A 55,892-nucleotide genomic window follows, 5' to 3' on the forward strand; every position below is an offset into this window, starting at 1 on the left:
CAGCTGGGCCACTTCGCGGTTGCCTATTTCGCGGGCGCGGCGATCAAATTCACCGCGCCCAACCGCCTGCAGCACCTGCCCCAATCGGGACAGGCTGAGCGCGAATCGCTCGGACAGAATGACGGACCAAGCCACAGCCGCCAGAGTGCAGATGATCAGTCCCACGAGTCCGATTAGTAATACCTGGTAAGTACCCACCAAGAAGTAAGGGCGGTGCAGCTCAATGCTGATCCAGCAGGTAGGGATGTCGCCTTTCAGGGGCTGGAGAATCTGCAGGCTCTCTTCATCTTCGAAGATAAATGGCTCGCGCTTTTGCAGGTGCTCGTGAGTAATAGGCGTGGCTGGGCGCGGTCCGACACTGGCGAGCAGTCCCAAGTTGGTATTTGGATTCAGTGGCTGCTTCTCGCTCGCCTCGGTAGAGTAGATATGTACTGAGCGTACCATATCTTTTTCCAGCATCAGGGCCAAAAGGCTCTTGCGCAGCCATTCCATACGCAGGTCGGTGGGTTGGCCGCCACTCATCTCGATCAGTTCGGCGAGCTGTTCCGCACTGGCGCGACCGTGGCTGAGCAATAACTGGCGGCGGTCGTGTAACTGCTGCAATGTAAAGACCAGGGCCAGCGTGATGGCCAGTGCCAGCGCTGGAGCGACGGTAAACCTAAATAGGATTGCGCGCAGCGAACGCAGCGTTGAGGGATCTGGCGTGGATGGCTTGGCATTGTTTTGGGCCATGGTAAAAGGAGGCCTTGTGCGATTGTTTTTTCAGATTTTACCTGTATGCATGATTCTATGCACTCCTGGCTCGAAAGGGAGAGAAAAGATATGGCCCCCTATCATTTAGTTTTGTGCCCGTCGTATCCGCGAATCTTTGTATTTTAACGGTGGTATTAGCGTCTTAAGTAAGAAAGGGATATTTTTAAAATTCTGTAACCAGCTCCCAAAGACCCAGGGCGTAGTCAGGTCCGCATTGGTTTAAATTTATCGGTCACTGCGTTGTGAAAATTTTGTACCTGCAGAGACAAGCTTAATAACCCGACTATATAGTCCCCCTACACAGTTGGTATTTAGTGCTGGAAAGATCTTCGGGTACACTGTCGGACCGCAATAGTATTCTGGAACTGACTGCACTATGGATTACCCCACGATTGCCGACTGTGTAGGCAATACTCCCCTGATTAAGTTACAGCGATTGCCTGGTGAAACCAGCAATACGATTCTGCTCAAGTTGGAGGGGAATAATCCCGCCGGCTCCGTGAAAGACCGCCCGGCGTTATCCATGATTAACCACGCCGAGACCAGGGGACGAATTACCCCGGGCGATACACTGATCGAGGCGACCAGTGGCAATACTGGTATTGCCCTGGCGATGGCGGCTGCGGTCAAAGGATACCGCATGATCCTGATCATGCCCGGCAGCGCTACCACCGAGCGCAAGGCCGCCATGGCTGCCTATGGTGCTGAACTGGTCCTGGTCAGTGCGGAAGCAGGTATGGAGGGTGCCCGCGATCTGGCTCTTGAGATGCAGGCTGAGGGCAGGGGGCTGGTACTCAATCAATTTGCCAACGATGACAATCCACTTGCCCATTTTGAGGGTACCGGCCCTGAGATCTGGCAACAGACCCGGGGACAGATCACACACCTTGTCTCTTCCATGGGCACTACGGGAACCATAATGGGTTGTGGTCGCTATTTGAAACAGAAAAATCCTGAGATTCAGATTATCGGCCTCCAACCGACCGATGGTTCCAGCATCCCCGGCATACGCCGCTGGCCACAGGCATATCTGCCGAGTATTTTCGTTCCTGAGGCGGTGGATCTGGTGATTGATATGGACCAGCTTGAAGCGGAGGAGATGACCCGAAAGCTGGCCAGAGCCGAGGGGATTTTTTGCGGAGTCTCCTCCGGTGGAGCTGTTGCCGGAGCCTTGCAACTCTCCGCCCAGGTGGAAAAAGCCACCATTGTCGCTATTGCTTGTGATCGAGGAGATCGTTATCTGTCTTCGGGCGTGTTTAATCAACCCTGATTAAACCCGGCAATCAATCAGCTCTGTTAACAATGAGGTGAAAATTTTGAATAAAAAATACCTCAAATGAAAAATTCCCTGAAGATAATCACTAGTATACTCCAAGAAAATGGGCTTTCAGTAATTTGCTAGGCCGGGTAAATTCTATGAGAAGTGGTAAAAACCCCATGTGTAAATGGGCTTTTTACCACAAAAGTTATAAGGGGCTATATTTTTTTCACCCATTACTGGGGAAATTAAACTGAACCCCCTCCCTTTGACTACTCGCTGGCCAACGCTGGGTAATGGTTTTGCGTTTGGTGTAAAAGCGCACTGAATCCGGCCCGTAAGCGTGCAGGTCGCCAAAAAGGGAGCGCTTCCAGCCGCCAAAACTGTGGTGGGCAACGGGGACGGGGAGAGGGACATTGATACCGACCATACCCACTTTGATATTGTCGCTGAAGTAGCGGGCTGTTCCACCATCGCGGGTAAACAGGCAGGTACCGTTGCCGTATGCGTGGGTATTGATAATATCCATCGCTTCCTGCAGGGTGTCTGCACGCATGATACAAAGTACAGGCCCGAATATTTCCTGGCTGTGTATGGTCATTTTCGGCGTGACGCGGTCGAACAGACAGGCCCCGAGGTAATTGCCGCGCTCATAACCGGGTATTTTCATGCCGCGGCCGTCCACTACCAATTCCGCACCTTCTTCAATACCGGCGGCGATAAAGCCCTCAACTTTTTTCAGGTGGGCCGGGGTTACCAGGGGGCCCATATCATTCCGGCTATCCATACCGTCGCCCACTTGGAGTACGGCGATCTGTTCTGTGAGTTTTGCCACCAGGGCGTCCGCGCACTTATCACCGATGGCAACTGCCACGGAAATGGCCATGCAGCGCTCGCCACAGGAACCAAAGGCGGCTCCCATCAGCGCAGTCGCGGCGTTATCCAGGTCAGCATCCGGCATGATGACGGCATGGTTCTTGGCCCCGCCAAAAGCCTGTGCCCGCTTGCCGTGGCCAGTGGCGGTAGAATAGACATATTCTGCAATCGGGGTGGAACCGACAAAGCTAACGGCTTGAACACGCTTGTCGATCAACAGGGTATCCACCGCTTCCTTGTCGCCATTTACCACGTTGAGGACGCCTGGCGGGATGCCGGCTTCGATACCGAGTTCGGCGATAAATAATGCGGAGGAAGGGGTACGTTCTGATGGTTTGAGGACGAAAGTGTTGCCGCAGGCGATGGCCATTGGCCACATCCACAGAGGAACCATGGCAGGGAAGTTAAACGGGGTAATCCCGGCGCAGACTCCCAGGGGCTGGAGTTCACTCCAGGAGTCGATGGCGGGGCCCACATTCCTGCTGTGTTCCCCTTTGAGCATTTCCGGGGCAGAGCAGACATATTCGATGTTTTCGATACCGCGCTGCAGTTCACCCATGGCGTCGTTGAAAACTTTGCCGTGTTCTCGGGTAATGTGTTCACAGATGGTATTGGCATGCTGCTCCAGCAGGGCTTTCAGGCGGTACATGATGCGCACACGCTTGGCAGTGGGCAGGTTGCGCCAAGCGGGATAGGCGGCCTGGGCTGCGGCGATGGCCTCTTCGACGGTGGCTTTGCTGGCCAGTGCAACTTTTCCGATGATTGTGTTGGTTGAAGGGTTGGTAACATCCTGCAAGCGTGAACCCGCAGCGGAGTCGCCGTCAGTATTCAGGGTGCCGTTTATCAGATGGCCAATGACTTTCATGGTTTTGTCTCACTGGGGAAGGATGGGGGATTTTCAGCTCTTCTCGCCTTTTTAACACAGGTGTGCCCGAGGGGGGAAAGCGTTGTGGGTTGGTTTTGGTGTTAGCGCTTGGGAAAATCCCTCAGTACTGCAAGGAAAGCGTCGCCAAAGCGGGCCAGCTTGCTGTCACCAACCCCCGAAACGGCCAGTAATGCACTGCGGGTTTGCGGGTGTGCCTTTACCATGCCGCGCAGGGTGGCATCGTGAAAGACCACATAGGGCGGTACGCCGCGTTCCTCCGCCAGTGCCTTGCGGCAGTTGCGCAGGGCCTGCCAGAGCGGCTGGTCCTCACAGGTCAGGCCTTCCGGGGCCGCAGGATCGCGGGAGACGGATCGAGAGGTTTTTGCCGGCAGCCTGCGCAGTTGCAGTGACACCTCCCCGCGCAACAGCGGGCGGCAAAGTTCTGTCAGCATGAGGCTCTGAAACTCGCCAGTCACCTCCAGGTAGCCGCGCACGATTAATTGTCGCATCAGAGCCCGCCACTCGCTACTGGCAAGGTCTTTGCCAATACCGTAGGTAGAGAGTTGCTGGTGTTCGAATCTACGCACTTTCTCGTTCCCGGAGCCGCGCAGCACATCGATCACATGGGTGGCACCGAAGCGCTGGCCGGTGCGGTAGACGCATGACAGCAGTTTGATGGCGGCCTCGCTGGCATCCCAGGTGGCAGGGGGCTCCAGGCAGGTATCACAGTTGCCGCAGGGGCGATCCAGAGTTTCGGCGAAGTAGTGCAACAGGGCCTGTCGGCGGCAGCTGGTGATTTCACACAGACCCAGCATGGCATTAAGGCGCCCGCGTTCGTGGCGCTTGTACTCCTCGCTGCCCTCGGAAGCTTCAACCATCTGAGCCAGCTTGACCACATCTTCCAAGCCGTAGAGCAGCAGTGCCACCGAGGATTCACCGTCGCGACCTGCGCGACCGGTCTCCTGGTAGTAGGCCTCGATACTTTTGGGCAGATCCAGGTGCACTACAAAGCGCACGTCGGGTTTGTCGATACCCATGCCGAAGGCGATGGTGGCTACAATCATGACACCCTCCTCGCGCAGGAAGCGGCGCTGGTGTTCAGCACGGGTTGCGGTGGGCAGACCCGCGTGGTAGGGCAGAGCGCTGTATCCCTGTTGGCTCAGCCATTCGGCGGTATTTTCCACTTTAGCGCGGGACAGGCAATAAATAATGCCTGCACTTCCTTTCTGAGTGCCGCGCAGGAACTGCAGCAGCTGGCGACGCTGGTTGCCCTTGGGTTCGATTCGGTAGCGGATATTGGGACGATCAAAGCTGCTGACAAAATGCCGGGCGGTCTCCAGATTGAGTCTCCGGGCAATTTCTGCGCGGGTGCGCTGGTCCGCGGTAGCGGTCAATGCAATACGCGGCACGTCGGGAAACTGTTCGTGGAGGCAATTCAACTGCAGGTAGTCGGCGCGAAAGTCATGCCCCCACTGGGACACGCAGTGGGCCTCATCAATGGCGAACAGCGACAGTTTGACTCGCTGCAGGAGTGAAAGCGTGTGAGGCTGTAACAACCGTTCCGGTGCCAGGTACAGCAGATCCAGGGCATCGTGAAGCAGTTGACTCTCAATGGCCAGCGTTTCCTCATAGGACACGGAAGAGTTCAGAAAGGCGGCGCGGATGCCGGCTTCCTGCAATGCTTCCACCTGGTCCTGCATCAGGGCGATCAGGGGAGAGACCACCACGCCACAACCGGATCTGGCCAGCGCGGGTATCTGGTAGCACAGGGACTTGCCCCCACCGGTGGGCATAAGCACCAGAGCGTCGTTGCCAGCCATCAGGGTGTCGATCACCGCGGCCTGGGGATCGCGGAAATGCGCATAGCCAAAGATGTGCTCGAGAATCTGCTGAGGGGATTGCATGGCGGCGGAGTATACCCTGCGCCAGGTTTTTGTGCGGTGGGTTTATCGGCCGATTTTTCCTTGAAATAGGATGCAATTGACAGATTTTGTTTTGTGACAAGAGTCACGGGTTATAATCGCAGGCCATCACAGCAATTGGCTAAGGGTAGGGCTATGCGCACTTTGCTTTTGTTATTGATGTTGTGGTCGGTGGTTCTGGTTGGGCCGCTGGGCTGTACTTCCGGGGTGCCGCGCCATTTTGCACAATCTCTTGCGGCGGATACCCACCTGGGCTGGCGCTCTGCGCCGGAAAATCAGCTGGCACTTTCCCTGGCCACCGCCACGGGTGTGGCCCAGGTTGAGCTGCATCCGCTGCCGGACCAATTTACCCTTGTCACGCTTGAGCTTCCGGGGATGCGCAGGGTGGAGGCGGTTCAGTGGCAGGGTGACTCGGGTCAGTCCACCACGCTATACGATGGAGAGGACGGATTGGAGGGGGTCAGCTTGCAAAAACGTGGTCACGGTTTTCGCCTGCAGTTACAGCTCTCTGCAATGTACTATCTCTGTGATGGTGGTGTGCTGACGGTTATTGGTCAGAGGCGCTGATTGCCGGCTTGGGATTTGCTGCCTTGTTGAAACCAAGCCCCTGGGGACGAATCAGAAAAAGTTGTCGCCAGTATTTTCCGGTTACCCAGAGCCCGTTGCGGGCTTTGTCCCAGGCGATACCATTGGCCACCGCATCGGGATGATTGCGTACCTCCGGTATCAGGTCGTGCAGATCGACGACGCCGCGTACTTCACCGCTGTTGGGGTCGATGGCAATAATGCGGCTGTCCTGCCAGATATTGGCCCAGATCAGGCCTTCGGCAAATTCCAGTTCATTGAGATTGGACCAGTGCTCACTACCGCCTTTTACCGCCAGGTGACGCAATACCGCGAAGGTGTCCGGGTCGCGGAAGGCCAGTGCACCGCTGCCGTTACTCATGATCAGGTGTGTACCGTCGTGGGTGAGGCCCCAGCCCTCACCGCTGTAACGTTTGATCTCCAAGGGCTGAAGGTCCCGGGCTCGATAGATATGCACCTCGCCGGCCCTGTAGGTCAGCAGATAGAGCTTGTTCCCGAGTACCGTGAGGCCCTCGGCGAAGAGTTCACCCGCCAGCCATTTGCGCCTTACCGGGTTGGCGCCGGGATCGGTATACTCTGCCAGCCAGGAACGGCGATAGAGTCCGCTGCTCTCCCACCAGCGCTGGCCGTCGAAGTAAAGCCCTTGGGTAAAATGGTCCCCATTGCGTTGGCGCTGCTCCAGAACGGTATAGGGGGTGACCGGAAGTTGTGCCTGCGCGGTGGCTGCAAACAGCAACAGCGCGGACACTCGGGGCAGTGTCCATCTGAGAGTGAGAAATCGGTACATCAATAACCTATGACCAGAGTAAAAACCTTTGTTTCGTTGACCCTGCTGGGCGGTCTGGCGGTCGTGCTGCCCATTGCCATTTTTGCGCTGCTTTTCCAGTGGCTGTTTGGTCAAATCAGTGAAATTGTGGCACCGGCCGTTATCTGGCTGGAGGCCCACACCGAATTTAAGGATACCCTCGCACGGCTTGTGGTGATAGCGCTGATTTTGGGCGGTTGTTTCCTGATAGGTCTGCTGGTGAAAACCAGTATTGGCCACTGGTTGCACCGGCATGTGGACCACTGGCTGGGGCGCCTGGCACCGGGTTACAGCACCATCAGGGAGTTGGTGACGCAGTTTATTGGCGGTGGTGGCGAGGGTGTGCTGTCCGGGCCGGTTGCACGGGTGCGTATTCACGGGGTCCACAATCCCCTGTCGGTCACCGCCATCGTGACATCCCAACACGCCAGTGGGGATATGACTGTCTATGTGCCCACAGCACCTGTTCCCACTTCGGGCTTTGTCTTCCACGTGCCTGCTGACTGTGTGGAGATACTGCCGGGTGTGTCTGTGGAGAGGGCAATGAAAACAATTGTGGCCTGTGGCGCCGGCAGTGCCAGCCTGTTGGCGCCGGTACCCAAGACCTGATCACACGGTGATGGGAGCGCGGTTTTTACCCAGGTTGCGAATGGCAAAGCGTGCCGGGTGCAGTGCCCTGGCCAGCCGGGCGTTGACCGGTAGAGTCTCTCCCAGTAGCCAAGCAGTGAGCACTTCCGCGGCGAGCGGTGCATAGGTAAAGCCCCGGGAGCCCAGCCCGCCCATCACATACAAATTGCGCTGGTATTGGGCGGTTTGCTGGATCAGTTGTTTGCGATTTTTGCGCAGGCCCGCATAGGTGGTGTCAAGGGATGTCCAATTGGGCACCGGGCCGGCCACAGGCAGATAATCCGGTGTTGCGGCACGCAGGGCCGCGCGGCCACTGAGTGCCTGAGAGGAGAAATCCTTCGAAAGCTGCGGCAGCAGGGCAGCCAGAGTCTCCAGGTTTACCCGGTGCTCGCTATCGCGCAGGTTGATGGCAGTTTCCCTGAGTTTGAAGGAGGCCCCGAAACTTTGACTGCCCCGGTGTTCCGGGGTGATATAACCCTCGCTGCAGAGCGCGACCTTCAACTGGCGGGAGGTCGCTGTGGCTTTGGCCACGGATACCTGGCCGCGGATGGGGTTCAGGGGCAGGGGGGCGGATTGTGGGAAGCGGCAAATGTCCCTGGCGCCGCAGAGGATCACCGCATTGGCTTTAAATGTCTTTTCCACAGTGTACAGACACCAGCCGGAATTGCATTGTTCGAGGTGTTCTATCGAGGTGTCACAGTACAATTCGATATTGTCGTGTTGCAGCAGGGCTGCGCATACTTTTTGTGGTTCCAGCCAGCCCGCCTGGGGAAAATAAAGCCCGCTGACAGCCAGATTCACTCCCGCCAGCGCGCTCGCTTCAGCAGGTGTCACGGCGTGGGCCAGGGTCTGGTTGTTGTGTTTCGCGAGGGTCTCAGCAACCTGCTGTTGCAATCTTCGTTCTCGGTCTGTTTGAGCCAGTTGCAACAGGCCATTCAAGTGCACGACTTGCGCGCAGCGATTGCGGTAATAGCGCTGGGCAAACAACAGGGCGTGCAGGTTGAAGTCGCCGTTGGGGCTGGGTTTGGGAGACAGCTTTGCATAGAGAATGCCCTGGCCGTTGCCGGAGCCACCGCTGCCAGGGGTTGCCCCCTGTTCAAAAACCCGAACCCGCACACCGCGCTCCGCCAGTGCCCTGGCAACTGTGGCGCCTGAAATTCCAGCGCCGATAACGGCTGCGGTCTGTGGCCACTTCGGCATCTCTGGGGGCAGATACCAAGGGGTTGCTGTAGTCTGGCTTCTCGAGGCCCTGTGCAGTGCGCCACACAGCATCTCCCGCTTGCGCGCGAAACCGGGCACTTTGCGCCAGATAAAGCCCGCATCGCGCAGGCCGTGCCTGACTGGCCTGGCGCAGGTGAAGGTGGCAAAGGTGGCACCGGGCCTGCTCAGGGTCGCGATGCTTGCAAACAGCGATGGGGTCCACATCTCCGGGTTTTTCGCCGGGGCAAATCCGTCCAGAAACCAGGCATCTACCTGCCGGTCGCGCTGCTCCTGTTGCAGGCACAGGCCCCGCAGGGCTTCGCTGGCTTCACCGATCACCAGAGTCAAGCTCACCTGGCCGAATTGCAGTCGGTGCGCACCCGGGACAAGGAGGGCGGGATAGTTGTCCAGCAGAAGCTGGGAAAGGGGTTGCAACTGGGGCCACAGGACCAGGGCCCTGCGCAGATCCTGTAGGCGCAGGGGGCATTTCTCAACGGAGAAGAAATGCAGTTGTGCGCTTTGGGGCGCGGTTTTTTGCCAGAGTGCCCAGGCGGCGAGAAAATTCAAGCCAGTACCAAAGCCGGTCTCGCCGATGGTGAAACGCTCGCTATCACCGAGGTCCGCCCAGCGCGCTGCCAGGGCATTGTGCTGCAGAAAGACATGGTGGGCTTCTTCCAGTCCTGAGGCGGTGGAGAAATAGACATCGCCATAGGTACGGGACAGGGGCTGGCCATTTTCACTCCACTCGATCTGTGCATAGTGGTGACTGGGTTCGTGCAACACTGGACTCCTATCAGGCCTCTTCCCGCAAACCAAACTCGCGCATTACCTGGGCGCACCAGTGCTGGATACGCGCTTCGCTGAGGTCAGATGCGTTTTCCTCGTCCAGGGCGAGGCCCACAAATTGGCTGCCGTCCGGTGTTAGCCCCTTGGACTGCTCGAAGGCATAGTCTTGCGCAGGCCAGTAGCCCAGGGGACGGGCGCCACAGGCTACCAATTGGGCGTGCAGGTAACCCAGTGCATCCTGAAACCACTGGGGATAGCCTTCCTGGTCGCCGAGGCCGAACAGGGCCACGGCCTTGCCATTTAGATCCAGGGCAGCCAACTCGTCCCAGATATTCTCCCAGTCCTCCTGCAGCTCGCCATAGTCCCAGGTGGGAATACCAAACAGCAGGAAATCGTAATCCTCCGCAAGGGTGATATCTGCCTCGGCCACATTGTGCAGGTCTACCCACTGTGGCCCGATACACTGGCGGATTTTTTCCGCAGCCATTTCGGTGTAGCAGGTACTGGAGCCGTAAAACAGTCCTATAGGGGCTTGGACGCTTTGCATAACTACAGGATACTCACCAACGGGCGACGGCGCCGCTGAAGCTCTGCTGACGCCAGGCCTCGTAAATAACGATGGCGGCGGCGTTGGACAGATTGATACTGCGGCTTTCGGCGCGCATGGGGATACGCAGGGTGTTTTGTGCACCGACAGCCTGCAGAAATGCTGCGGGCAGACCGCGTGTTTCGGGGCCGAAGACGATGGCGTCTCCACGCTGGTATTCCACGGCGGAGTGGCAGCGACTGCCCTTGGTAGAGAGTGCCAGTACCCGTACGGGCTGTTCACTATCGATAAAGGCCTGCCAGTCCCGGTGGCGTACTACAGGGCTGTACTCGCTGTAATCGAGCCCGGCACGGCGTAGGCGCTTGTCGTCCATATGGAAGCCGAGAGGCTCAATCAGGTGCAGTTCGGCACCGGTATTGGCACAGAGCCGGATAATATTGCCGGTGTTGGGGGCTATTTCCGGTTGGTATAGAACAATCTTGAACATTGGCTGGGGGCCGCCCTCACCGGCTCGGGGCGGGAGTACCCGGCCTTGTACGGGTGCGAATTATCCCATAATTAACGGGCAGTGGCGATCTCTTCGCAGTCGATCTCCACCCCCAGTTCGATGGCAATTTGATCGAGTTCATCGCGCAGCCCGTCAAAATCCGGTTCTTTGGTCACACTGATCCTGCACTCGGCACAAAACAGCGGCTCGCCACTCCAGGGGGTACTGCTGTAGGTGGTCTCCAATTGTTCCATATTGATGTGGCGGGCGGTAAGGGCGCGAGAGATCTCGCGCACTATACCCGGGCGGTCATTGCCCACCAGTTTGAGAGTCAATGTCTGTCGGGATGGGGCAATGACAGCGACAGCATCCTCGATCACCAAGTTGTATCCTTCCTGGGCCAAATCGGCGAGGGCGTTTCTCAGACACCGGCTTTTTTCCATGGGGATGGCAACGCGCAGAATGCCGGCAAATTTTCCAGCAAAGTGTGCCATATGGCTGTCTTCCCAGTTGCCACCGTTATCTGCTATGACCGCAGAGAGCGTTTCCACAACACCGGGCCTGTCGTCGCAGATCATGGAGATAACCAGATGGTGTTGCATACCGGGTTTCCTTGCTTTACTCAAGACATGTAGACTGGATTGTAATAGGATTTCGTCGGATAACCCTATCGTTCAATCTCAAAGTCATTATCCACACCCGTCGAAAGGGGTAATTTAGGAAGGGCTGCCGATGAAAGTGATTGCCGATTTGTGTGTTATTCCCCTGGGAGTGGGGCTGTCTGTTAGCGCATATGTGGCAGAGTGCGAAAGAGTGTTGGCAGAAGCCGGGCTCACCCATGAACTGCATGCGTACGGTACCAATATCGAAGGAGAGTGGGATGCGGTAATGGCTGCAGTTAAGATGTGCCACGAACGGGTGCATGCAATGGGCGCCGAACGCATCAGCACCAGCCTGAAGTTGGGAACCCGTTTGGACCGCAACCAGTCTTTACAAGATAAAATCGACAGCGTGCGGTCGAAGCTGGATTAACGAGAACAAAACAGGAGCGATTATGACGATCAATATTAAGAAATCCCTGCTGGCCCTGGCCGGCGCACTGGTCCTGTCCGGAGGCGCCCAGGCTGCAGATCTGGATTCTGTGGTTAAGGGAGATCACCGCAGCGAGGAAACCAGCGCACGGGATCAGTACCGCCATCCGGTGGAAACCCTGAAATTTATAGGGATAAAACCGGAGATGACGGTGGTTGAAATTACTCCTGGAGGCGGCTGGTACACAGAAATTCTTGGCCCCTATCTCAGCGAGAAGGGCAAGCTCTACGCGGCGCATTTTCCCGAAGACAGTGAGTCTGACTATTACCAGCGCTCTCTGAAACGTTTCAAGGAGAAGCTGGCTTCCGATGAAAAAGCCTATAAACGTATTGTAGTTACGGAGTTCTCCCCGCAGACTGGGCGCGAGATAGCACCCGCCGCCAGTGCCGATGCGGTAGTGACTTTCCGCAATGTGCACAATTGGATGTACCGCGGCTACGAAGACAAGGCCTTTGCCAGTTTCTTTGCCGCCCTCAAGCCCGGCGGTGTGTTGGGTGTGGTGGAGCACCGTGCTAAACCCGGTACCAGCATGGAGGAAATGATCAAAAGCGGTTATGTCACCCAGGACTATGTGATTGCAGTGGCCAAAAAGGCGGGTTTTGAGCTGGAAGAAAGCAGTGAGGTCAACGCCAATCCGAAGGATACGGCCCGGCATCCAAAGGGGGTCTGGACCCTGCCACCGTCCCTGCGCCTGGGGGATGAGGATAAGGAAAAGTATCTGGCCATCGGGGAAAGTGATCGTATGACCCTGCGTTTTCGCAAGCCGAAACCCTGAGTGCCCATTGTTTTGTGGCACTGGCTAGTGGCTGGGGCGTGATGCTGGTCGCGTCCGCCCCGCCCGATTTGTTTTTGTATGCTTATCCCCTTTGAACAGCTCAATCCCGCCACGCTGCAAAGTCTCCTGGAAGAGTATGCCACCCGCGAAGGCACTGATTACGGTGAGCGCGAGGTAGCGCTGTCGGAAAAGGTATCGAGCCTGCGACGCCAGTTACAGTCCGGTGAGGTGGTCATCTGGTTCGATGCGGATGAGGCGTCTGTGAACCTGGTACTGGCTCGGGACCTGCCCCAAGATGTCTGAGTACTTGATAAACCGCCCCAAGGCGCCCCGCGCGCGCTTCCTGTGTGCCCACGGTGCTGGTGCCCCCATGGACAGTCGGTTTATGCAGGTGCTGGCCCAGGGGTTGTGTGCTCTGGGGATTGAAGTGATTCGTTTCGAGTTCCCCTATATGGCCCAGCGCCGCACCGGCGGGAGCCGGCGCCCGCCCAATACCATGCCTCAACTGTTGCACTGTTTCGGCGCGCAGATAGCCCGGCAACTGGACGATTTGCCCTTGTATATTGGTGGCAAGTCCATGGGGGGCAGGGTTGCGAGTCTGATTGCCGATGAGAGTTTTGAGAAGGGCTTAATCGCCGGTTTGGTATGTCTGGGCTACCCGTTCCACCCCAGGGGGAAACCGGAAAAGCTGCGTACACAGCATCTGGCTGGTATTTCCTGTCCAATGCTTATTGTACAAGGAGACCGGGACCCTCTGGGTAGCTGTGCCGAAGTGGCGGGCTACGAATTGTCACATGCCGTTGAGATCGCGTGGCTGGAAGATGGAGACCACGACTTTAAGCCCCGTCGCGCCAGTGGATTGACCCAGGCCCGGCATTGGCAGTCGGCACAGGCGGTCGTGGCGCAGTTTATGCTCCGCTCCAGAGGGTCGCAAGCCACCGCTTCCTGTATCGGCGGGCCTGGAGCGCGCAGGTGACCGCGCCCGTTAAATTGCGCACAATGGATGCTATGAAGTCAGATCACACCCTCGATACCCGCGGCCTGCTGTGCCCAGAGCCGCTGATGTTATTGCATTCGGCGGTGCGTGATGTCGCCGATGGGGAGGTATTGAAAATGCTTGCCACCGACCCTTCCACCCAGCGGGATGTCCCCAAATTCTGTCAGTTTCTCGGCTATGAGCTGCTTCAACAAGCCGGGGAAAACGACGAGTTCGTATATTGGATCAAAAAGGCGGAATAGCTGGTCAGAAACGTCCGCTATGAAACCCGCAAGACCCATGACAGGTCAGTAGCAAAGCGCCTGGGGAGTGCGGCCGGTCGCAAGCCGGCCACACAAAGATGGATTTAGATAATCTCGACCTGTTGGTCGATTAAGTGGGCTATTATGGCGCTGTGACCAGTGCAGCAATAGCCGCCAATGCCTCCGGGTCTTCGGATTTGATCTTGTTGGCGATATGGTGCTGAAAGAAGTAGCGAAAGCCCTCGCTCTGTTGTGCCGGGTACAGGCAGTGGTCACCCGGCAGTACCGGGGTAGTTTCAACGATATCGTGGTCAATCAGCATACCGAGAATCACGCCATCGGCGTGCAGGCGCCAACTGATGACTTCTATCAGTGTCAGGTTCTCTCTGTCCTCGTCCATAAACACCGCATGGGTGCCGATACTATCGGGGATCTCCTGCAGTACCTCTTCGGTCTTGTTGCTCTCGTATTCAAAGTACTCCGCCGCAGTCTCCAACTCGACGATTTTGTGGATCGGGGGCTGATGGAAAATCTCTTCAATGCCGGGGTCATAGTAACCCTTAAAACACCCGTCCAGAGGGTCCTGGATATCAGGGCAGGCCACTATGGAGTTTAACCAGGGAACGAGGCCCACGACCTCGCCATTGGCTTTGAGTCCCCAGCACAGAATCTTCAAACTATAGAGATCCTTTCCGCTGGCGTTGTTGGAGTAGAGCATTTCCAAGCCGTCGAGTTCCGGAGAAAGACGAATAAAGCGCCTTTCTGCCGAATTGCCGATCGGCTTGCCGGTGAAGAGGTCAACCACATTGTTGCAGCAGTGGTCTGTCATGGAGCACCTCCTGGCAGGGCCGGTTGGATACCGCCTCCCCCAGATACTGCTGCGACTGCGAATGCATTGTCACTGAGGGGAGACCGGAGAAGAGGGGGAGTTGGAATACATTAATTCCCCTCTTAAGGGATCCGCAACAAGCTTTGCCTTTGGCGACATCCCTGCCAATAAAGGTATATGGTGATCTGAGGAAATACAACCAGGGCGATGGATCTGCTCTGTGGCAGCATCCCCTTGATTGCCGCGCAGGCGTTGATATAGTCCCCACTTTTGTGGTGCCCTGGAGAACACCTTGCCCGTTCAGAACCCGGAAATAGCTCCAGTTTCTATGACTCAGCCAATGGCTGCTCGCATCACCTTAGTATTTGATTGCTGTTTTGCCGACCCAAAAGGGTTCAATACCCGACTTTGCGGCGGCTTTTTAGAGCCCTACTACCGACCTGCCGAGAGAAATCAGCGATACCACCAAGTAGAGTTTACCCTGGATTATGCTGCCAGCGCCCTGCATGAGGCAGCACATTGGTGCCTGGCCGGAGAGGTTCGCCGCCGGCTGCCAGACTATGGTTACTGGTATTTACCCGATGGGCGCAGTGCCGAGCAGCAGGCGGCGTTCGAGGAAGTCGAGGTAGAGCCCCAGGCCCTGGAGTGGATCTTTGCCCGGGCCTGTGGTCTCGGATTCCGGGTGAGTAGTGACAATCTTCACAGTGACCTGGGTCCCAGCGACAGTTTCAAGGCAGCGATCTGGAGGCGGGTGCGGGAATACTGCAAAAAGGGGGTCAACGCCCGTGCGCGGGCCTTTGCCCGGGCCCTGGCTTGTGCGTTTGAGCAGCCCGACCCGTTTTGCGCCGAAATCTACCAACTGGCGGATTTATCGTGAGCAGTTATCTGATCGATGCGCCAATTCATATATTCCGCTATTACTTTGCCCTACCGCCCCACTGGCACAGTCGTAGCGGCTATGCCACCGAAGCGGTTTACGGTTTTACCAATCTGCTGTTGGACATGCTGGCGCGGCGTCCGCGCCATATTGCCTGTGCATTTGATGAATCCTTGGGAAGTTGCTTTCGCAATGCACTCTACCCGACTTATAAGTGCAGCCGCGCCTTGCCCGATGCTGCCCTCGCCTACCAACTGGCGGCCTGCCGGGAGATGGCGGAGGCGCTGGGTATCGCCAGCTTCGCCAGTGAACGCTACGAGGCGGATGATATCCTCGCCACCCTGACCCGCAAACTGCGCAGGTATGCTCCGGTTATTGTGAGTCGCGACAAGGACCTGGGTCAATTGCTGGCCCGCGGAGCCTCGTCCCTGTGGGATCTAGTGGCAGATCGGCGTTTGGACAGCGAGGCCCTGGAGCAGAGGTTTGGTGTGCGCCCGGGGCAGATTGCCGATTACCTGGCCCTCGTGGGGGATAGGGGGGACGATATTCCCGGTATCCCCGGGCTTGGCCCGAAAACCGCGTCCTGTCTGTTGCGAGAGTTCGAAGATATTGAAGCCCTGCTGGCACAGCTCGACAGGGTGGCCGCCCTGCCGTTGCGCGGTGCCAAGGGGACTGCTGCGCGTCTTGAGCAGTATGCGGACCAGTTGCGCTTGGCTAAACGTCTGACCTGCCTGGAGGAGAATATGGCGCTGGATATCAATCCGGGGCAATTGCGCCCCCAGTCTGTCGACCTGTACCTGGCGCTCGCCCTGGCAGGGGAATTCGGCATTTCCGACCTTGGCGGAAAAATGATGCGTATCCTTGGGTGTGCGCATGGAGAGTCTGAATGAATAACACCGCTGTAGAGACCCCCGGATTGAGGATCGTCGCCGATGAAAATATTCCAGCACTGGAGCGGTTCTTCGGGGATCTCGGCACCCTGCGGCGCTGTCCCGGTCGCACCCTGAGCCGGGAGCAGTTGTCCGGGGCGGATATCCTGCTGGTGCGCTCCGTGACCGAAGTGAATCAGAGCCTCTTGCAGGGCACCCCGGTGCGCTTTGTAGGCAGCTGCACCATCGGCACAGACCATCTGGATATTCCGTGGTTGGAGCGCAATGGCATTCACTGGAGTGCGGCACCTGGCTGTAATGCCAATGCCGTGGTGGAGTATGTATTTTGTGCCCTGGCCGCTCTGGAGGTCGATTGGCGTGGGCGCAGTTTCGGTATTGTGGGGTGCGGCAATGTGGGCGGTTTATTGCAAAAGCGTCTGCATGCCCTGGGTGCCTCCTGTGCGGTATATGACCCCTGGCTGCCGGATAACCCGGATTCTGCCCCACTGGCCCAGGTACTGGGGCGGGATATTGTGTGTTTGCACGCGCCCCTGGTCAAAGGCGGGCGCTATCCCAGCCTGCATATGATCGGGCCGGAGCAGCTGTCGCATATCCGCGATGGTGCCGTGCTGATCAGTGCCGGGCGCGGTGCGGTGCTGGACAGCCGTGCGCTGCTGCAACGGCTCAAGCGGAAACCGTGCTTTCGAACGGTGTTGGATGTGTGGGAAAACGAGCCGGAGATCGATACCGAGCTGTTGCAACGGGTGGATTTGGCCACGCCGCATATTGCCGGTTACAGTGACGACGGCAAGCTGGCCGGAACCCGCCAGGTTCGCGAGGGGTTGTCCGCTTTGATGGATCTTGCACTTCCCCCAATGGCTCCAGAAACCTCAGGCAATAGCGCCACTATCCGGATTGTGCCGGGAAATGCGAGGAGTGGTGAGGCTGACCTAGGGGCAGGGCAGGGAGGGGCAATGGCCGATCTACTGCTGCAGATGTACGATCCGCGCGTCGATGACCGCCGCCTGCGCGAAGCGGCGTCCGACACTGAGCCCATGGCGCAGGGATTTGATCGGCTGCGTCGGGAGTACCCCAAGCGTCTGGAGTTTTGTCACTACACAGCCCCGGCGGAGGTATTGAACGAAGAAGAATTGCAACAACTGGCAGTATTGGGTTTGATGTGCAAATAGATAAGCAGGTGAAAAAACTCGGTTTGATTATTAACCCCTGGGCAGGCATTGGTGGCCCGGCGGGGCTGAAGGGCAGTGATGGTACCGAGACAGTTGAACGGGCCCTGGCTTCGGGTAGTAAACCCCAGTCCCACTTGCGTGCGAGGATTGCCCTGGAGGCTCTGACGCCCTATCGCGGACAGTTGGAACTACTGTGTTTTGCCGGCGAGATGGGAGAGGACACCGCCCGTGCGCTGGGTTTTTCTGTGCGTATCCTGGGAGCTGCGGAATCCACCCCCTCCACGTCTGCGGATACCGAACGGGCAGCCGTTGCTATCCGTGATGCCGGTGCCGACCTGATTGTGTTTGTCGGCGGTGACGGCACTGCACGCGATATCGTCAACGCCCTCGGAGAACATTTCCCGGTATTGGGTATTCCCGCCGGCGTCAAGATGCATTCGGCATGTTTTGCCATCTCTCCCAAAGCCGGGGGTGAAGTATTGCGGCGCTTGATGGCAGGGCAGCTGGTGGATCTATGTGAGTGTGAAGTGCGGGATATCGACGAACAGTCTTTTCGCCGGGGGCGCGTGCGCACCCGCTACTACGGCGAACTGCTGGTACCTCGGGAGGGCCATTTTTTACAGGCGGTAAAGAATGCCGGGCGCGAAGTAGAGGCACTGGCGGTGGCGGATATCGCCGCCGACATTCTTGAGGCACTGGACCCGCAAACACTGTATATCGTCGGCCCGGGCTCCACTACTTTGGCGATTTTGACTGCACTGGGCTGTCAGGGCACTTTGCTGGGAGTGGATCTGCTGCTGCAGGGCACTTTGAAACAGGCAGATGTCAGCGCACCTCAGATTGAAGCGGCCATGGCACTGCACAATGGCCCGGTAAACATTATTCTCACCGCTATTGGCGGGCAGGGTCATTTGCTTGGCCGTGGCAACCAGCAGTTTTCCCCGAGTATTCTGCAAGCAGTGGGACGCGATCACTTGATGGTGGTGGCCACCAAAAGCAAAATTTCCGAACTGGGTGGTCGGCCCCTGCTGATGGATAGTGGCGACCCCGAACTGGATTGGCAGTGGTCGGGTTTTATCCGGGTTGTGACTGGTTACCGGGATGCGATCCTCTATCCCCTGAGCAATGGGGCACTCTGAGCATGCTGTCTGCGGTGTGGGGGCCATTACTCGAGCAGGTTGCGAATAAGTTAGCCGGGGGCGACGGGGATAGCCGGCGGCTATTCCATGGCCGTGGCCGCAGCTACGCGGGTCTGGAGCAGGTCAGTGTAGACAGTTTTTTTCCGGTAATACTGGTCACTTTTTTTGAGCCACACCGGGGCGAAACGGCGTTGTGTGAGGAATTGTGGCGATTGGCGCAGCCTAGCGGTTATCGGGGTGTCGCCGTACAACGGCGCTATCTGGCCGGGGTTTCGGTGGACTGGGTGTGCGGTGTGGCGGTAGCGACGCCGATGGCGCGACGTGGCGGGTTGAAATTTCCCCTCACTTTCGAGCGGCAGAATGTGGGTTTCTTTCTCGACATAGAGCCGGGTCGAATCTGGCTGGAGGAGCAGATACGTTTTCGCACCGGACAGAAGCCGGTGAAAATGCTTAATTTGTTTGCCTTTACCTGTGTTTTCTCTGCAGTGGCCCGCTCGGCAGGGAATATTGACATTGTGAATGTGGATGTGAACCGCGGCGTGTTGAAACGCGGGCGCGAGAATCACGTGATCAATGGCCTGCCCCTGGAGGGCATCCAGTTTCTGCCGCTGGATGCGCTGCGCCAGTTCAAGCGCTTTGATCGGCGCGGTCCCTTCCAACTGGGGGTGGTGGACCCCCCCACACGCCAGAAAGGGCGCTTTGATGTGATCCATAACTACGCAAAACTGCTGCAGCAATTGCCCGCCTGCCTTGCGGAGGAGGCGGATCTGTTGATGGTAATCAATTCCCCGCGCTACAGTGAGGCCCGCTTTCGCGAATTGATTCTCGAGGCCGATATGGGGTATGCAGTGGCCGCGCGTCTGCCACAGAATCCCGACTTCCCGGATCGGGATGCGGATGCAGCATTAAAGATGCTGCACGTAAAATACCGCCGCCGGCATTAGTGGTCACACAGGCTGCCTCGGGATGCGGCGAACTCCCGCATCAGGTGCTCCATCAGCGCCTGCAGTTCCGCGGATGAACCGCTGCGCACGGCGCTGTTGAGCAATTGTGCGTTGCTCTGCCCCGGCTCGGCCTGAGTGTTGATTAACAGCAAAAAGCCCCTGTGACTCAGCACTGCATTTTCCATCGCTTCCTGGCCCAGCAGTTGGGCAAAGTCGATGTAGCCACTTTGTTTTAGCCATGTCATTGCCCCCAGGCAGGCGAGATGGTGCGGCGAGTGTAGTCCGAATGCGTCAGGAGTATCGGGTCCGGCGATATCCTCTACATAAAGGGTGGCCGGTACAGGGAACTGGTCAAACAACGCCAGCAGGATTCTGCCAGTGTGGCGATAAAAATCGTGAATATGTAAGTCGTCTAACATCAGCGGGAATATCGTTCCAGAAAATACCCCAGGCGCTCGATGGCGTGGCAGAGATCGTCGGCCTGGGGCAGGAAGACGATGCGCAAATGATCCGGTGCATCCCAATGGAAAGCGGTCCCCTGGACCAGCAGGATTTTTTCCTGGCGCAGAAATTCGAGCACCAGGTGCTCATCATTGTCAATCTTGTGGTGATCCAGATGGAGTTTGGGGAATAGGTAAATCGCGCCACTGGGTTTGACGCAGCTGACTCCGGGAATTTCTTTGAGCATGTGGTAGGCCAGATCGCGCTGTTGGCGCAGGCGTCCGCCGGGCAGCACCAGATCGTTGATACTCTGATAGCCCCCAAGCGCGGTTTGCACCGCAAACATGGCCGGAACGTTACTGCATAGCCGCATGGAAGCCAGTATGTCCACACCGCTGATGAATCCCTCGGCCCGGTGTTTGGTGCCACTGATCACCATCCAGCCGGAGCGGAAACCGGCCAGTCGATAGGATTTGGACAGGCCGTTGAAACTCAGGCAGAGCACATCTTGGGCCAGTTTGGCCATGGGAATAAACTCCGCACCGTCATAGAGAATTTTGCTGTAGATCTCATCGGCAAAGATCACCAGATTGTGGCTGCGTGCGATTTCGACGATATCTTCCAGCAGTGCCCGCGGGTAGATGGCGCCGGTGGGGTTGTTGGGATTGATGACTACGATGCCGCGTGTACGCGGCGTGATCCTGGACTTGATATCCTCGATATCCGGCAGCCAACCGGAACCCTCGTCGCAGCGGTACAACACCGGGTTGGCGCCGGTCAAATTGGTTGCCGCCATCCACAGAGGGTAGTTGGGCATGGGCAGCAAGAGTTCATCACCGTTATTGAGCAGTGCCTGGGTGGCGATGGAAATCAGTTCGGAGACGCCATTACCCAGGTAGATGTCGTTTATATCAACTCCTTGGATACCCAGGGTCTGACACTCCTGCATAATGGCCTTGCGTGCAGCAAACAGCCCCTTGGATTCCACATAGCCCTGAGCGTGGGTGAGGTTGAGAATTACGTCCTGGATGATCTCATCCGGTGCATCGAAGCCGAAAGGGGCGGGATTGCCGATATTCAGTTTGAGTATGCGGTGGCCTTCCTCTTCCATGCGGTGGGCCTGTTCCATCACCGGGCCGCGGATCTCATAGCAGACGCCGTGCAGTTTGTCAGATTTGTGGATGTCCTTCATAGTGGTTCGGCAGCCCTGTAGCCTGGCAGGAGCCGCCCTGGTCCGCGAGCGAGCTGCGCAAAAGCCGGGAAGTCCACTAGCGGTCGGCACCGCTCCTGCGGGAACTGGTTATTACGGGTAACAGAGTATGTCAAAACAAAAAGACGATAACTACTGGCGCGATAAGCTGACAGATGAAGAGTTTGAAGTCTGCCGCAAAGGTGGGACAGAGGCGCCCTTTAGCGGAGAGTATTGGGATGTGTTTGACCGGGGTGTCTATCGCTGCCGCTGTTGTGGCGAAGTGTTGTTTGACTCTGGAGCAAAGTTTGAGAGTCAATGCGGCTGGCCCAGTTTCGATGCAGAGGCGAGCCGGGGCATCATCAGAGAGCTGCCCGATAACAGTTTTGGTATGCTCAGGGTGGAGATTCGCTGTCGCAACTGCGACAGCCATTTGGGGCATGTATTTAACGATGGTCCCACCGACACCGGCTTGCGTTACTGCGTGAATTCCCTGTCGGTAACACTTGATAAAGACAATGGTGAGAAAGGAGGTGAGGAGTGACACACTGGCACTGGAGTCGCGTTCTGCTCTGGACGCAATGGGTTCTGCTCACGGCCATTGTTTTCGCAGGGTTAGCGCTGAGGTTCGAGCTGCTGCACTTTGGTGTTGTCTTCAAGGTATTCACCTATGCCGGGGCAGGGGCGCTGGCGATTGCACTGGCCAGCCTGTTTGTCTTTGTCTGGGGTGTGCGCAGTCACAACGTCCGCGCCCGCAGCAATGCCCTGTGGTCGGTCTTATTGGGACTGTTGCCGGTGGCGGTGCCCTTGATGACGGTGGGCAAGGACAACTTCAGCGTACCGCGAATTCACGATATCAGCACAGATACCCGCAATCCGCCCCAGTACCGCGCAATTCTGGCCCTGCGTAAGAAAGGGGATAATAGTGCCGAGTATGGGGGAGAATCTGTGGCCCGCCTGCAGCGCGGCGTTGATGTCTACGCGGATATCATCCCTCTGCACGTCCACTTGCCCGTGACTCGCACGACGGAGCTGGCGGGAGAGGTGGCGACGGATCTGGGCTGGAAACTCGTGTCCTATCAGCCAGAGCGCGGTCATCTGGAGGCCGTGGCTAGAACGCGGTTGTTGGGGTTTACGGATGACATTGTGGTGCGGGTGCAGGCAGAGGACGATGGGGGTTCTCGGGTGGATGTGCGCTCCAGCTCCCGTGTGGGCGTCAGTGATTTGGGTGCCAATGCGAAGCGTATCCGCGTATTTCTCGAGGCGTTACACCTCCGGGCTAAAAGTGTGCCCAGCAATGCTTCAATCCGTCCCAAGAGCCGGTCAACTGGAATCCGTTGGGTTGGGTAAGTGCCTGACAATAAAAGAAAAAAAAATTAGCGGGGATATTGACAGCACTCCGGGTGGTGCATAGAATGCGCCCCACTTCTGACGCGGAGCTACACTGTGGAGCGCTGCAGCAGCACAAGTAAATCTGGGTCCCCATCGTCTAGAGGCCTAGGACACCGCCCTTTCACGGCGGTAACAGGGGTTCGACTCCCCTTGGGGATGCCATGCGGGAATAGCTCAGTTGGTAGAGCGCAACCTTGCCAAGGTTGAGGTCGCCGGTTCGAACCCGGTTTCCCGCTCCAATTCAATAAGTTACTCTGCCGGGTGGTGTCTAGATCCTGTCCGCAGAATAAGACCACCGATTGTTTGCTGGCAGTGCCAAAGGCAGTGTGGCAGCGCGAGAACCGCAGGTGGTAGAGCAGGTTTTTGTCCCCATCGTCTAGAGGCCTAGGACACCGCCCTTTCACGGCGGTAACAGGGGTTCGACTCCCCTTGGGGATGCCAATAGGGCCCGGCAGCCGAGCTGCCGGGCCAATCCAAAATGCGGGAATAGCTCAGTTGGTAGAGCGCAACCTTGCCAAGGTTGAGGTCGCCGGTTCGAACCCGGTTTCCCGCTCCAAAGAAAAAGCCGCTTGCTCGATTGGCGTTTTCGTTTTCCAATATATTGCCTGTTAGTCTGTCTATTTCGCTGGTGCGCTTCGGTTTGCAACTGCTCGGCGGGTTTTTAGGGTCAACTCCCTGCCCTGTGCTTGAAATTATCCAGGTAAGCCCGTTGAATGGCGCTTTCAGCGACAGGAGTGAAAGATGACCGCGGCGCTCTCCATCCAAAACTTGCAAAAGACCTATGAAAACGGGTTTCAGGCTCTAAAAGACATCAGCTTTGCGGTACAGCCGGGGGATTTTTTTGCTTTGTTAGGTCCCAATGGCGCGGGTAAGTCCACTATCATCGGCATTATTTGCTCGCTGGTGCGCAAGACGGCAGGGAGTGTTTCAATTTTTGGGATTGATACCGATAGCAATTTTCCTGCTGCCAAGCGTTTGCTGGGTGTGGTACCCCAGGAATTTAATTTCAGCCAGTTTGAAAAGGTCTCCGACATCTTAATGACTCAGGGGGGCTTTTACGGGATGCCGCGCAAATTGGCTGGGGAGCGCTCTGAAAAATACTTGAAGCAGTTAGACCTTTGGGACAAGCGCGGCACCCAGGCGCGTATGTTATCAGGGGGAATGAAGCGCCGGTTGATGATAGCGCGGGCACTGATTCATGAACCGAAGCTGCTGATTCTCGATGAACCGACTGCCGGGGTGGATATTGAGTTGCGCCGCTCCATGTGGCGCTTTTTGGAGAGGATCAACGCGCAGGGCACCACAATCATCCTCACAACCCACTATCTGGAGGAAGCGGAAAGCCTGTGTCGCAATATTGCCATCATCGACAAGGGAATTATTGTTGAAAATACGTCAATCAAGTCTCTGTTGAAAACACTCAACCGTGAGAGGTTTATTCTAGATTGCAATGCCTACCTGGAGAAGGCGCCGGTGTTGTTGGAATTTGAATGCCGCCTGTTGGATAGTCACTCCCTGGAAGTCACGGTAGAGAAGGGTCAGTCGTTGACCGAGCTTTTCGCTGCACTCAAGACACAGGGTGTCACTGTGACCAGTATGCGCAACCGCGCCAATCGCCTGGAGGAATTATTTCTCTCCATGTTGTCCGAGGAAAAAATGGAGGGGCTGGACCAGTGAGCGGCAAGTTGATCTGGATATCATTCAGCACCGTTTTGCGTCGCGAGCTGCGTCGCTTTATCCGTATATGGCCGCAAACACTGGTGCCGCCAGTCATCACCATGTCGCTGTACTTCGTCATTTTTGGTTCCCTGATTGGCAGCCGGATCGGCAACATGGATGGCTATCCCTATATGGAGTTCGTGGTGCCGGGGTTGATTATGATGTCGGTGATTACTAATTCCTACGCGAATGTGGCTTCCTCTTTTTACAGTGCCAAGTTCCAGCGCAGTGTTGAGGAACTTCTGGTGTCGCCCACACCCAATTGGGCGGTGATGGCTGGCTATGTATTTGGGGGCGTAGCGCGGGGTTTAATGGTCGGCCTGATAGTTACCCTGGTGGCGGTTTTTTTCACTTCACTAAGTGTGAAGCATCTGGCCGTCACCGCGGCTATTGTACTGTTGGCCGCAGTACTGTTTTCCCTGGCTGGATTTATCAATGCTATCTATGCCAACAGTTTTGATGCCATTTCTATTATCCCCACCTTTGTACTGACCCCGCTCACTTATTTGGGGGGGGTCTTCTACTCCATTGACCTGCTCTCCCCATTTTGGCAGGGACTGTCAAAACTGAATCCGATTCTGTATATGGTGAATTCCTTCCGTTTCGGGATTTTGGGCGTCTCCGATATCAATGTGGTTTGGGCTTTCGTTGGGGTTCTGGTATTTATTGCCTTGCTTGTGAGCTGGGGTCTCTACCTGATGAGCCATGGCAAGCGTTTGCGGCACTGAGGCTGAGTATGAGCAGAAAAGACTGGCACAATCTCCCTCTGGGTCGGGAGACCAATTATGAATCCACTTACAATCCACAGTTGCTGCATCCAATCCAGCGCTCTGTTTCTCGCGCCCAGCTGGGGTTGCCCCACGGTGCCCTGCCGTTTTTTGGGGTGGACGAGTGGTGGGCATTTGAACTTTCATGGCTGAATCCCAGGGGTAAGCCCCAGGTGGCAGTGGCACGCTTCAGTTTTCCGGCAGAGAGTCCCCACATGGTGGAGTCCAAATCCCTCAAACTGTATCTGAACGCGTTTAATCAGAGCAGGTTTGAATCCTGGCGCCTGGTACAGGATACTCTGGCACGGGATTTGAGCGCCACCGCTCTGACGAATGTGGGCGTCACCCTGGTAGATGTGGAGGATAGGGCCCTGGCGGTGGAAAAGCCCTGTGGCTATTGCCTGGATCATCTGGATATTGAAGTAGAGCAATACCAGCCGGATTCGGCACTGCTTGCCCTGGATAAGCGCGAGGAGGACGTGAGCGAAACACTTTATAGTCATCTGCTGCGTACTAACTGCCCGGTTACCGGCCAACCGGACTGGGCCACAGTCGTGGTGGAGTACAAGGGACCAGCACTCGAGCGTGAGGCGCTGCTGGCCTATATCATTTCCTTTCGCGAACACCAGGATTTCCACGAGCACTGTGTAGAGCGCATATTTTGTGATCTCCAGCAGCTGGCGGATTTTTCTGAGTTAACGATCTGTGCCCGCTATACTCGCCGTGGGGGTCTGGATATTAACCCGCTGCGCTCTACGTGTATCGAGAAACATTTGCCACCACGATTTCCCCGACAGTAGTCCTTCGTTTCTTTCAGGTTTGGCTCACAGGTGTTCAGCTGGCGGACAAGCGTGCCCCGATCAGCTATTCTGGTCTGGTGAGACGGTTTGCCAAACTCATCACTCTTGAAATAACGCTTCAACTGCACCGAATTGCTTGTGTTCAAGGGAGCTTATAGACCGTTGGTGGCTGTTTTTATGTCACATGGACCTGGCAATCTGTCTGATTGACAGGGAAAGAATATCTTCGGCGGACTTTACCATGGACTGGAAAGTTGAAGCGCCTACGGGATTTTTGCAGCTGAGTAACCGGGCGCCGGTGTGGGGCTTCTTCCATTTGCCCGGACCCACGTTTGTATTGTTGCTGTTACTACCTTGCTTATTGAGCCCCGCTCAAACCTTTGCAGCCGAGACTTTTCTGGTGCCTCTAGGGCCTATCGCTCAGGAACAGAAAACACATTTTCTGTGGGTTATAGCCCTGACTATGGTGGCGGTCTTTCCGGTGTTTATCCTGTTGCCGGTGATACTGATCAAGTACCGCCGCAAGAAAGGGCGCGGTATCTATGCGCCTAAGTGGGAGTCTTACGGTCCGCTGGAGCTGATGATGTGGGGTGTCCCTTTTATGGTGATATTGGTCCTGTCTTCCATGCTCTGGCGCGCCACCAGCCGCTTAGATCCCTACCAGGCGGTTGAAGGGGTTCTACCGCCTATACAGATGCAGGTGGTGGGGCTGGACTGGAAATGGCTTTTCATCTACCCCGACCTGGGTATCGCAACAGTTGGGGAGATGGTGATCCCGGTTAATACCCCGGTATCCATGATCTTGACCAGCGATACGGTAATGCAGTCATTTCTGATCGCCGCTCTCGCTGGACAAATCTATGTCATGCCGGGTATGACCACCAAGCTCAATTTTATTGCTTCGAAGATTGGGGAAACCGAGGGGGAAAACACCCAGTTCACGGGAAAGGGATTTGCCGATCAAAAATTTGAAGTGTTGGTGAGGAGCGAAGAGGATTTCCAAGCCTGGTCGCAACAGGTGCGCGCTGTAGGTATTGAACTAGATACCGCTACCTATCACCGTTTGGCTGAGCGATCAACTCGTCGCAAGGCGCATAGTGAATTGGCCACGACGCAAATGCCTGCCAGGGCCATTTATTTTACCCTGTCCAATAAACAGCTTTTCCGGGATATTGTGATGCGCTATCACTCTGGTAAACCGCTCAGTATTGAGGAGCAGCCCGGTACGGAAAAATTTGGCCGGGGCGGGGATGCTGTAAGGGATACGCAGCCATGAATAGTGTCGATCACGGCTGGCTGGGAAAATTGAACTGGGATTCAATCGTTTTCAGCAGCTTCCTGCACAATCCCTCGGTGAGTGAGGCTGTTGCCAGCGCCGCCGGTAGTATTGTCATTTTTGCCACACTCGCCACGCTTGGATTGATGACCTGGTATCGGGTCTGGGGCACTCTCTGGTCCGAATGGTTGACCAGTACGGATCATAAAAAAATTGGCATCATGTATATAGTGTTTGCTTTGGTGATGCTGGCTCGCGGTCTGCTGGAAGGCATGGTGATGCGGGCGCAACAGGCCGCAGCACCAGACGGATTTCTCTATGCGGACCACTTTGCCCAGTTGTTTAGTACCCATGGCACCATTATGGTGTTTTTCGTAGCCGTTCCATTCCTAGTGGGTATTATCAACTATGTGATGCCACTTCAAATTGGTGCCCGCGATGTCGCTTTTCCGGTATTAAACCAGCTCAGCCTGGCAGTCACGGTGTCATCGGGCCTGTTAATGATGGTATCTCTGGTGGTGGGTGAATTTTCCACCGGTGGCTGGTCCGCTTATCCGCCCTACACCGGGGCGGATTTCAGCCCCGGAGTTGGCCCGGACTATTGGATCTGGGCTATCGTATTTTCCGGAGCAGGCACCACCCTTACAGGAATTAATTTCACTGTGACCATCTTGAAATGTCGCTGCCCCGGGATGCGGCCTTTTCGTATGCCAATGTTCTGCTGGACGGCGTTGTGCTCTTCTATTTTGATGATTTTTGCCCTGCCACCACTCAGTGTGGCAGCACTGATGCTGGGCCTGGATCGATATCTGGATTTTCATTTTTTCACCAACGATCTCGGTGGAAATATGATGAATTATGCCAATCTGTTTTGGCTCTTCGGGCATCCAGAGGTCTACCTGCTTGTGTTGCCTGCTTACGGTGTGTTTTCGGAAGTCTTCTCTACTTTTTCCGCAAAGAGACTTTACGGGTATAAATCTCTGGTTTTTGCTACAGCAAGTATTGCAGTATTGAGCTTTACTGTGTGGTTGCACCACTTTTTTACCATGGGGCAGAGCCCCACGATCAATATCGTTTTCGGTATTGCGACTATGCTGATTGCGGTACCCACCGGTGTTAAAGTCTATGATTGGATGGCGACTATGTACCGGGGGCGGATTCGCTTTACAGCCCCGATGATTTACGCCATTGGATTTCTGATTTTGTTTGTGATTGGAGGTTTGACGGGCGTCATCCTGGCTAATCCAACTGTGGATTTCCAAGTGCATAATACTTTGTTTCTGGTGGCGCATTTCCACAATGTACTGATTCCCGGTGTGTTGTTTGGTCTTCTCGCCGGATACAATTACTGGTTTCCGAAAGCGTTCGGATTCCGTCTCAATGACAAGTTGGGGCGGCTGTCAGCATTTCTTTGGATTGCCGGTTTTATGATGACCTTTTTTCCTCTGTACGGAGCCGGGCTGCTCGGCATGCCGCGGCGCTCCTTCAGTTATATGGACCTGACCTTCAAACCTTTTATGGTCGTGGCCTTTATTGGTGCGATGGTGATTCTCGCTGCACTAATTACTATTGTGGTGCAATTGATCGTGAGCGTGCGCAACAGAAATCAAAACCGGGTGCCCGTGGGTGACCCTTGGGACGGCCGCTCTCTGGAATGGTCGATTCCGGCACCGGCGCCATCCTATAATTTTGCTCAATTGCCTCGGGTAACGGAACGGGATGCATTTACCGAGGCTAAAGAACAGGGATACGCCTATCAGCCACCAAAAGTATATCGAGATATTGAGCTTCCGAAAAACAATCCTCTGGGCTTTATTCTGTGTGTGGCCAGTGGCGTCCTGATGTTTGCTTTGGTTTGGTATATATGGTGGCTGGCCCTGGTCTCTGCGTTGGTGATACTTAGCGCAGTGATCGCTTCCTCTTTTCGCTGGGAATCCGAGCGGGTTATTCTGGCAAGCGAGCTCCAGTCAGATACGGAACGATGGTTGGGATTGGTGAAACGGAGCCAGGCGGTGGACAGGGACCTGGAAAATACCCCGCAAAACACAGGTTATGCCAAGTTGGAGCATTAGACCAATAGATGGAAGTAACTACTGCAGTCAATAGCCCGAGCACGAACCCGGGAGATACTCCAGGGGCGTTGCACAAAGACCCGGATGTAGTCATCTTCGGGTTTTGGGTTTTTATGATGAGCGATCTGATTTTTTTCGGGGTCGTCTTCGCCATTTATATCACTATGATCGGTGCCACGGCCGGGGGGCCCGGTCCGAAGGAATTGTTCGATTTTGGCAGCTTGTTTGCTCAAACCATGTTGCTGCTTACCAGCAGCCTTACGGTGGGTATTGCCACTGTTACCATGAAACACCAGCGTAGCCAAACCAGTTTTTTATTCTGGGTGGTGGTGACCCTGGTTCTGGGACTCGGCTTTCTGGCTTTGGAACTCTACGATTTTTCGGGAATGGCCGCAAAAGGGGGGGTACCACAGCGTAGTGGTTATCTGTCCGCCTTTTTTGGTCTTGTGCCCCTGCACGGGCTACATGTCACTTTCGGGTGCCTGTGGATGCTGGTGCTGATTGCCCAGATATGGCGCGTGGGAATGGTGGATATCATAAAGCTGCGTTTTTTGCGCCTGGCACTGTTTTGGCATTTTCTGGACTTGATCTGGATCGGGATCTTTTCGGTAGTCTATTTTGGCGGGTGGGTATATGGCTGAAAAATCCGGGTTTGCAACCCATTTGCGTGCCTATCTGACAGGTTATGTATTGTCTGTAGTGTTAACACTCGCCGCCTTCGCAGCAGTGCTCTCTGCCGGTCCGGATAATAAGCGTGTTTTGTTGCTGGTAGGGTTGCTGGGGGTGGCACAGCTGGTTGTGCAGCTCAAATACTTCCTGCATGCCACTACGCAAAAAGAACAGCGTGAAAATCTGGCGCTGGTACTGTTCTCAACTCTGATCCTGCTAATTATTGTTCTGGGTACAGTGTGGATTATGGGCAACTTGGCTGTGCGCATGCATACAGCCCTTTAAAAACCAAATTGCAATGACTGTGCAGACTGGTGAAACTTAAATAATTACTTTGCTCTTCAGGCTGGAAGTTGCTTTTTGCAAAGACTGCAATACTTTTTCCTTGTCATAATTGCGAATTTTGTCTAGATCCAGATGCATGGAGAAGCCGGGTGCATGTTCTTCCAGATAGCTCTGCTGACCACCAAGATTTTTGCGCAGATCGGTAACCTGGTAGACCTTTACTGGGGTGCTGATTCCCTTTACGGTGATATGCCCTTTGTCACGACACATGACCGTGTGCTTAATCATGGCCCAGGTCTCGTGGCTGATCAGGATTTCCCCGGGCTGGGCCGCACCTTCAAGGCGCGAAGCTAGGTTTACATGCGTGCCCATCACTGTATAGGACTGGTAGTTGGCAGTACCAAAAACGCCCACGGTGCAATAGCCGGTATTGATGCCCATTCTCACCTGCAAGGGACGCGAGATCCCTTTATTGTACCACTCCTGTTTCATTTCGCGCACACGCTTGCGCATTGCCAGGGCCATGGCCACACAGCGCAATGCATCGGATTTTGGCCCATTACTTTCGTCGTCTCCAAATACCACCATCACCGCATCGCCGATAAACTTATCAATGGTGCCGCCGTATTGACCCGCGATACGGGCCATTTCAGAGAGATAGTTGTTGAGCAGAAGCGTGAAGGTTTCCGCTTCCAGTTCTTCGGTAAGCTGACTAAAATCCTTGATATCAGAGAAGAAAACGCTCAGTAGCTTTCTCTGGGTGGTCAGTGCCTGCTCGTTGCCCATGGTGACAGACCGCCACAGTCGTTTGGGCAGGTATTTAGATAATTTGTAGGAGCGCACCTTGTTAACCCGCTGTTCGGTTGTCAGGGCGCAGTTAGCGCTCTCAAGCAGGCTGATCTGTCGCTGGGTGAAAAAGGCGTAGGCGCACAGGTAAGCCAAAATCCCGATGAGGCTCACGGTGCTGATGGTGAGATCGGCATTGATCAGCAGTGTCGGTCTGTGTATTAGGTAACCGGCAGCAACGCCCACAAGCAGACCGGTATTATGCTCAAACCAATTGCGCCCACCACCCAAGGTGAGGGCATTCAGTTGTACAACTGTAACAAACAGCAGGGATGGGAGCATGCTGAAGTTGGCCAGGGCAATGGTGATGCCAATCAACACTGTATCGATGAAGGTTAGGAAACGGCGGGCCTTTTGAGCTTTCAAAGCCTGGACCCGGCAGAGAATATACTGGGCGACGGCGCAGTAAGTGACTAGTAACACCACCATACCCGCACTGAGCAGCTTGTCTACCTGCCAGGGAGGGGACCAGCCATCTGCATTGACATTGACCAGAGTACCCGCTGCCGCGAAACAGACCAGGGTGCGAAAATAGGTAGCGTAGTGGGGGTTGATATTCCGCCCTGTGTCACCTTCGTGCTGGTTCTGCATTTGTGGTTATCTTTTTCCATTGGAGCAGAAATTGAACATGTTGCGAGCAGGTGGAAGATGGGCTCCAGTAACCCTGTGTCCGGCAATGGCTGCGCAGCGTTCTACAAGTAGGTGAAGTGTACTCCTCCAAACCCCAGATTGCGAAAAAACCATTGCCGGCCACTGTTGTACTTTGGGCCTGAGCAGGCATTGTCTGGGCTCGTTGCGGTAGACTCCGGACTCAGAATGTAACTGGAGAGTACCATGGATGCCCTGACAGCCCTGCATAATAGAGTTTCAACAGGCAAGCTTACTGACCCTGCGCCAACTGAAGGACAGCGACAAAACCTCTTTCGTGCTGCCTTGCGTGCGGCGGATCACGCCTGTCTGCGTCCCTGGCGATTCCTGCTGGTGGAAGGGGAGGCGCGCAGGCGCCTGGGACGGATTTTTCTGCAGGCAGCGGAGCAGGCAGAGGTCGCAACCCTGACGGACACCCAGCGCCAGCGCACCCTGGATATGCCTTTACGCGCGCCTTTGATCATCATTGCCATTACCCGCCTGCAGGAGCACCCAAAGGTGCCCTATCTCGAACAGCATATGTCCACGGCTGCTGCCGTACAGGCCATGCTCACCGCTGCCTACGCCGAAGGTGTGGGCGCTTATTGGCGTACCGGGCCATTGGCCGGCAATCCCCTGGTTGCCGAGGGGCTTGGACTGGCCGAGAATGAGAGAATTGACGGCTTTATCTACTGTGGTACTCCCGAAAGTGCCCCCCGCCAGGCACCGAATCTACAGGTAGATGCATTTTTTTCATATTGGAGTGCGCATTAGTGCTTGCACAGGGAGAAACATTTGGGTAAAGTGCGCGGTTCCTCGATTAGTATGCTAGATATCTTATTGATTTCATTGGATATTTAGCAATCGAAAGAACCCTGGTGAGGATGGATTGTCCCAAGGGGGTAACAATTTGGTGAGGTGTCCGAGTGGCCGAAGGAGCACGCCTGGAAAGTGTGTATGTCGAAAGGCATCGAGGGTTCGAATCCCTCCCTCACCGCCACTTTCAGCTCGGTGCTGCGCGCCTGTCAATCCGATAATTCAAATAGTCATTGATTACCCTTTTGAGTATCGGATAGCTAAAGAAATGACAGGACTACTGTTGATGGAAAAATAAAAAAGGGCGCAGGTGCGCCCTTTTTTTGAAGCGAGTTTGATTACCAGTGGAAATCAAACTTGTAGCCAACACCTATATTAAATGACCAGGGATCATAGAGATAATCACCGCCGAATCGGTGGAAATAGAGATCCCCTGTGGTGGCATCGGTAAAGAAGGTACTTACTTCAATATCAGTATCTACGTCGTAAAAGACAGCAGCAACATTAATTAACCAGCTGCTGTCATGACCAAAGTTGAAGTCAACACCAATCTGCCAGGAGTATCCCCAGCTGTATCCCAGGCTCAGGTCGCCAGAAAAGGGGAGGAATATTTCGGTTACCGGGTCGACCCACCCCCAGTCCCTGAGGTCCTCGTCACTGAAGTCGGTATAATTTATACCGACCCCCATGTAAGGCTGCACTAAGCAACTGGGATCCAAAGGATACCAGTTGAGATATAGCGCCGTAAATTCGGGCTCCCAGCGGGCAAAGTCGCCGCGATGGCGGCCAAAAAAGTCTCTATTGTTAAAGCGGCGAAGCCAGGGTCTGCGATTGCCTCCATCGTGGCGATCTCCATCGGTGTAGCTTAACGATACACTGAAGTGATCCATTGGTTTCCATTCGCCGCTAATAAACCAGCCCCACTCCTCATCCGGGTCCACATTGGCACGAAAAGCACCCCAGTCAAATATATCTCCCGGCCAGATGAGCTCTGCATCAGAAAAGGTGACATAGTCGGAATTTGGTGAGACATAGGCTCCGCCAATACGAAACTTAATTTCCTGGGTGGGCGGCGGCGGTGGGGCATAGCCAGCGGGTCCTGCCGAAGCGACACTAGAGATTGCTAAGGCGAGGGGCGTCATTACAGGGATTAAAATACGCGTCATCTTCATTTGTGGTAACTCCATTCATATTCAGCAGATCAAATAGCAATCAGCCCAATCAATGGTCAGTCTAGTCGCACGAAATCACGGGTGTCGAAAAAAGATCAAATGTTGGCGTCTAAAAATGTATTTATTATTATCTGGCATGAAGGTAATCTTTTGGCATATAAATTTCCTACTACAGGTTCGATTGGACGAAAAACTATACGCCTCTGGTACAGAGTATTCCGCTCCTGGAAACTGGTTTATATAAATAAAGCACAGTGTATGTGGTTGTAAAACAGGGACTAAAAGCGGTATGAAATGGTGCTGGTACGGTTTCTGAGTGAGAATAAACCAGGGTGTGGCTATCTAATTTACCCACCGTTTAAATAGTTTCATAGAGCCGATATCGCATCGTTGGACACAGCGAGGAGGCGATCCTTAACTAAACGCCGGCCAGGCTCCAATTGACAGAGCAGGTAAAGCCTCTTTGGCGATGTCTCTTTGATATATTTGTTTGAAGTGGACTGACAAATTTGGCCATTTCATAAGTTGGAGATGGGAGACCTCCCGGTGTTTACTGCGTCACTATGGCGAGCAAGATTATTATGGCAGAGCCCAGACTTTATAGGATGAGCACATACTGGATCCAACCTGGCGAGACTCAGAGTACATTGACAGTGATAGCTACCTTCTAGCAAGCCTGAACTCAGAGGAAATAGGCGGGTTTTTTTGCAGTCATTTTCCAATACCCTCAGATGTACTCGGAGCAGGAAGGGAAGTTGTCTTGTCCCCTTAATCGCCTCTTCTCTACCTTGGATCATTCAACGGGTGATAGTATCGACTTTTATATACGCTACAGTACAACCGTTCCAGAAAATGGAGAAATGACATACCTTGGCAGCTTTTATGTTCTCGCAACCCCTCCCCGTCCATGACCTCCCAGAAAATATATGGACCTTAGTGGACTCCATGCGATACCCAATAGGCACAATTATTGACCTTGCAGTCAGATAGAGCATTGGGTTTATAGGAAAAAGGAATGAGTCTATTCAAATCAAGTGCGCTTACCAATAAGGATCATTGTGTTGTTGCCTTGAGATGAAAAGAGTGTACTGCTTGGTGATGGGTCTGGTCTTCAGAGACTCTCTCACCCCCATTTGGTCATGGCTCTCTATGCAAGAGCCTGTGTAGTTCTTTCGGATTTGTTGTGGTTTGCCAAAGGCATTAAAAAGGAAAACTTCACGATATAGTCTCAAAAATGAAAAATACGTCTATTCTTTCTATGGGTCAGGCGCCTTTTAGATTCGCTGCTCTGGCTTGCGTTTCCGCTGTCGCAGTGCTGGGTCGGTGGGCACTTTACAGCCCGCCGGGGCGTTCGTGGTGATAGGTGTGTCGAGATCCAACAGTTTTCAGGAAACATGCAGACTGGATATGACCTGTCGTTAATTCACGGAGTAAACTCCCGGAAATTTTGGAGAAATGATTGTGAAAAGCAAGCAGTACATCCTTCCCTTAGTAATTGTCAGTCTTACTGCTTCTGCAGCTGTGTTTGCGGAAACCCATTCCAAGAAGTCGGCAAAGGAGTGGACTTGTGCGGACTTTCTGGCAATTGATGACGAGTTTAAGCCCAAGGCTGTCTACTGGGCTGCGGCTTTCTCAAAGCGCGGCCAGGAAGAGGGTGATATCTTGGATATTGAAGGTACAGAAAAGGTGACCCCGATGATTATCACCGCTTGTACCAAGGCGCCAAATGATTCTTTCTGGACCAAGTTCAAGGAAGAATGGCACAAGATGGGAGGTCATCACGATAAGAAAAAATCTGACAAGATGATGAACATGCAAAAGAACAACGGTAACGGCAATAATAGTGGGTCTAACGGCAACAACACGATGCAGTAGAGATTGCTCTATCCACTACTCGGCCCGGCGTTTGCCGGGCTTTGCTCAGCCAGCTCAAGGGGCCAGGCCAACGTATAAAGGCCCTCCGCAAAGCTTTATACGTTGGGTTGGCATTGTTATTTACTGAGAATCTATCATCGGTTTTCCGGTTGACTGAAATTGGTAGGCCAGGCGGATAATGCCATTACGACGGCTTTGTCCATTTAAACTGGACCACCTCGGTGGGGCTGAATCAGCTGCAGGACTTTCAACCTGACCTGCGAGATGTTGTCTGAATTTTAAACAGTTAAATGGGGTTGGGTTTCACTGAGAGTGTAAGAGCTGGTACCAAAACTGGAGCAATACTGGCTTATGGTCAATGTGTTTTGAGGTGATGGGGTGCTTACAGGGATCTTCCAATCGCGGTTTATACGCCTGGGCGAGATACTGCAGGCTTATCGTTGGTGCCTGATAGGCAATAGGTGGCGCCCCCGGGTGGACTCGAACCACCAGTCCGGACTTAGGAGGTCCGTGGTTTATCCTGTTAACCGACGGGGGCAGATGTCTCCACAGGGTAGCCAAGTGCCGACGGAGATTGCCCGCAATTCTATCCTGTATGAGGGCAAATGTCATGCCATCACCGATTGCTACACGGTCGCTGTTTCTTCGTCTTGTTGATACCTGTAAGGTGGCTTGTCACTCTCGGTAACAGTCCAGCTTTTCAGGTTACCACACTTCCCGCGATTTCCGAATCGGAGAGTTCTCGAAATATTTTCACAATTCCTGTGGATACTACCGTTAGATTTTTATTATCAATGGGCTTTAAAGCGGATATTTTTGCACTTTCATTGAGGTGCCCGGCTTGACGCAGTCCTGTCATTGTTTTCCTGTAATTTTTTTCTTGACCCCATTTATTTTGGGTGGCTAATCTGCAAATGCATTCTGGTTGTAAAAAGGTATGTTTGCTTTATCGAGTCAAGATTATGGGGTTTCATATGAGCGCTCATGTTATCGAAAAGTACATAGATTTTGATGCTGTGGATATTCCAGAAATTGCCACTGAGGTATTAAAGCGGGCCACTTGCCATCCCCCGCGTGATGCGCGTCGAATGGTGGAGGATAAACTGGAAGAAATGCGTCTGAGGCGTGAATTAATGGAGTATGACTTCGAAAGTTAAAGACCTCTGCACAAACCCGGTTAGCAAACAGATCGCCGGGTTTGTTTGCGTGTTGAGAAAACCAGTTAGTATGACTGCTAAGTGCTTTGGAAATACAAGGGGAAGTCTAGAAATATGCAGTTCTTTCAGGGGAAAGCATAAATGAATCACATGTGTTCTGCTCCTCTGTTGGGCTGACAGTTACTCCAGTGAGCTATTGTAAACTAGATTTCAACGGCCTGTTAGAATGATTGGTGGATATGGAGGGCAGCAGCGGTTTACTTTCTTGGACGTAAGTGTGACTGCCACTGTTGTTAAAGGCTGCGTAAATTTTTTATGTTCTTGTGCTTTTCACGGTTTGACCTCCTGATAAATTTCTGAATATAGAAAGCGGTATGTTGTTGATGGTCAGAGGTGCTGGCTGCCTGCTTTCGATTGTCTGTTGGGGTGTTTTTTTGTATAAAATAATGAAAATGAAAGTTTGTATTTGCCGCGAGTTTAGACTTGAAGCGGTCTGGACTTTAAGACCGCTTCACCGGGGGGTACTTACATTGGTGTGGCACCGTCTTTCCCATCTACACTCTGCTTGCCGCTAAACCATCCCAGTATCCGCTTCAGTATATGGGACAGTCTTCCTCGTTTGGCTTTGCGCTCCTTGTCGGCCGCACTGACCAGCCACGCGATCTGGATCACCAGGCGCTGGCCTTCAAACGGAAGGTGGCCATGAAAAGAGTTGTCTGCACGTTTAAAAGCGACCAGAGTGCCGTATGCAGGTCTAACTTCCGGAACGACGGTGTCCTCAAAGTCATCAATGCAGTTGAGAAATCGCAGACAGCCATTGCCATCAAGGGTCCACTCAGGATTGAGGTAGAGCAGGGCGGTGGCAACTTTCGACTTGCCATCGGTATGTATTCTGCCGTGGCGCTTTTTCAATGTACGGCTGATGGAGGCATAGGTGGGGTATTGTGATAGCTCTTCAATACCCAGGTTTCTTCCAATGGCGTTGGCAAACTCCGGATCGGTGAATTGCTCAATCAGGGTATTAATGGCAGCTCCACACTGTTCTTTCTCATGGGGGAGGTAGCCGGCACCTTTGAGATGGGGAAAAGCCTCCAGAAATGCCGACATCATCTCCCTGTTTAGAATATTCCTGGCAACAAAAAACGGGAAAGGCTGAAGATTGATTTGGGTATCTTTGCCAGTTAGAGCGTTGGTATCGAGCCAGTGGCTGGCATTTGCAGTGAGACTAGTCATTATTGTGTATCCTTACAGACTGATCCGGTGTTGGCACCGGGTTACATCGATAAACATTGTTGAAGTCGACCACAGAGTTTTGCCCCTATCCCTACAGAGCATGTGGCACGGGGTTTGTGCCGCCTCACGACCCTGGCAAAATATCAGAGGCTAGGGCTGGAGCCAATACCAGCGAACAAAAATCCTCACACTCTGGGCAGTATTTCTGGTCTGGTGCAATGCCATTCAGCTGCGATGGTGTTGAATACCATGCAATTGGCGCAACTGCCGGTATAATGCCGTTCATATTTTCGGCAAAGTGGTTTGATTCCAGCAATGTCTGTGACCTCCAAGTCCCCAGTGGTATTGCAAGTTCGCGATCTGGCCTGTGATAGGGATGGTCGGCGCTTGTTTGAGGGCCTGGATTTCTCGCTGTGCACGGGTGCTGCGATTCAGATCAAAGGTGCCAATGGCGCGGGCAAAACGACTCTGCTGCGTACCCTGGTAGGCATTGTCAGTGATTTCCGTGGTGAGATTCTGTGGTGTGGCAGTTCCTTCCCAAGCGCGCTTCCTGCTATGCGTGGATCGCTGCTGTATATCGGGCATCGGGGGGGAGTGCGTGGCAGCCTGACACCTCTGGAGAACCTGCTCTGGTATGGTGCGACCCGAGAGTCAGCACTTTGGGCGCTGGATTGTGTGGACCTGAGTGGGTTCGAAGGCAGTCTGTGTTACAGCCTGTCCGCGGGAGAGAATCGCCGAGTAGCGCTTGCGCGCCTTTTCTTGCCTCAGACTCCGCGCCTGTGGATTCTAGATGAGCCTTTCACTGCGCTCGATGCCGTCGGGGTGGCGATATTGGAACAGCAGATGGCTGCCCATTTGGGTTTCGGCGGCTCCATCCTGCTCACCTCCCACCAGTGCTTATCTCTCGAGAGGCTCGTTTCTGTTGATTTGTCTGACTTTGTGGTCGATGAATCTTTGGTGGCGATGGAGGCAGAACATGTCTTCAGTTGATACCCAATCACTGGTAAGTGGCGTGCGCACTGCACCGGACTTTGCAACGTTCTTACGAATTGAGATGTTGCTGACACTGCGCCAGCGGGCAGACATCGCCAACTCCCTGTTGTTTTTTGTCTCGGTGCTTGCCCTTCTGCCTCTCGGGCTCGGACCCGAGCCAGAGCTGCTGGCAAAACTGGCCCCCGGCATGATCTGGGTGATGGCTCTGCTCGCGACCATGCTGTCCCAGGAGAATTTGCTGCGCAGTGACTTCGAGGACGGGACTCTCGAGCAACTAATTCTGCTGCCTCAACCCCTGTACTTTGCCGTACTGGCGAAATCTCTGGTGCACTGGATGGCTATGGGCCTGCCGCTGGCACTGTTGTCGCCGTTGCTGGCACTGATGTTGAATCTGCCCGGGGAAGGGTATCTATGCCTGTTTGTCTCGCTGTTGATGGGCACCGCCAGTCTGAGTCTAATCGGCGCTATAGGGGCTGCGTTGACGGTGGCTGTGCGACGCCCTGGTTTGCTGCTAGCGCTTATTGTTATGCCGCTTTATGTGCCCGTGCTAATCTTCGGCACCGGTGCGGTGCAAGCGGCTATCGATGGCTATGCCTACAGCGCGCAGCTGGCGATGCTGGCCGCTCTGCTGGCCTCGGCAGCAGCACTGGCTCCTTTGGCCGCTGCGTTCGCAGTGCGTATCAGCCTGGATAATTGATTCGGAGGTCTTTTTGGCTTGGCAATGGTTTCACCGCTTGGGTTCACCGCGCTGGTTTTATCAAAAGACAGGTGCCTGGTTGCCCTGGCTGGCGTTCGCCAGTGCAGTGTTACTAACTGTTGGCAGTATCTGGGGTCTCGGTTTTGCACCGCAGGATGCCAAACAGGGTAATAGCTATCGTATTATTTTTGTCCATGTGCCGGCGGCCTTTCTCGCCCTGGCCGGTTACTACCTTATGGCGATCAGTGGTGCCATTGGCTTGGTCTGGAAGATGAAGCTTGCTTTTGCAGTGATGCGGGCGGCAGCACCCATCGGTGCAGTGCTGACGTTTATCGCACTCTTTACCGGTGCCGTTTGGGGTAAGCCCACCTGGGGCGCCTACTGGGTGTGGGATGCCCGCATCACCTCCATGCTTATTTTGCTGTTTCTGTATATCGGGGTGATGGCCTTGTCCCAGGCCGTAAGCCGGGAACAGGTTGCCGACAGGGCCTGTGCGCTGCTGGCCTTGGTAGGTACGGTAAATATTCCGATTATCTACAAATCCGTTGACTGGTGGTTTACCCTGCACCAACCTGCCACTCTCCGTTTGACAGAGGCCAGCAGTATTGACCCGAGCATGTTCTACCCGCTGCTGACTGTGATTATCGGATTCTATTGTATGTACGCCTGGACCTTGCTTATGCACACCCGCACCTTGCTGTTGCGCCGGGAGATTCGTACCAAGTGGGCTCAACAGGAACTGACTGAGGGCAAGTAAGATGCAGTTTCAATTTTCCAGCTTTGCCGAATTCCTGGCGATGGACGGCCACGGCATTTATGTATGGATTTCCTATGTGGTGACTTTTGCAGCGCTTGCCGCCCTGGCCCTGTACCCCCGGATTACACGCCGCCGGATTCAGCGCGAACTGCAGCGCCAGCAGCGTATTGTGCAGCGCCGGTGCAAGGTCAATAACGAGCGGATAGCCGTGGTAGAGTCGGCATAGGCTAACTGGTTTTTGAGTCAACGCGAGCTCTTAGCGGATAACATGAACACTAATGGAGTACTCCTATGACAATGCACCCTGTACGCAGGCAGCGCCTGATTTTGGTACTTGTCCTGGTTACCTTATCTAGTGCCGCAGTGGGCTTTGTGACTTTTGCGTTGCGCGAGAACATGGATTACTTCTATGCCCCCAGTGCCTTTGCTGCGGGGGCGGTGCCTGTCGAGAAGCGCATTCGCGCCGGAGGCTGTGTGGTGCCAGGCAGTATCCAACGCTCGGACAAGAGCCTTGATGTACAATTTGTAATTACCGATGGTGAAGAGGAATTAACGGTGTCTTTCGATAAGATTCTGCCGGACCTGTTCGCCGAGGGCGAGGCCGCGGTCATCACCGGGCGGCTGATGCCAAACGGTATCCTGCGCGCTGATCAGGTACTGGCCAAGCACGATGAAACCTATACGCCGCCGGAAGTGGCGGAGAGCATGGTTTCCCATAAAAGTTGTGCCGGGGGAGCAAAAATATGATCCCCGAGTTGGGCCATGTTGCACTGATTGCCGGTCTGCTGCTTTCCGTTGCCCTGTCAGCATTGCCGATTGCCGGCAGCTATATGGCGCGCCCCTTGTGGATGGAGGCGGGGCGGCCCCTGGCATTTGGGGTGTTTACCTTTGTTCTGATTGCCTTTGCCTGTCTGACAACTGCCTTTGTGCAGAGCGATTTCACGGTTGACTATGTTGCACAGAACTCCAACCGTATTCTGCCCATTTACTACAAGATCACTGCTGTTTGGGGTGGCCACGAGGGCTCGATACTCTTGTGGCTATTAATGCAGGCCGGCTGGGCTGCCGCGGTGGCACTGTTTGGACGCCAGCTGCCGCCGGAGCTGTCTGCGCGGGTGCTGTCCGTATTGGGCATGGTGTTGGTTGGTTTCTTCCTGTTTATCCTGCTGACCTCGAACCCCTTTGATCGTACTTTGCCTTTCCCACCGGTGGAGGGCTCCGATCTGAACCCCGTGTTGCAGGACCCGGGTATGATTGTCCACCCACCCCTGTTGTATATGGGCTATGTGGGTTTCTCGGTTGCGTTCGCTTTTGCCATTGCAGCACTGCTGGGTGGGCATTTGGACGCGGTGTGGGCGCGTTGGGCGAGGCCCTGGACGGGTGTGGCTTGGGCCTTCCTCACCCTTGGCATCGCGATGGGCAGCTGGTGGGCTTATTACGAACTGGGTTGGGGCGGCTGGTGGTTCTGGGACCCGGTGGAAAATGCCTCGCTGATGCCTTGGCTGGTGGGCACTGCACTGATGCATTCACTGGCAGTGACGGAAAAGCGCGGCCTGTTTAAAAGTTGGACCATTTTACTGGCGATATTCACTTTCAGCCTGAGCCTATTGGGTACTTTTCTGGTGCGCTCCGGGGTGATTACCTCAGTACATGCGTTTGCAACAGATCCGCAGCGCGGCAGCTTCATCCTGGTCTTCCTGGCGGTGGTTATCGGCTTGTCCCTGTTGTTATTTGCCCTGCGTGCGCCCACAGTCAGTGCCCGCAGTGTTTTCTCTTTCCGTGCGTTGGAGACTTTTCTGCTTGGCAACAATATTTTACTCGTACTGATTATGGCGATGGTATTAACCGGCACCCTATATCCGCTGCTGGCTGATGCTTTACATTGGGGTAAAATCAGCGTGGGAGCGCCGTTCTTCAACCTCTTCTTCGTGCCCCTGATGGCTGTGTTGTGTCTACTTCTGGGCATAGGTATCCACGCCAACTGGAAAGACAGCCGCTGGGAAAAACTCCTCGGTGCCTGGCGTTTGCCCTTTCTGGTGGCGCTGTTGGTAGCCCTGCTCTGGCCGTTGGCTTTTGATCACTATCACTGGGGCGCGGTGCTGGGTATTTTTATCGGTATCTGGGTATTGGCGGCAAGTCTAGAGCATATTGTGTTTAAGACCCGCAATGCCAAGTCCTTTATCACGGGCCTCAAGCGCCAACGCGCCAGTTATTACGGGATGCACCTCGCCCATATCGGTCTGGCGGTGGCCGTGCTTGGGACGGTATTCACCACGGTGTACAGCGAGGAAAAAAATCTGCGCATGGGGACGGGAGACAATTATCGTGTGGCCGGCTACGATTTCAAATTCGACGGTGTGCGCTTGGTACAAGGTCCTAACTACCATGCCTTTGAGGGGGTTTTGCAGTTGAGCAAGAATGGTAAGTTCTTAGGTGAGTTGCTCCCGCAAAAGCGCAATTACTTCTCCGGCGGTAACACCATGACGGAAGCGGCCATTGATACCGGCTTGTTTCGCGATATTTATGTAGCTCTGGGAGAGCCCTTGGAGGACGATAACCCCAGTGGGGATTGGGCGGTACGCCTGCAGTATAAAGCGTTTGTGGTGTGGATCTGGCTCGGGGCCTTGTTGATGGCGATCGGTGGGGGCATGTCGGTGGCAGACAAGCGTTATCGCAAAGCCACAGCCGCACGTTCTGTGGATGCTATACAAGTCCCAGGTACCGTGACCGCCGTATAAGTGTCGGGATGGATGGAATGTCGAGATTAAAGCTCTTTTTGCCCCTGTTTATTTTTATGGCGCTGGCTTTATTGTTCTGGCACGGTTTGTCCTTGAATCCTCAGGAAATGCCTTCGGCACTATTAAACAAGCCGGTGCCGGCCTTTTCCTTGTCCAAGGTAACGGATAGCAGCCAGATTGTGCATAAAGAGGATCTGCCCAGGGAGCCACACCTGCTCAATGTATGGGCCACATGGTGCATAGCCTGCCGGGTCGAACACCCCTACCTCAACGCTTTGGCGGAGCGGGGCGTTCCTATTGTAGGTATTAACCTGAAAGACGACGATAAGGCCGCTCTGGCATGGCTGGAAAGATTCCACAATCCCTACCGATACAGTCTGGCTGACAGAGAGGGGCGCCTATCACTTGATCTCGGTGTGTTTGGTGCCCCGGAAACCTTCCTGGTTGATGCGGAAGGTACGATACGCTGCAAACATGTGGGGATTGTGGACGATAAGGTATGGCAAACTAAGCTGCAGCCTCTCTACGATAAGCTCACCACCCAGGGTTGGGAGGAATTTGCCGGTGACCTTTCAGATTCCCTCCTATCCCGTTGTCACTGAAGCCGAAAAGAAGTCGTTTGTCTGCAGGTTGGGATACGTCAAGGGTAAAATGTGTTTTCAGCAGCAGCTGGATTAGGTCCGCACCCAATATCCCCGTGCAAACCACCACGGTACAGCTCTGATCATTAACAATTCTGCAAACCCGGATGTTTTAGCAGGTGATAACGGTGAGCCGGTTGGCAGTGCCGGCCGCTCCATGTTGGAATTGTTGCTCAAGCGGGGGGAATTGCCAATGTCGGGGTTAATGCGCCCCTATCGGGATTTCGTAGATGTGGCATTACTGCATGTGAAACTGAAGTGCTTTGTGCCACTACAGCGATTATCCATGAGTTGTGAGTTTGCCCAGGAACCCTCTGCGTTTCCTGGTAGCACATAACAAGGGCGATGATGGGAGGTGGAATATACCATTACAGCCACGATCCCTATCACCTTGCCACAAGAGCAGTGGCATTTATTGAAGGCACCACTTTTGGCCGAGGGTTGTGTTTTACTGGAATGAAAAAGGGCCTTTGGGGTCCTGGGCTTCTTTTTATCCGCTTTGGCTGTTCACCTGCTACCATTTTCTGTCGGGTATAGCCCTGTAGCAGAGCTGGGAATCTCTGTGAGCAGAGCCTGATCGCTTAAGAATTGTTGATTTTTAAGCAGCCTGAAAGCGGGTTATCGATTTCAACTCCATTCAGTGGAAGCTGGCATTAGCGCATGATTTACCCTGGGGCTCAACATTTTTGCCATCAAGCGGGAGCCTTTCATTAGTTGGTAGGGCCTTGAGCACTTGCAGAGGTGTTTCATGGTACTGTTTGATCAAATGTCGATCCTAATTGCTTTGTATGATACAGAGAGGTCTTATGTGCTCATCAGCGGGCTGCTCGCCGTACCTTGTACTGATCTTTGTTTCATAAAGCTTTCCACATCAGAAAAAGGAATATGATCGGAAATATCCTTTGCCGTATAGGATTGGACAATCTTGCCTTCTTCGCTCAAAAGCAGATCAGCAGGCAATTGACTGGTGGTAAGTAGTCCTCTTATACCAGTTATTGACAACCCTTGTAGTAATCTTGGCATGTGCAGTATCACGGCCTTAAGTTTGGCCATAAAAGAAGATCGTAGATGTAATCCTTGGTAAATTAAAGCCTCCGGGTCGGCAATAATTTTGAAGGGTCTTGGTTGCCGGGCGATAAATTTTCTGGTATCGGAAACGGAAGACTTGAAAACGGCGACTATCTGTATGTCACTTTTTAAAAAATGTTGTGCGTGTTGTGTCATTTCATAGACGCGCATATTACAAAAAGGGCAGTTTGCTTCCCGGAATATGGATAACCAGACTTTCTTTCCCTTGCCGATATTGATCTGATTTCCTTCAATATCTGTCATGTTTAACCGAGATAAGTAATGTTCAATTTTTTTATTTCTCATTGGGTTTCCCTTCATTGAAAATTAATGGATGGATACGGAGTGATACGCTACATGTTGCCTGTCTGTCAGTAATCGTGTGTGATGGGCGGGAAAAGCGATATCACAATAATAATATCTGGCCAATTGTTTTATTCGGTTGTAAATACTTGAAGACATGCTTGTAGAATATTTTTTAAGTTTTGCCAGGTAAAGATGTGATAGGATTAGCGTATATTCTGGTTTATTCTTGTGGGATTTATAGGTTTTTCATGACGCTATTCTGGCATGGTTGCGGCGGAACTCACCAGGCCTTACACCGTGTTGTTTCTTAAAAACCTGGCTAAATGCCGCCTCTGACCGATATCCAATGCGCTCTGCAATACTGATTAATGGCATAGATGTTTCTATCAGCAGGCGACAGGCCTGTTGCAGGCGAACAAAAATAACATATTGCAGAGGAGTCATTCTTACTAATTCAGTAAAACGGTTTGAGAATGATGACCGGGACATATTGGCCAGCTGCCCCAGGCGCTCAACGCTCCAGTCGTTCGATGGATTTTTGTGTATTGCAGTTAACACCTTATTTATACGTGAATTTGTGAACGCGGATAAAAAAGGAATTGTATCTTTACTGGCAGCTAGAGTGGTGCGTATTACCTGAATCAAGATGATTTCAGATAATCTATTGATAATGGCGTGAGCGCCCGGGTCGTGGCTGGCTGCTTCATGGCCTATAAATCCAATTGCATTCTCCAGCCACTTAGAATTATACGTTGTATCTCCGGAGACATAGAGTTTTTTTGGTAAATTTTCAAGAAGGGGGTGACCGCCAAGAGCATCAAAAGAGAATTCACCACAGACAAGACAGCAGCCCGCGCCACCACCACCGTATATTAGTGGGCCTTCACCGGAAAAGCCAACTTCCTGTAAAACATCATCCAGTGGCCGTGTATCGGTGCTTTTTGCATCTGCGAGCTTGTGCGAAGCCCCATGGGGCACAATGACCAAGTCGCCATTAGCCATAAATTTCCAGTCCCCTTCTCCCTCTATCTGTATCCAGCACTGACCTCTAATCACGATGTGGAAGCGGGCAACTGTTTTTTTTGCAGGCACCTCAACACCCCAAGGTGCAGTGAGGTCGGTACGAAAGTATAAGCTACTGGACATACGCAATGTATTCAAGATATTGGTAAGTGCATCCATAGAGTTTTACTGATTGGCGATCGTGTATAGGTTTGTACTAATTAGTTTGAAGGCTAGCAAATGAATTATCGGAAGTCATTGTTCTACATAGAGATAAACACGATTCAGTATGTTTTTTTGACGTATTAGTATAGGTGGCGATTTCTTGCACAGTCGGGTATTAAAACCAACATTATCGATGATTGCGAGAACTGCAGCTGTTACTTGCCTCACTAAGATCGCAGATAACTGAGCGTTTCAACTCCGCTGAACAGTTGTTTGGAGGCATCTAGTAACTTTGTATCAAACTATTATTCTTCCCAAGCTAACGGGTTATATAAGTGAGGGTATTTCAGCATTGCCTGCGCAATGTTGCCCAGGCAATGTGCTGGGGCTAAGTTATAAGGTGCTGTCCGCTTGATGCTCTGGACGGGCTTTGGTAAAAGCGGGTAGCTCGGAACAGACATTGGCGATCTGCTGAATCTTAGGGTAGTTGTCCATATCCATTCCAAAGCGCTCGGCATTGTAGATTTGCGGCAGCAAGCAGCATTCAAATAACCCCGGTCTGTTCCCCGCAGCGAACGGAGTCGGCTGTAATTGTTGTTCCAGTGCTGAGAAGCCAAGGTCAACCCAATGTAGCAGCCACTGGACCTTTTGTTCGTCGCTGATACCGTATTCTGCTTGCAGGAATTGGAGTACGCGCAGGTTTTGAATAGGTTGAATATCACAGGTAATACTGTAAGACAGGGCCCGGATATGGGCGCGGTCATCGGGATTCTCAGGCAGTAGCGGTGATTCAGGGTAAGCTTCATCCAGCCATTCCAGTATGGCGACTGACTGGGTCAGGTGTATGTCGCCATCTTCCAGTGTGGGAACCAGCCCCTGAGGATTGAGTTCGCGATAGTGTTTGCCTAGCTGTTCTCCTTTGAGAAGGTTCACCGGGTGGTACTTGTAGGCGAGGCCTTTCAGGTTGAGGCCGATGCGTACCCGATAGCTCGCGGAGGAGCGAAAGTATCCGTAAAGATCCATTGTCTTTCCTGTTTCTGGTTATGGCTACTCCGGCAAGGATATTACCGGTATCTTCATTTATTTTCTTGAGCGTGATGCTGTGGCAGTCTGCGGGCAGTGCGATTACCGTGCCTTCCAGGAATTGACATATTCCGGCAGCTCCACGGCGTGGGCATCTGGCAATATGTCCCATGGCGTTCGGCTGTCGATCATTACAGCCACCTCGTCGGTTTCCCTTCTGACCCGTTTCCTGCCGGCTTCAAAGGCCTTTGGGTGGGGGCCGTGGGTAAACCCGGCAGGATGCAGCGTTAACATACCCGGGTGGATATTATCGCGGCTAAAAAAGTTGCCGCGATGATAAAAAATCAGCTCATCGTAATCATCATTGTTATGAAAAAAGGGGACCTTGAGTACACCGGGGTCGCTCTCCAGTGGGCGCGGTGTAAAAGTAGCAATCACAAATCCGGGCCCTACAAACGTGGTGTGGGCGGAAGGGGGCAGGTGGTAACGATGGCTCATCACGGGGCGGATAGACCGCCAATTGATTCGCACCACCAAATTGTCACCGGTCCAGCCAGTGGCGTCTAAGGGGTTAAAAGGAAAAGTAATGGTGGAAAGTTGCTGGCGGGCTTTCACAACCACCCGAGACTCGATTTCTCCCTGCTGGGCAAGAAATGCCTGGTCAATGCTGGGCACATCCAATGTTGCCTGGTCGAAAATAGCATTGGCGCCCAATATCCCTTTTTCCGGTAACTGAAAGTGACCGCCACTGGCCTCCACCATCAGTAGTGCCAGAGAGTCCTCCTCCCATGGGGACAACCGCCACATGGTACCACGCGGCAGGATTATATAGTCGCCATCGCGGATGGGCAGATGCCCAAAGTCACAAAAAAGACTGCCTCTGCCACTGTGTATAAAAAGCAGCAGGTCCCCATCCGCATTGCGCACCAAGTGGTCCATAGGCTTGTGGCAGGTCCACAGCGCGACCAGACTGTTGTCATTGCGCAGGATTGGTTTTTGGTCCCAGGGGCTTTTTCCTTTGTGGATCATTTTCGTACTGTCGAAAGCGTGCGGGCGTAAAGGCCCTTCAAACGCGCTCCAGCCGGTGGGTGGGTGTCTGTGATAAAAGTGAGTGCTGGGACCAAAAAACCCCTCTTTTCCCATTTCCCGCTCAAAAGTATCTGGCGGGAGGTCTGCATGAGCCTGGCGGCTGGTGTTCCCCTCAATGCGGGGAAAGCTTATCCACTTGCGCATGGATGGCCTCGCTTTTGCTGGATGGGGGGGGATTGTCCGGCTTACACGGGCATTGCGCATCTTTCTCGCGTTTTGCCTGTAAATGGTTAGCAAAAATGGCGCATAAAGCCCTATAATGAGCTATCAATTTTTCCACAATGCCGAGATTTCCTCGAAGGGTATTTGCGTATTTGTCGGTTACAATTGAAACCAATGTTAGTTAAATTGAACGTCTGGTACAAACCGGATTTATAAACAGACAGGTGTAAGAGCAGCCATGAGCAATGACCAGGATACGCCGGTGCAACCCAGTGGTTTACGCTTGGAACGGTTTTTGCCTTACCGACTGTCGGTACTCTCAAACCGTGTGAGCAACGCCATTTCTCAGGCTTATGGTGCGCGCTTCCATCTCACTATTCCCGCATGGCGCGTAATGGCAATCCTTGGGCGTTTTCCCGACCTGTCTGCCGCAGAGCTTGTCGAACAGACCGCCATGGACAAGGTGGCGATCAGCCGTGCTGTCTCCTCCCTGTTAAAGCACGATTACATCTCGCGCAGTGAAGATCCTTTAGACCGTCGGCGCCAGGTATTGAACCTGTCAGCGTTGGGTCGCAGCGTTTATGAGCGCATAGTACCTTTGGCCCAGCAGTATGAAAATGATCTGGTGGCTTCGCTCTCCGATGAAGAGCGAAAACAACTGGATAGTCTTATTGAAAAACTGATGGTCCGTGCCAAGGCGTGGTCTGAGCACGGACTGACCGACGAGTGAGTGAAATAGTTGAAGGAGTTTTCAGGTGTTTGAACATTTAGGCAGTCTTCCGCCAGATCCTATCCTGGGCTTACTGGCCAGTTATCGCGCGGATGAAAACCCCTGCAAAATCGATCTTGGGGTAGGGGTTTACAAGGATGAAGCTGGGCACACTGCGGTTTTGCAGGCCGTCAAGGAAGCGGAAACCCGTTTATTGCAGAGTGAGGAAACCAAAGCTTATATTGGTCCTGCCGGCACGCCGGGATTTAACAGCACCATGCAGGAGCTGGTTTTAGGTGCTGGGCACCCGGCCCTAGTTGAGGGCAGGGTACGCTCTGCACAAACACCCGGTGGCTGTGGTGCCCTGCGTGTACTGGCGGAGCTGATCAATCGTGCTGAAGCGGGTACTACCGCCTGGGTAAGTGATCCGACTTGGGCAAACCATGTACCGTTGCTAGGCAATGCCGGCCTGAACATCAGGAGCTATCCTTACTACGATCGTGCCAGCAACCGTCTTCTCTTCGACCAAATGGTGGAAGCCCTCAAGACTGTGGGTGAGGGTGATGTAGTGTTGCTCCATGCCTGTTGTCACAATCCCTGTGGCGCGGATCTGTCCCGTGAGCAGTGGAAAGTACTGGCGCAAATGGCCTCAAAACAGGGCTTTACGCCCTTTGTCGATATAGCTTACCAGGGCTTCGGCAACAGCTTGGAGGACGATGCCTACGGTCTGCGTCTCATGGCGGAATCCGTACCCGAGATGTTGGTAGCGGCATCCTGCTCCAAAAACTTTGGCCTCTACCGGGAGCGTGTCGGACTGGCCATGGTGATCTATGCCAATGGCGAGAATGCAGACAAGGGCCATAGTCAGATGCTGAGCACTATTCGTGGCAACTATTCCATGCCACCATCCCATGGCGCCGCGATTGTAGAATCTATTCTCACAGATGCTGGCCTGAAGGCCAACTGGGAGGCCGAATTGACGGAAATGCGTGAACGCATCAATGGTTTGCGCGCCGGTCTCGTGGAAGGACTCACCGCTGCCGGTGCTCGGGGAGATTTCAATTTTATCTGCCAACAGAAGGGGATGTTTTCGTTCCTTGGTATTAGTCCCGAGCAGGTCCAACAGCTGCAAAAGTCCTTCTCTATCTATATGGTGGACTCCAGTCGTATCAGTATTGCCGGCCTGAGTTCCCGCAATATGGAGTACTTCTGCAAGGCAGTTGCCAGTGTGTTGTAAATTCGGTACATCGGGGATGGATACCCTGCTTATCCCTTTTCGATTTACCCTTGAAGTTAGAGTGAAAGATGGAAGTTGAGCTAGGAGTTCCAGTGTCTGAATCCCCAACCCAAGCCTGGACCCCGCAGAGCTGGCGAAAGCTTACTGCACACCAACAACCAAAGTACGCCTCTGCAGAGGAAGTGGCCAGAGTGACCGGGCAATTATCCGGTCAACCGCCGTTGGTATTTGCCGCCGAGGCCCGTGAGTTGCGTCGGCAACTTGCCTATGTGGCGGAGGGCAGAGCCTTTCTGCTGCAGGGAGGGGATTGTGCTGAGTCTTTTGCGGATTTCAATGCCAACCGGATTCGAGACACATTTAAGGTGTTGCTGCAGATGGCAGTGGTACTGACTTTTGCCGGGAACCTGCCGGTAGTCAAAATCGCCAGAATGGCCGGGCAATATGCCAAGCCCCGCTCCGCAGATACCGAGACTATTAATGGTATTGAGTTGCCCAGTTATCGCGGTGATATTATCAACGGCATCAATTTTACTGCGGAGGCGCGCGAGCCAAACCCACAGCGTATGATCACCGCCTACAACCAGTCGGCAGCTACGTTGAACTTGTTGCGTGCCTTTGCCCAGGGCGGTCTCGCAGACTTGCATCAGGTGCACGGATGGAATTTGAGCTATCTCAAAAACAACCCACAAAGGGACAAATATACGCAGCTGGCGGAGCGCCTGCAGGAAGCATTGGAATTTATGGCAGTATGCGGGGTAACTTCAGAAAATACCCCTGCTATTCGTGAGACAGTACTTTACACCTCTCACGAAGCGCTGCTACTCGAATATGAACAGGCCCTGACCCGCATCGACAGCCTCACCGACAAATGGTACGACTGCTCTGCACATATGCTGTGGATAGGAGAGCGTACCCGTCAGCTTGATGGTGCCCACGTTGAATTCCTTTCCGGTGTTTGCAACCCCATCGGTGTGAAGGTGGGTCCTGCTATGCAGCCTGATGAGCTGTTGCGCCTGATTGACAGGCTCAGCCCGGAAAATGAAGCTGGTCGACTCACCCTGATTACTCGTATGGGCGCAGATGCCCTGGGTGACAAGTTGCCTGCACTGCTACGGGCGGTACAAAAAGAGGGACGTAGCGTTGTGTGGAGCACAGACCCTATGCATGGCAATACCGTCAAGGCTGGCAATGGCTACAAGACACGGGATTTTGAGAAAATCCTGCGTGAAATACGGGATTTTTTCTCGATCCACTGGGCCGAGGGCAGCCATCCAGGCGGTATTCATCTGGAAATGACCGGTGAACATGTCACTGAATGCACCGGAGGCGCCTGGAAAATATCCGAGGCTGACCTCGCTAGCTGCTACCGTACCCAATGTGATCCACGACTGAACGCCGATCAGGTTTTAGAGTTGGCTTTTTGTGTGGCCGAATGGCTGCGTGCTGGACATACTGCCTGATGGCTGGGGGGGATTACTTATCCCCCAAACCAACGCCGGCACACCCTGCCGGCGTATCCATTTCAGGTGTTTTCTGGCCATGATAAAACGGTTTGAAAGGGCTTTTTTATTGCGTGGCTATTCGAAATTGATTAGTTTGCGAAGTAAAAGGCCAATCCAAAGAGCAGGGGCTGCAGTGATCGGCAATGATTTGGCTCTCTCCCCAAGCCCCTATGCCTAAACCAAGTTGCTTTCAATTTTCTCAATGCTTTCATGCAGAAGCCGGCTTAACACCTCCATGCTTGGCATTTCTGCAAAGCGTACGCCTCTTTCGCCAATGAGATCCCAGGGGGCTTTGGAGTCTACACACAGATGTGCTACTACCTGACTATGCAGTTCGCCATCAATAAGGCCGGCTGGAACCCAAAAGTAGCTGGTTTTACCCATCAGATGGGGTACTGTGCAGCCACAGCAGTTGCAAAAGTCTGAGCGATAGCCTGTGTTGGTCCTGTATGAGGAAATTTTGTCTAGTCCGCGCACCCAGCGAAACTGATCGCGGGAAATAAACATGGCCGTATCTGACGAGGAGCCAGTCAACTTGCGACAAAGTGAGCAGTGACACTGATAAAGACTGGGTAGTGGCTCATCCAGCTGAAACTCGACAGCACCGCAGAGGCATTTTCCATTCATACCTTCCTCCTTCTCCTAGGCTATTACTCAGGATCTTGTTTTAATCGCAATAGATTAGCAATAATATTCCCTAGCGGCATAAATCTCCTGCAATGTGAGGCGAAAGAAATGCCAATTGTCGCGAAGTATCACGAAAAATTGTTTACTCAGGTCCTCTTTATCAAATTCTTCGCACGAGTATGTGGCTAATTAGCATCCTTTCTATTCCTGATAAGCCCATCGCAAATGGTATTTACTGACCCAAGTGGGCATCACCCACCAATACTGACCATCAAACTCCCATGGGAAAGCAGCACGCTGGGCTGATGGCCATTGTATAAATGCGGTATCGCTATTGGACATCGGCAGAGGAGGAGAGGGGATCCGGGGTGGGGTGATAGGTGTTTTCACGCCCATCTTTAGGGCGTGTGGTTCTGAAGCGAATACTACCCCCTTGTATTGCAATTCGGTTGTGGTAGAGAAAAAACGGGCTTGCGCCCGTTTCAATACGTCTCTTCCTGTGAGTGACGGTTTCTTGTAGTAATTTCTTTCTCTCTGCTTGATTTTCTGCGGAATTTCTTCAGTCGAATCTGAGGTAGCCCCTTTTATATTGATACAGGCATTCACAGATAGCACTTCTGTTAATGGTAATCACTTTGGTTTCCGAATGGAGCCCCGCTTTGGGGGAAGCAGGAATAGTTCACTGCTGGGATTTACCACACTAGTGCACCGCCGGTCTGATATTCGATAACCCGTGTCTCGAAAAAGTTTTTCTCCTTGCGCAGGTCCATAATTTCAGACATCCAGGGGAAGGGGTTCTGAGCGCCGGGGAATTGTTCTTTCAAGCCCAACTGGCTGAGGCGGCGATTGGCGATAAAGTGCAGGTATTCCTCCATCATGTTTGCGTTCATACCGAGTACGCCGCGGGGCATGGTGTCACGGGCATAGGCCACTTCCAACTCCATGCCCTCGAGGATCATCTGGGTCACTTCCTGTTGGAATGTCGCAGTCCACAAGTGCGGATTTTCCAGCTTGATCTGGTTAATCACGTCGATACCGAAGTTCAGATGCATGGACTCATCGCGCAGGATATACTGAAATTGTTCAGCAACGCCGGTCATTTTGTTGCGGCGGCCCATGGACAGAATCTGGCTGAAGCCACAGTAAAAGAAAATACCTTCCGTAACGGCGTAGAAAGCGATCAGGTTGCGCAGCAGCTCCTGATCGGTCTCCACAGTGCCGGTTTTAAAGTTTGGATCGCCGATGGCCTGGGTGTGGGAAAGGCTCCAGGCAGCCTTCTTGGCGACGCTGGGCACTTCGCGATACATATTGAACACTTCGCCTTCATCCATCCCCAAAGATTCCACGCAGTATTGGTAGGCATGAGTGTGTATGGCTTCCTCAAAGGATTGGCGCAGCAGGTACTGACGACACTCCGGGTTGGTGATATGGCGATAGATGGCCAACACCAAATTATTTGCCACCAGGGAGTCTGCAGTAGAGAAGTAGCCAAGGGAATACATCACGATGCGACGCTCGTCCCCGGTCAGACCGTTGGGGTCTTTCCACATGGACACATCTTTATTCATGTTGATTTCCTGTGGCATCCAGTGGTTGGCGCAACCGTCCAGGTATTTTTGCCAGGCCCAGTCGTATTTGAAGGGCACCAACTGGTTGAGGTCAGCGCGGCAGTTGATAATGCGCTTCTCGTCCACCTGAATACGGGCTGCGCCCATTTCCAGCTCCTCCAGGCCGGGGGCCGGATCCATAGTGGCAACTGCTGCGCGCGCGGCTTCAACGGCAGTGGCGCCGCCTTGGACCGCAGGCGACGCCGAACTGGCTGGCGGCGTTGTGGCTTCCACCGGGCGAGAAGTGCTGGGCTCGTGGGTGGATTTCGCCCGGGCTTCCGGCGCCGGTCGCGGTTCGGTTACTTTGTCGGATTGTTGGGGCTTTGTGTCGAAGTCGTCCCAGCTCAGCATAGTTGGCCCTTTTGATCAGTTTTGCTATCGAACATTCGATAAATTGTCCTTGGTTTTCCTGACTTGATACTCACAGGGTAAGGATAGTCAGGGGTGGCGCACCAGTTTTTTACCGGCAGTTATCTATTGCTGCCGGTATTTTTAACCTGTCCGGGCACAAAAACTCTGTGCCAGATCAAGCGCACCTGGCTTTTAACCTGCCTACTCCCGTCGGCATGCGCCGTTTTGATGAAAGCTTGTGCTTGTGTGCGAACCGGGTACGGCAGTCTTTATCCCAGTTGCTTTGGGGAGTGTCCGTGGTGAGCAGATCGCAAACGATCCCCGGCCCGTTAATGTATACCGGCATGTTTTTTGCCGGGTGGGCCGGGGTCGCTGCGCATGGTCATGCCCGCACCTGCGGTTACGACGCTCTCCCCCGAGAGTGGGTACTGGCCCCAAGGGGCCGAATTTACTGACAGGCTTCACAGTCTGGATCATCCAGAGAGCAGGCCTGGGGCACTGTTGCTGCTACGGGCGCCTGCTGTGCGAGAGCGGCCGCTGTGACCACAGCGTTATCCCCGCTCGCGCTGACGGCATTGAGAGCGCCGCTGTTCACGGTAGATTTTTCCGTGGTGGTTGCAGCCAGAGCGCGCAGGTAATAAGTGGTTTTCAGGCCACGGAACCAGGCCATGCGGTAGGTCAGGTCCAGCTTCTTGCCATCGGCACCGGCGATATACAGATTCAGGGACTGGGCCTGGTCAATCCATTTCTGGCGACGGCTGGCGGCGTCCACGATCCAGCGTGGCTCCACTTCAAATGCGGTGCGGTATATCGCTTTCAGGTCATCCGGTACGCGGTCAATTTTTTGTACAGAGCCCTCGTAGTATTTCAGGTCATTGACCATCACCTGATCCCAAAGGCCGCGATCTTTCAAGTCGTGCACCAAGTAGGGGTTTACCACGGTGAACTCGCCGGACAAGTTCGATTTCACATACAGGTTCTGGTAAGTCGGTTCGATTGACTGGGAAACTCCGGTGATATTGGCAATCGTCGCCGTTGGAGCGATGGCCATCACGTTGGAGTTGCGCATACCCTGGGCTTTTACTTTTTCGCGCAAGCCATGCCAATCCAGAGTGGAGCGGGTGTCCTGCTCGATAAACTGCGACCCACGCTGCTCGCTCAAGATCTGGATAGAATCCAGTGGCAGGATACCCTTGCTCCACAGCGAGCCTTCATAG

Annotated in this window: 58 protein-coding genes and 6 tRNA genes (2 of these 64 running past the window's edge); 41 read left to right on the top strand and 23 right to left on the bottom strand. The window is 53.9% G+C overall.

The window, feature by feature from the left end:
- Nucleotides 1-732: the 5' end (the start) of a response regulator gene (locus M8T91_RS05670; protein WP_301417664.1), read on the bottom strand. It extends 2,100 nt beyond the left edge of the window; the window shows 732 of its 2,832 coding nt (coding positions 1-732); the start codon lies at nt 730-732; its stop codon lies off the left edge, out of view.
- A gap of 397 nt (nt 733-1,129) precedes the next feature.
- Between M8T91_RS05670 and cysM the strand changes: the two genes are divergently transcribed.
- A complete protein-coding gene (gene cysM / locus M8T91_RS05675) occupies nt 1,130-2,023 on the top strand; it encodes a cysteine synthase CysM (RefSeq protein ID WP_301417666.1) in 894 nt (297 codons plus the stop codon).
- A 217-nt stretch (nt 2,024-2,240) separates the two neighbouring features.
- On the opposite strand, the gene M8T91_RS05680 is transcribed toward cysM, so the two are convergent.
- Together M8T91_RS05680 and recQ are read right to left on the bottom strand one after the other, a co-directional pair.
- Complete coding sequence (locus tag M8T91_RS05680) at nt 2,241-3,752, bottom strand: CoA-acylating methylmalonate-semialdehyde dehydrogenase (RefSeq protein WP_301417670.1); 1,512 nt, start codon at nt 3,750-3,752, stop codon at nt 2,241-2,243.
- A 101-nt stretch (nt 3,753-3,853) separates the two neighbouring features.
- Complete coding sequence (gene recQ, locus M8T91_RS05685) at nt 3,854-5,656, bottom strand: DNA helicase RecQ (protein ID WP_301417672.1); 1,803 nt, start codon at nt 5,654-5,656, stop codon at nt 3,854-3,856.
- Between the two features lie 153 nt (nt 5,657-5,809).
- Here recQ and M8T91_RS05690 point away from each other — a divergent pair, with 153 nt between their 5' ends.
- Entirely contained in the window at nt 5,810-6,241 is a 432-nt protein-coding gene (locus M8T91_RS05690; RefSeq protein WP_301417674.1) for a hypothetical protein, read from the top strand.
- Here M8T91_RS05690 and M8T91_RS05695 read toward each other — a convergent pair.
- Nucleotides 6,222-7,007 (bottom strand): glutaminyl-peptide cyclotransferase, encoded by a 786-nt coding sequence (locus M8T91_RS05695; RefSeq protein WP_301417676.1) that lies wholly within the window; start codon nt 7,005-7,007, stop codon nt 6,222-6,224. The two genes, M8T91_RS05690 and M8T91_RS05695, sit on opposite strands and share 20 nt — an antisense overlap.
- A gap of 48 nt (nt 7,008-7,055) precedes the next feature.
- Here M8T91_RS05695 and M8T91_RS05700 point away from each other — a divergent pair, with 48 nt between their 5' ends.
- A complete protein-coding gene (locus tag M8T91_RS05700; RefSeq protein ID WP_301417678.1) occupies nt 7,056-7,673 on the top strand; it encodes a DUF502 domain-containing protein in 618 nt (205 codons plus the stop codon).
- On the opposite strand, the gene mnmC is transcribed toward M8T91_RS05700, so the two are convergent.
- From mnmC to M8T91_RS05720, 4 genes are all read right to left on the bottom strand, one after another.
- Nucleotides 7,674-9,674, bottom strand: coding sequence for a bifunctional tRNA (5-methylaminomethyl-2-thiouridine)(34)-methyltransferase MnmC2/FAD-dependent 5-carboxymethylaminomethyl-2-thiouridine(34) oxidoreductase MnmC1 (mnmC, locus tag M8T91_RS05705; protein WP_436970324.1), 2,001 nt, complete (start codon nt 9,672-9,674; stop codon nt 7,674-7,676).
- Between the two features lie 10 nt (nt 9,675-9,684).
- The gene (fldB, locus tag M8T91_RS05710; protein ID WP_301417682.1) at nt 9,685-10,224 is read right to left on the bottom strand and encodes a flavodoxin FldB; all 540 of its coding nucleotides are present in this window, start codon (nt 10,222-10,224) and stop codon (nt 9,685-9,687) included.
- Between the two features lie 13 nt (nt 10,225-10,237).
- The gene (gene trmL, locus M8T91_RS05715) at nt 10,238-10,711 is read right to left on the bottom strand and encodes a tRNA (uridine(34)/cytosine(34)/5-carboxymethylaminomethyluridine(34)-2'-O)-methyltransferase TrmL (protein WP_301417684.1); all 474 of its coding nucleotides are present in this window, start codon (nt 10,709-10,711) and stop codon (nt 10,238-10,240) included.
- 71 nt (nt 10,712-10,782) lie between these two features.
- Nucleotides 10,783-11,313 (bottom strand): glycine cleavage system transcriptional repressor, encoded by a 531-nt coding sequence (locus M8T91_RS05720; RefSeq protein WP_301417686.1) that lies wholly within the window; start codon nt 11,311-11,313, stop codon nt 10,783-10,785.
- Between the two features lie 130 nt (nt 11,314-11,443).
- On the opposite strand from M8T91_RS05720, the gene M8T91_RS05725 reads away from it, so the two are divergent.
- The 5 genes from M8T91_RS05725 (at nt 11,444) to tusA (ending at nt 13,817) form a co-directional block, all read left to right on the top strand.
- Entirely contained in the window at nt 11,444-11,743 is a 300-nt protein-coding gene (locus tag M8T91_RS05725; protein WP_301417688.1) for an MTH1187 family thiamine-binding protein, read from the top strand.
- 22 nt (nt 11,744-11,765) lie between these two features.
- Entirely contained in the window at nt 11,766-12,578 is an 813-nt protein-coding gene (locus M8T91_RS05730) for a class I SAM-dependent methyltransferase (protein ID WP_301417690.1), read from the top strand.
- 78 nt (nt 12,579-12,656) lie between these two features.
- Nucleotides 12,657-12,881 carry a YheU family protein gene (locus M8T91_RS05735; protein ID WP_301417692.1) on the top strand — a complete coding sequence of 75 codons (225 nt, stop codon included), beginning with the start codon at nt 12,657-12,659 and terminating at the stop codon, nt 12,879-12,881.
- On the top strand, nt 12,874-13,554 hold the full coding sequence (locus tag M8T91_RS05740; RefSeq protein WP_301417694.1) for an alpha/beta family hydrolase: 681 nt from the start codon (nt 12,874-12,876) through the stop codon (nt 13,552-13,554). Before M8T91_RS05735 ends, M8T91_RS05740 begins: the two co-directional genes overlap by 8 nt.
- Before the next feature lie 32 nt (nt 13,555-13,586).
- On the top strand, nt 13,587-13,817 hold the full coding sequence (gene tusA, locus M8T91_RS05745) for a sulfurtransferase TusA (RefSeq protein ID WP_301419031.1): 231 nt from the start codon (nt 13,587-13,589) through the stop codon (nt 13,815-13,817).
- Between the two features lie 142 nt (nt 13,818-13,959).
- Here the strand turns inward: tusA and M8T91_RS05750 are convergent, their stop codons facing one another.
- On the bottom strand, nt 13,960-14,646 hold the full coding sequence (locus M8T91_RS05750; RefSeq protein WP_301417696.1) for a hypothetical protein: 687 nt from the start codon (nt 14,644-14,646) through the stop codon (nt 13,960-13,962).
- Between the two features lie 340 nt (nt 14,647-14,986).
- Between M8T91_RS05750 and M8T91_RS05755 the strand changes: the two genes are divergently transcribed.
- From M8T91_RS05755 to M8T91_RS05775, 5 genes are read left to right on the top strand one after another with little or no spacing between them, the layout of a single operon-like run.
- A complete protein-coding gene (locus tag M8T91_RS05755; RefSeq protein WP_301417698.1) occupies nt 14,987-15,523 on the top strand; it encodes an elongation factor P hydroxylase in 537 nt (178 codons plus the stop codon).
- A complete protein-coding gene (locus M8T91_RS05760; protein WP_301417700.1) occupies nt 15,520-16,413 on the top strand; it encodes a 5'-3' exonuclease in 894 nt (297 codons plus the stop codon). Before M8T91_RS05755 ends, M8T91_RS05760 begins: the two co-directional genes overlap by 4 nt.
- Nucleotides 16,410-17,582, top strand: coding sequence for a 4-phosphoerythronate dehydrogenase (locus M8T91_RS05765; RefSeq protein WP_301417702.1), 1,173 nt, complete (start codon nt 16,410-16,412; stop codon nt 17,580-17,582). Before M8T91_RS05760 ends, M8T91_RS05765 begins: the two co-directional genes overlap by 4 nt.
- Nucleotides 17,573-18,721, top strand: coding sequence for an ATP-NAD kinase family protein (locus M8T91_RS05770; protein ID WP_301417705.1), 1,149 nt, complete (start codon nt 17,573-17,575; stop codon nt 18,719-18,721). Before M8T91_RS05765 ends, M8T91_RS05770 begins: the two co-directional genes overlap by 10 nt.
- Before the next feature lie 2 nt (nt 18,722-18,723).
- Nucleotides 18,724-19,665 (top strand): class I SAM-dependent methyltransferase, encoded by a 942-nt coding sequence (locus M8T91_RS05775; RefSeq protein ID WP_301417707.1) that lies wholly within the window; start codon nt 18,724-18,726, stop codon nt 19,663-19,665.
- Here M8T91_RS05775 and M8T91_RS05780 read toward each other — a convergent pair.
- Both M8T91_RS05780 and M8T91_RS05785 read right to left on the bottom strand, forming a co-directional pair.
- Nucleotides 19,662-20,084: a hypothetical protein gene (locus M8T91_RS05780; protein WP_301417709.1), complete on the bottom strand. Its 423-nt coding sequence runs from the start codon at nt 20,082-20,084 to the stop codon at nt 19,662-19,664. The two genes, M8T91_RS05775 and M8T91_RS05780, sit on opposite strands and share 4 nt — an antisense overlap.
- Entirely contained in the window at nt 20,084-21,298 is a 1,215-nt protein-coding gene (locus M8T91_RS05785; protein ID WP_301417711.1) for a pyridoxal phosphate-dependent aminotransferase, read from the bottom strand. The genes M8T91_RS05780 and M8T91_RS05785 overlap by 1 nt, the downstream gene beginning before the upstream one ends.
- A gap of 127 nt (nt 21,299-21,425) precedes the next feature.
- Here M8T91_RS05785 and msrB point away from each other — a divergent pair, with 127 nt between their 5' ends.
- From msrB to cyoD, 13 genes are all read left to right on the top strand, one after another.
- Nucleotides 21,426-21,839: a peptide-methionine (R)-S-oxide reductase MsrB gene (gene msrB / locus M8T91_RS05790; RefSeq protein WP_301417713.1), complete on the top strand. Its 414-nt coding sequence runs from the start codon at nt 21,426-21,428 to the stop codon at nt 21,837-21,839.
- The gene (locus M8T91_RS05795) at nt 21,836-22,645 is read left to right on the top strand and encodes a DUF1499 domain-containing protein (RefSeq protein WP_301417716.1); all 810 of its coding nucleotides are present in this window, start codon (nt 21,836-21,838) and stop codon (nt 22,643-22,645) included. Before msrB ends, M8T91_RS05795 begins: the two co-directional genes overlap by 4 nt.
- A gap of 128 nt (nt 22,646-22,773) precedes the next feature.
- Nucleotides 22,774-22,849: transfer RNA gene (locus M8T91_RS05800), tRNA-Glu, on the top strand.
- Between the two features lies 1 nt (nt 22,850).
- Nucleotides 22,851-22,926 (top strand) — tRNA-Gly (locus M8T91_RS05805).
- A 126-nt stretch (nt 22,927-23,052) separates the two neighbouring features.
- Nucleotides 23,053-23,128 (top strand) — tRNA-Glu (locus M8T91_RS05810).
- 39 nt (nt 23,129-23,167) lie between these two features.
- A tRNA-Gly gene (locus tag M8T91_RS05815) sits at nt 23,168-23,243 on the top strand.
- 185 nt (nt 23,244-23,428) lie between these two features.
- The gene (locus tag M8T91_RS05820; protein ID WP_301417718.1) at nt 23,429-24,364 is read left to right on the top strand and encodes an ABC transporter ATP-binding protein; all 936 of its coding nucleotides are present in this window, start codon (nt 23,429-23,431) and stop codon (nt 24,362-24,364) included.
- The gene (locus M8T91_RS05825) at nt 24,361-25,134 is read left to right on the top strand and encodes an ABC transporter permease (RefSeq protein WP_301417720.1); all 774 of its coding nucleotides are present in this window, start codon (nt 24,361-24,363) and stop codon (nt 25,132-25,134) included. The genes M8T91_RS05820 and M8T91_RS05825 overlap by 4 nt, the downstream gene beginning before the upstream one ends.
- Nucleotides 25,135-25,142: 8 nt before the next feature.
- Nucleotides 25,143-25,973 carry an NADPH-dependent 7-cyano-7-deazaguanine reductase QueF gene (gene queF, locus M8T91_RS05830; protein WP_301417722.1) on the top strand — a complete coding sequence of 277 codons (831 nt, stop codon included), beginning with the start codon at nt 25,143-25,145 and terminating at the stop codon, nt 25,971-25,973.
- A gap of 241 nt (nt 25,974-26,214) precedes the next feature.
- Complete coding sequence (locus M8T91_RS05835; protein WP_301417724.1) at nt 26,215-27,249, top strand: cytochrome c oxidase subunit II; 1,035 nt, start codon at nt 26,215-26,217, stop codon at nt 27,247-27,249.
- Nucleotides 27,246-29,321 (top strand): cbb3-type cytochrome c oxidase subunit I, encoded by a 2,076-nt coding sequence (locus M8T91_RS05840; RefSeq protein ID WP_301417726.1) that lies wholly within the window; start codon nt 27,246-27,248, stop codon nt 29,319-29,321. The genes M8T91_RS05835 and M8T91_RS05840 overlap by 4 nt, the downstream gene beginning before the upstream one ends.
- Before the next feature lie 8 nt (nt 29,322-29,329).
- Nucleotides 29,330-29,962 (top strand): cytochrome c oxidase subunit 3, encoded by a 633-nt coding sequence (locus M8T91_RS05845; protein ID WP_301417728.1) that lies wholly within the window; start codon nt 29,330-29,332, stop codon nt 29,960-29,962.
- Nucleotides 29,955-30,275: a cytochrome o ubiquinol oxidase subunit IV gene (cyoD, locus tag M8T91_RS05850; RefSeq protein WP_301417730.1), complete on the top strand. Its 321-nt coding sequence runs from the start codon at nt 29,955-29,957 to the stop codon at nt 30,273-30,275. The genes M8T91_RS05845 and cyoD overlap by 8 nt, the downstream gene beginning before the upstream one ends.
- 36 nt (nt 30,276-30,311) lie before the next feature.
- On the opposite strand, the gene M8T91_RS05855 is transcribed toward cyoD, so the two are convergent.
- Complete coding sequence (locus tag M8T91_RS05855) at nt 30,312-31,712, bottom strand: adenylate/guanylate cyclase domain-containing protein (RefSeq protein ID WP_301417732.1); 1,401 nt, start codon at nt 31,710-31,712, stop codon at nt 30,312-30,314.
- A 243-nt stretch (nt 31,713-31,955) separates the two neighbouring features.
- Between M8T91_RS05855 and M8T91_RS05860 the strand changes: the two genes are divergently transcribed.
- Together M8T91_RS05860 and M8T91_RS05865 are read left to right on the top strand one after the other, a co-directional pair.
- Nucleotides 31,956-32,522, top strand: a complete 567-nt coding sequence (locus M8T91_RS05860) for a nitroreductase family protein (RefSeq protein ID WP_301417735.1) — start codon at nt 31,956-31,958, stop codon at nt 32,520-32,522.
- Nucleotides 32,523-32,660: 138 nt separating this feature from the next.
- Nucleotides 32,661-32,748 (top strand) — tRNA-Ser (locus M8T91_RS05865).
- 154 nt (nt 32,749-32,902) lie between these two features.
- Here M8T91_RS05865 and M8T91_RS05870 read toward each other — a convergent pair.
- Nucleotides 32,903-33,736, bottom strand: a complete 834-nt coding sequence (locus M8T91_RS05870; RefSeq protein ID WP_301417737.1) for an OmpW/AlkL family protein — start codon at nt 33,734-33,736, stop codon at nt 32,903-32,905.
- A 1,461-nt stretch (nt 33,737-35,197) separates the two neighbouring features.
- Between M8T91_RS05870 and hdeA the strand changes: the two genes are divergently transcribed.
- On the top strand, nt 35,198-35,611 hold the full coding sequence (gene hdeA, locus M8T91_RS05875; protein ID WP_301417739.1) for an acid-activated periplasmic chaperone HdeA: 414 nt from the start codon (nt 35,198-35,200) through the stop codon (nt 35,609-35,611).
- Between the two features lie 462 nt (nt 35,612-36,073).
- On the opposite strand, the gene M8T91_RS05880 is transcribed toward hdeA, so the two are convergent.
- Nucleotides 36,074-36,149 (bottom strand) — tRNA-Arg (locus M8T91_RS05880).
- Between the two features lie 436 nt (nt 36,150-36,585).
- On the opposite strand from M8T91_RS05880, the gene M8T91_RS05885 reads away from it, so the two are divergent.
- Nucleotides 36,586-36,768 carry a PA3496 family putative envelope integrity protein gene (locus M8T91_RS05885; RefSeq protein ID WP_301417741.1) on the top strand — a complete coding sequence of 61 codons (183 nt, stop codon included), beginning with the start codon at nt 36,586-36,588 and terminating at the stop codon, nt 36,766-36,768.
- Nucleotides 36,769-37,293: 525 nt separating this feature from the next.
- Here M8T91_RS05885 and M8T91_RS05890 read toward each other — a convergent pair.
- Nucleotides 37,294-38,001 (bottom strand): 2OG-Fe(II) oxygenase, encoded by a 708-nt coding sequence (locus M8T91_RS05890; RefSeq protein WP_301417743.1) that lies wholly within the window; start codon nt 37,999-38,001, stop codon nt 37,294-37,296.
- A 315-nt stretch (nt 38,002-38,316) separates the two neighbouring features.
- Here M8T91_RS05890 and ccmA point away from each other — a divergent pair, with 315 nt between their 5' ends.
- The 8 genes from ccmA to M8T91_RS05930 all read left to right on the top strand — a co-directional run bounded on the left by ccmA (nt 38,317) and on the right by M8T91_RS05930 (nt 44,164).
- The gene (gene ccmA, locus M8T91_RS05895) at nt 38,317-38,991 is read left to right on the top strand and encodes a cytochrome c biogenesis heme-transporting ATPase CcmA (protein WP_301417745.1); all 675 of its coding nucleotides are present in this window, start codon (nt 38,317-38,319) and stop codon (nt 38,989-38,991) included.
- A complete protein-coding gene (ccmB, locus tag M8T91_RS05900) occupies nt 38,978-39,691 on the top strand; it encodes a heme exporter protein CcmB (protein ID WP_301417748.1) in 714 nt (237 codons plus the stop codon). The genes ccmA and ccmB overlap by 14 nt, the downstream gene beginning before the upstream one ends.
- Before the next feature lie 13 nt (nt 39,692-39,704).
- Nucleotides 39,705-40,448 carry a heme ABC transporter permease gene (locus M8T91_RS05905; RefSeq protein WP_301417750.1) on the top strand — a complete coding sequence of 248 codons (744 nt, stop codon included), beginning with the start codon at nt 39,705-39,707 and terminating at the stop codon, nt 40,446-40,448.
- Nucleotide 40,449: 1 nt separating this feature from the next.
- On the top strand, nt 40,450-40,674 hold the full coding sequence (gene ccmD, locus M8T91_RS05910) for a heme exporter protein CcmD (protein WP_301417751.1): 225 nt from the start codon (nt 40,450-40,452) through the stop codon (nt 40,672-40,674).
- 71 nt (nt 40,675-40,745) lie between these two features.
- On the top strand, nt 40,746-41,195 hold the full coding sequence (locus tag M8T91_RS05915) for a cytochrome c maturation protein CcmE (protein WP_301419033.1): 450 nt from the start codon (nt 40,746-40,748) through the stop codon (nt 41,193-41,195).
- A complete protein-coding gene (locus tag M8T91_RS05920) occupies nt 41,192-43,186 on the top strand; it encodes a heme lyase CcmF/NrfE family subunit (protein ID WP_301417753.1) in 1,995 nt (664 codons plus the stop codon). Before M8T91_RS05915 ends, M8T91_RS05920 begins: the two co-directional genes overlap by 4 nt.
- Nucleotides 43,187-43,203: 17 nt before the next feature.
- A complete protein-coding gene (locus M8T91_RS05925; RefSeq protein WP_301417755.1) occupies nt 43,204-43,788 on the top strand; it encodes a DsbE family thiol:disulfide interchange protein in 585 nt (194 codons plus the stop codon).
- Between the two features lie 232 nt (nt 43,789-44,020).
- Nucleotides 44,021-44,164 carry a hypothetical protein gene (locus tag M8T91_RS05930; RefSeq protein ID WP_301417757.1) on the top strand — a complete coding sequence of 48 codons (144 nt, stop codon included), beginning with the start codon at nt 44,021-44,023 and terminating at the stop codon, nt 44,162-44,164.
- Nucleotides 44,165-44,631: 467 nt separating this feature from the next.
- On the opposite strand, the gene M8T91_RS05935 is transcribed toward M8T91_RS05930, so the two are convergent.
- The 4 genes from M8T91_RS05935 to M8T91_RS05950 all read right to left on the bottom strand — a co-directional run bounded on the left by M8T91_RS05935 (nt 44,632) and on the right by M8T91_RS05950 (nt 48,624).
- Nucleotides 44,632-45,201: a redoxin domain-containing protein gene (locus tag M8T91_RS05935; RefSeq protein WP_301417759.1), complete on the bottom strand. Its 570-nt coding sequence runs from the start codon at nt 45,199-45,201 to the stop codon at nt 44,632-44,634.
- 246 nt (nt 45,202-45,447) lie between these two features.
- Complete coding sequence (locus M8T91_RS05940) at nt 45,448-46,383, bottom strand: AraC family transcriptional regulator (RefSeq protein WP_301417761.1); 936 nt, start codon at nt 46,381-46,383, stop codon at nt 45,448-45,450.
- A gap of 378 nt (nt 46,384-46,761) precedes the next feature.
- Nucleotides 46,762-47,391, bottom strand: coding sequence for a maleylacetoacetate isomerase (gene maiA, locus M8T91_RS05945; protein WP_301417763.1), 630 nt, complete (start codon nt 47,389-47,391; stop codon nt 46,762-46,764).
- A gap of 102 nt (nt 47,392-47,493) precedes the next feature.
- On the bottom strand, nt 47,494-48,624 hold the full coding sequence (locus tag M8T91_RS05950; protein WP_301417765.1) for a homogentisate 1,2-dioxygenase: 1,131 nt from the start codon (nt 48,622-48,624) through the stop codon (nt 47,494-47,496).
- Between the two features lie 256 nt (nt 48,625-48,880).
- On the opposite strand from M8T91_RS05950, the gene M8T91_RS05955 reads away from it, so the two are divergent.
- The 3 genes from M8T91_RS05955 (at nt 48,881) to M8T91_RS05965 (ending at nt 52,048) form a co-directional block, all read left to right on the top strand.
- Nucleotides 48,881-49,372: a MarR family winged helix-turn-helix transcriptional regulator gene (locus M8T91_RS05955; protein ID WP_301417767.1), complete on the top strand. Its 492-nt coding sequence runs from the start codon at nt 48,881-48,883 to the stop codon at nt 49,370-49,372.
- 25 nt (nt 49,373-49,397) lie between these two features.
- Entirely contained in the window at nt 49,398-50,588 is a 1,191-nt protein-coding gene (locus tag M8T91_RS05960) for an amino acid aminotransferase (protein ID WP_301417769.1), read from the top strand.
- Between the two features lie 92 nt (nt 50,589-50,680).
- Entirely contained in the window at nt 50,681-52,048 is a 1,368-nt protein-coding gene (locus tag M8T91_RS05965; RefSeq protein ID WP_436970325.1) for a class II 3-deoxy-7-phosphoheptulonate synthase, read from the top strand.
- A gap of 216 nt (nt 52,049-52,264) precedes the next feature.
- On the opposite strand, the gene M8T91_RS05970 is transcribed toward M8T91_RS05965, so the two are convergent.
- The 4 genes from M8T91_RS05970 to M8T91_RS05985 form a co-directional block, all read right to left on the bottom strand.
- Nucleotides 52,265-52,717: a GFA family protein gene (locus M8T91_RS05970; RefSeq protein ID WP_436970326.1), complete on the bottom strand. Its 453-nt coding sequence runs from the start codon at nt 52,715-52,717 to the stop codon at nt 52,265-52,267.
- Nucleotides 52,718-52,918: 201 nt separating this feature from the next.
- A complete protein-coding gene (locus M8T91_RS05975; RefSeq protein ID WP_301417775.1) occupies nt 52,919-53,323 on the bottom strand; it encodes a hypothetical protein in 405 nt (134 codons plus the stop codon).
- Between the two features lie 86 nt (nt 53,324-53,409).
- Nucleotides 53,410-54,675, bottom strand: a complete 1,266-nt coding sequence (locus tag M8T91_RS05980) for a ribonucleotide-diphosphate reductase subunit beta (protein WP_301417777.1) — start codon at nt 54,673-54,675, stop codon at nt 53,410-53,412.
- A gap of 448 nt (nt 54,676-55,123) precedes the next feature.
- Nucleotides 55,124-55,892: the 3' portion of a ribonucleoside-diphosphate reductase subunit alpha gene (locus M8T91_RS05985; protein WP_301417779.1), read on the bottom strand. The gene runs 2,165 nt beyond the window's last position; only the last 769 of its 2,934 coding nucleotides appear in the window; its start codon lies off the right edge, out of view — the gene reads right to left on this strand; it ends in the stop codon at nt 55,124-55,126.

It is taken from the genome of Microbulbifer sp. MI-G (genome assembly GCF_030440425.1).
Taxonomy (GTDB): domain Bacteria; phylum Pseudomonadota; class Gammaproteobacteria; order Pseudomonadales; family Cellvibrionaceae; genus Microbulbifer; species Microbulbifer spongiae.

Bases quoted from the DNA above. Each gene is read 5' to 3' on its own strand.
- cysM (WP_301417666.1), top strand. From the start codon at position 1,130: ATGGATTACCCCACGATTGCCGACTGTGTAGGCAATACTCCCCTGATT.
- M8T91_RS05680 (WP_301417670.1), bottom strand. From the start codon at position 3,752: ATGAAAGTCATTGGCCATCTGATAAACGGCACCCTGAATACTGACGGC.
- recQ (WP_301417672.1), bottom strand. From the start codon at position 5,656: ATGCAATCCCCTCAGCAGATTCTCGAGCACATCTTTGGCTATGCGCAT.
- M8T91_RS05690 (WP_301417674.1), top strand. From the start codon at position 5,810: ATGCGCACTTTGCTTTTGTTATTGATGTTGTGGTCGGTGGTTCTGGTT.
- M8T91_RS05700 (WP_301417678.1), top strand. From the start codon at position 7,056: ATGACCAGAGTAAAAACCTTTGTTTCGTTGACCCTGCTGGGCGGTCTG.
- fldB (WP_301417682.1), bottom strand. From the start codon at position 10,224: ATGCAAAGCGTCCAAGCCCCTATAGGACTGTTTTACGGCTCCAGTACC.
- trmL (WP_301417684.1), bottom strand. From the start codon at position 10,711: ATGTTCAAGATTGTTCTATACCAACCGGAAATAGCCCCCAACACCGGC.
- M8T91_RS05720 (WP_301417686.1), bottom strand. From the start codon at position 11,313: ATGCAACACCATCTGGTTATCTCCATGATCTGCGACGACAGGCCCGGT.
- M8T91_RS05725 (WP_301417688.1), top strand. From the start codon at position 11,444: ATGAAAGTGATTGCCGATTTGTGTGTTATTCCCCTGGGAGTGGGGCTG.
- M8T91_RS05730 (WP_301417690.1), top strand. From the start codon at position 11,766: ATGACGATCAATATTAAGAAATCCCTGCTGGCCCTGGCCGGCGCACTG.
- M8T91_RS05735 (WP_301417692.1), top strand. From the start codon at position 12,657: ATGCTTATCCCCTTTGAACAGCTCAATCCCGCCACGCTGCAAAGTCTC.
- M8T91_RS05740 (WP_301417694.1), top strand. From the start codon at position 12,874: ATGTCTGAGTACTTGATAAACCGCCCCAAGGCGCCCCGCGCGCGCTTC.
- tusA (WP_301419031.1), top strand. From the start codon at position 13,587: ATGAAGTCAGATCACACCCTCGATACCCGCGGCCTGCTGTGCCCAGAG.
- M8T91_RS05750 (WP_301417696.1), bottom strand. From the start codon at position 14,646: ATGACAGACCACTGCTGCAACAATGTGGTTGACCTCTTCACCGGCAAG.
- M8T91_RS05755 (WP_301417698.1), top strand. From the start codon at position 14,987: ATGGCTGCTCGCATCACCTTAGTATTTGATTGCTGTTTTGCCGACCCA.
- M8T91_RS05765 (WP_301417702.1), top strand. From the start codon at position 16,410: ATGAATAACACCGCTGTAGAGACCCCCGGATTGAGGATCGTCGCCGAT.
- M8T91_RS05775 (WP_301417707.1), top strand. From the start codon at position 18,724: ATGCTGTCTGCGGTGTGGGGGCCATTACTCGAGCAGGTTGCGAATAAG.
- M8T91_RS05780 (WP_301417709.1), bottom strand. From the start codon at position 20,084: ATGTTAGACGACTTACATATTCACGATTTTTATCGCCACACTGGCAGA.
- M8T91_RS05785 (WP_301417711.1), bottom strand. From the start codon at position 21,298: ATGAAGGACATCCACAAATCTGACAAACTGCACGGCGTCTGCTATGAG.
- msrB (WP_301417713.1), top strand. From the start codon at position 21,426: ATGTCAAAACAAAAAGACGATAACTACTGGCGCGATAAGCTGACAGAT.
- M8T91_RS05820 (WP_301417718.1), top strand. From the start codon at position 23,429: ATGACCGCGGCGCTCTCCATCCAAAACTTGCAAAAGACCTATGAAAAC.
- queF (WP_301417722.1), top strand. From the start codon at position 25,143: ATGAGCAGAAAAGACTGGCACAATCTCCCTCTGGGTCGGGAGACCAAT.
- M8T91_RS05835 (WP_301417724.1), top strand. From the start codon at position 26,215: ATGGACTGGAAAGTTGAAGCGCCTACGGGATTTTTGCAGCTGAGTAAC.
- M8T91_RS05840 (WP_301417726.1), top strand. From the start codon at position 27,246: ATGAATAGTGTCGATCACGGCTGGCTGGGAAAATTGAACTGGGATTCA.
- M8T91_RS05845 (WP_301417728.1), top strand. From the start codon at position 29,330: ATGGAAGTAACTACTGCAGTCAATAGCCCGAGCACGAACCCGGGAGAT.
- cyoD (WP_301417730.1), top strand. From the start codon at position 29,955: ATGGCTGAAAAATCCGGGTTTGCAACCCATTTGCGTGCCTATCTGACA.
- M8T91_RS05855 (WP_301417732.1), bottom strand. From the start codon at position 31,712: ATGCAGAACCAGCACGAAGGTGACACAGGGCGGAATATCAACCCCCAC.
- M8T91_RS05860 (WP_301417735.1), top strand. From the start codon at position 31,956: ATGGATGCCCTGACAGCCCTGCATAATAGAGTTTCAACAGGCAAGCTT.
- M8T91_RS05870 (WP_301417737.1), bottom strand. From the start codon at position 33,736: ATGAAGATGACGCGTATTTTAATCCCTGTAATGACGCCCCTCGCCTTA.
- M8T91_RS05885 (WP_301417741.1), top strand. From the start codon at position 36,586: ATGAGCGCTCATGTTATCGAAAAGTACATAGATTTTGATGCTGTGGAT.
- M8T91_RS05890 (WP_301417743.1), bottom strand. From the start codon at position 38,001: ATGACTAGTCTCACTGCAAATGCCAGCCACTGGCTCGATACCAACGCT.
- ccmA (WP_301417745.1), top strand. From the start codon at position 38,317: ATGTCTGTGACCTCCAAGTCCCCAGTGGTATTGCAAGTTCGCGATCTG.
- ccmB (WP_301417748.1), top strand. From the start codon at position 38,978: ATGTCTTCAGTTGATACCCAATCACTGGTAAGTGGCGTGCGCACTGCA.
- ccmD (WP_301417751.1), top strand. From the start codon at position 40,450: ATGCAGTTTCAATTTTCCAGCTTTGCCGAATTCCTGGCGATGGACGGC.
- M8T91_RS05915 (WP_301419033.1), top strand. From the start codon at position 40,746: ATGCACCCTGTACGCAGGCAGCGCCTGATTTTGGTACTTGTCCTGGTT.
- M8T91_RS05920 (WP_301417753.1), top strand. From the start codon at position 41,192: ATGATCCCCGAGTTGGGCCATGTTGCACTGATTGCCGGTCTGCTGCTT.
- M8T91_RS05925 (WP_301417755.1), top strand. From the start codon at position 43,204: ATGTCGAGATTAAAGCTCTTTTTGCCCCTGTTTATTTTTATGGCGCTG.
- M8T91_RS05930 (WP_301417757.1), top strand. From the start codon at position 44,021: ATGTCGGGGTTAATGCGCCCCTATCGGGATTTCGTAGATGTGGCATTA.
- M8T91_RS05935 (WP_301417759.1), bottom strand. From the start codon at position 45,201: ATGAGAAATAAAAAAATTGAACATTACTTATCTCGGTTAAACATGACA.
- M8T91_RS05940 (WP_301417761.1), bottom strand. From the start codon at position 46,383: ATGGATGCACTTACCAATATCTTGAATACATTGCGTATGTCCAGTAGC.
- maiA (WP_301417763.1), bottom strand. From the start codon at position 47,391: ATGGATCTTTACGGATACTTTCGCTCCTCCGCGAGCTATCGGGTACGC.
- M8T91_RS05950 (WP_301417765.1), bottom strand. From the start codon at position 48,624: ATGCGCAAGTGGATAAGCTTTCCCCGCATTGAGGGGAACACCAGCCGC.
- M8T91_RS05955 (WP_301417767.1), top strand. From the start codon at position 48,881: ATGAGCAATGACCAGGATACGCCGGTGCAACCCAGTGGTTTACGCTTG.
- M8T91_RS05970 (WP_436970326.1), bottom strand. From the start codon at position 52,717: ATGAATGGAAAATGCCTCTGCGGTGCTGTCGAGTTTCAGCTGGATGAG.
- M8T91_RS05980 (WP_301417777.1), bottom strand. From the start codon at position 54,675: ATGCTGAGCTGGGACGACTTCGACACAAAGCCCCAACAATCCGACAAA.